The sequence below is a fragment of the Actinomadura sp. 21ATH genome, assembly GCF_041951345.1.
Classification (GTDB): domain Bacteria; phylum Actinomycetota; class Actinomycetes; order Streptosporangiales; family Streptosporangiaceae; genus Spirillospora.
Map to the genome: position 1 here is coordinate 113288 of NZ_JBGNUR010000011.1, position 57045 is coordinate 170332.

Consider the following 57045-nt stretch of genomic DNA (forward strand, 5'->3'; position numbering starts at 1 on the left):
GTCGCCGCGGCCGCGCCGGGCAAGCCCGGCGTCCCCGGCAAGCCCGCGGGCAACGAGGAGGAGGGCTTCGTCCTCGGCGACGACGACGAGGACGCCCCCGCCCAGCAGATCGCCGCCGCCGGCGCCACCGCCGACCCGGTCAAGGACTACCTCAAGCAGATCGGCAAGGTCCCCCTGCTCAACGCCGAGCAGGAGGTCGAGCTGGCCAAGCGCATCGAGGCCGGCCTGTTCGCCGAGGAGCGGCTGGCCGCCGACGGCCCGTCGATGTCCGAGGAGGACCTCGACGACTTCGAGTGGATCGCCGAGGACGGCCGCCGCGCCAAGAACCACCTGCTGGAGGCCAACCTCCGGCTGGTCGTCTCGCTGGCCAAGCGCTACACCGGCCGCGGCATGCTGTTCCTGGACCTGATCCAGGAGGGCAACCTGGGCCTGATCCGCGCCGTCGAGAAGTTCGACTACACCAAGGGCTACAAGTTCTCCACGTACGCCACCTGGTGGATCCGGCAGGCGATCACCCGCGCGATGGCCGACCAGGCCCGCACCATCCGCATCCCGGTGCACATGGTCGAGGTCATCAACAAGCTGGCCCGCGTGCAGCGTCAGATGCTCCAGGACCTGGGCCGCGAGCCCACCCCGGAGGAGCTGGCCAAGGAGCTCGACATGACCCCGGAGAAGGTCGTCGAGGTCCAGAAGTACGGCCGCGAGCCGATCTCGCTGCACACCCCGCTGGGCGAGGACGGCGACAGCGAGTTCGGTGACCTGATCGAGGACTCCGAGGCGATCGTCCCGGCCGACGCGGTCAGCTTCACCCTGCTCCAGGAGCAGCTGCACTCGGTGCTGGACACGCTCAGCGAGCGCGAGGCCGGCGTGGTCTCGATGCGGTTCGGCCTGACCGACGGCCAGCCCAAGACGCTGGACGAGATCGGCAAGGTCTACGGCGTGACCCGCGAGCGGATCCGCCAGATCGAGTCCAAGACCATGTCCAAGCTGCGCCACCCGTCTCGTTCCCAGGTCCTGCGCGACTACCTGGACTAGTTCGGTTCGTCTCCGGTCACGGTCACGGCCGTGACCGGAGACGCCCCATCGCTCAGCGATCCGCCCGTGGAGGCATGCCTCCACGGGCGGTCGGCGTGTTCGCGCGGCGGCCGGGGCCCTTGCCTGGCAGCTACTTGACTGTCACCTGGCCGGGATCGGTCAGGTGTGCAGGACGATGTCGAGGTCGCCGCCGTTCAGCTCGGCGGTGTGGCCGAGGTCGGCGACGGCCTTCTGCAGCTCCTCGGGCGTGGCGGGATCGGCGCCCGCCGCGATCAGATCGTGCGCGATCCTGCCGCGGGTGGCCTTGGCCATGTGGCTGACCACGGTCCGCTTGGGCACGCCGCCCAGGATGCGCTCGCGGAAGACGCGCACCCGTACGGCGGGCTCCGGGGCCTTCCAGGCCGACATGTACGGCCCGGAGCGCATGTCCACCACGAGCCGGCCCGCGGGCCGCAGGGCCGCCTTGAGGGCGGGGCGCCACAGGGCGGCCAGCTTGCCCTCGGGCGGCAGCGTCACGCCCATGGCGAGGCGGTACGGCGGGATCCGGTCGGTGAGCCGCAGCGCGCCCCACAGGCCCGAGAACACGATGATCCGGTCGGCGGCGGCCCCGGGGTCGAGGGCGCCGAGCGCGAGGTTCTCGTACAGGACGCCGGTGTAGAGCTCGGAGACCGGCAGCGTGGGGGCGTTCATCAGGGCGCGGTTGCGTTCCAGAGCCTCCTGCGTCTGCCCCTCGGGCAGGCCCAGCACCTCGGGCGCGTCGTCGCGCCGGCAGGTCTCGCCCAAGGCGCCGAGGACGCGCCTGCGGACGGGGTTGAGCTCCGGGAAGCTCAGGCTCTCCAGGTCGAGCGGAGGGCCGTCCCCGCCGGCGGCCTTGCGTTCCGATGGCGGCAGCAGAATGAGCACGTTCCCCCCGTCTCCGTCCGTCCGCGCGGGTTCGATCATGATGGGCGTCCGGTCCCTTCAGGATATTCGCCGGTGCCTTATGAGCCGGGCCGGGGGGCGCCCGAGTGAATACGCAGTGTAATTGACTGCTCACGTTATGAGGTCGAGCGTTGTTCGCTCGCTTTCGGAGATTTCTCCGAAATGGGCGAACGGCGGCCACCGCCACCGGTGACCGCCGTTCCGGGGATTCTTTTATTTCGAGGCTTACCGCTCCTCGCTGGACGCGGAGGCCGGGGTTTCGTTGAGCCTGTCGGTCTCGTCCTGAATGTCGGCCCCGCTGGCGCGGAGGGCTTCTGCGTACTTGCGTCCGTGGTGGGCGCAGAACAGAAGGTCGCCGCCGCCTACAAGGACTGCACGGACGTAGGCCTGGGCACCGCAGCGGTCGCAACGGTCAGCGACGGACAGCGGCTTGGTTGGGGCAAGGGCTCCAGTCACGGCACCTTCCTCATGCTCGGGGTCGGTACTTAAGACAACATCTAACCTGACGACGGCGTTCCCAACCTGTTTGTGCGTACGCCCACAGCAGAATGGGCGGCTAAGTGACCCAAATCACAGCCCCGCCGGGGACGGCGGCCCTTCGAGGGCGAAGATCGACGCACGTGTATCAGGTGCGGCGGCGAGCCTGTAAGTGGAGTGTCGGTGCCCGGGGGTACCCTCTTGCCGAATGTCCTACCCCCGAGGAGCACAGGCACGTTGACCGCCGCGACCGCAGAAGCCACCACCGACGATTCGCACGGCTACTCCGCCCGGCACCTCACGGTGCTGGAGGGCCTGGAGGCCGTGCGCAAGCGACCCGGCATGTACATCGGGTCGACCGACAGCCGTGGGCTCGCCCACTGCCTCTGGGAGATCGTCGACAACTGCGTCGACGAGGCCCTGGCCGGATACTGCACGCACATCAGCGTGACGCTGCACCCCGACGGCTCGTTCGAGGTCGGCGACAACGGCCGCGGCATCCCGGTCGACATCGAGCCCAAGACCAAGCTGCCGGGCGTCGAGCTGGTGATGACCCGGCTGCACGCCGGCGGCAAGTTCGGCGGCGTGGCCTACACCGCGTCCGGCGGCCTGCACGGCGTGGGCGCCTCGGTGGTCAACGCGCTGTCGGCGCGGCTCGACGTCGAGGTCGACAGCAACGGCGCCACCCACGCGATCAGCTTCCGCCGCGGGCTGCCCGGCGAGTTCGCCGACGAGCGGCCCAACTCGCGGTTCAAGCGGCGGTCCGGCGTCCACCAGGTCCGCAAGGTCTCCCGCAAGACCACCGGCACCCGGGTGCGGTTCTGGCCCGACGCGCAGATCTTCCTCAAGGGCGCCACCGTCGAGCAGAGCCAGGTGCTCGACCGGATGCGGCAGACCGCGTTCCTCATCCCGGGCCTGACCATCGACGTGCGCGACGAGCGCGGCGACGAGGTCTTCGAGGAGACCTTCCGCTTCGACGGCGGCATCAGCGAGTTCTGCTCCTACCTCGCCAAGGACGCCCCGATCATCGACGTGCTGCGGCTCCAGGGCCGGGGGCACTTCACCGAGACCGTCCCGGTGCTGGACGACCAGGGCCACCTGGTGCCCACCGACGTCGAGCGTGATCTGGAGGTGGACGTCGCGCTGCGCTGGGGGAGCGGCTTCGACACCGTCACCAAGTCGTTCGTCAACGTCATCGCCACGCCCAAGGGCGGCACGCACGTGCGCGGCTTCGACCGCGCGCTGATCCGGGTGATCAACGAGCAGCTGCGGGCCTCCAAGCTGCTGCGCAACAGCGACGAGGACGTGGTCAAGGACGACGTCCTGGAGGGCCTGACCGCCGTCGTCACGGTGCGGCTGCCCGAGCCGCAGTTCGAGGGGCAGACCAAGGAGGTGCTGGGCACCTCGGCCGCCGCCCGGATCGTGTCCCAGGTGGTGAGCCGCGAGCTCAAGGCGATCTTCGAGAACCCGGGGCGCGGCCAGAAGCAGCCGCTGCGCGCCGTGCTGGAGAAGATCGTCGGTGCCGCCAAGACCCGGATCGCCGCCCGGACCCAGCGCGACAACCAGCGCCGCAAGAACGCCCTGGAGAACAGCGCGCTCCCGGCCAAGCTCGTCGACTGCCGCACCGCCGACGACCGCAGCGAGCTGTTCATCGTCGAGGGCGACTCGGCGCTGGGCACCGCCAAGCTGGCCCGCGACTCCGAGTTCCAGGCGCTGCTGCCGATCCGCGGCAAGATCCTCAACGTGCAGAAGGCGTCGGTCGCCGACGTCCTCAAGAACGCCGAGTGCGCCGCGATCATCCAGGTGATCGGGGCCGGCTCGGGCCGCACGTTCGACCTGGACTCGGCCCGGTACGGCCGGATCATCCTGATGGCCGACGCCGACGTGGACGGCTCGCACATCCGCACCCTGCTGCTGACGCTGATGTACCGCTACATGCGGCCGATGCTGGAGGCGGGCCGGGTCTTCGCGGCCGTCCCGCCGCTGCACCGGATCGAGCTGATCAAGCCCAAGAAGGGCCAGGACAAGTACGTCTACTGCTACAGCGACGCCGAGCTGCGCAAGAAGCTGGTGGAGTTCGAGCGCAAGGGGATGCGCTGGAAGGAGCCGGTCCAGCGCTACAAGGGCCTGGGCGAGATGGACGCTGACCAGCTGGCCGAGACCACCATGGACCCGCGGCACCGCATCCTGCGCCGGATCCGGATCGAGGACGCCGAGGACGCGGCCAGGATCTTCGAGCTGCTGATGGGCAGCGAGGTGGCCCCGCGCCGCGAGTTCATCACCGCCGGCGCCGCCGAGCTGGACATCGAGCGCATCGACACCTGATCCGCGCACAGCGCGCGTCTGACCCCGGCGAATCCCCGGGGCGGGCGGCCCGGCCGGCCGCCCGCCCCGGGGATTCGACCTGTTCGTGACGATTATCGGCCGCCGTCCGGGTACCACCCTCCGAAACGATCAAGGAGGGCGGAGATGGCGACCGAGGTCGACCCGCGCACGCTCGGCGGCGGCCTGCGCCGGGTGATCGGGCGCAGGATGCTGATGCTGTTCGTGATCGGGGACATCCTCGGGGCGGGCATCTACGCGCTGGTCGGGCAGGTCGCGGGCGAGGTCGGCGGGGCGGTGTGGGCGCCGTTCCTGGTGGCGTTCGTGCTCGCGGCGCTGACCGCCACCGCGTACGCCGAGCTGGTCGGCAAGTACCCCCGGGCGGCCGGGGCCGCGCTCTACACGAACAAGGCGTTCGGGATCCCGTTCGTGACGTTCATCGTGGCGTTCGCGGTGATGATGAGCGGGATCACCTCGGCCAGCACCGCCGCCCGCGCGTTCGGCGGCGACTACCTCGCCGAGTTCGTGTCGCTGCCGACGCTGGTCGGCGCGCTGATCTTCCTCGCGCTGGTGACGCTGGTGAACTTCGCCGGCATCTCCGAGTCGATCAAGGTGAACGTGGTGCTCACGCTGATCGAGGCGTTCGGGCTGCTGGTGATCATGGTGATCGGGGTCTTCGCGCTGGCCGGCGGGGACGGCGAACCCGGCCGGGCGCTGGAGTTCGACCCGGCGAACGGGGCGTTCCTGGGCGTGCTCGGCGGCGCGGCGCTGGCCTTCTACGCGCTGATCGGCTTCGAGGACTCGGTCAACCTCGCCGAGGAGGCCAAGAACCCGGCCAGGGACTTCCCGGTCGCGCTGTTCGGCGGGCTGGCGATCACCGTCGTGATCTACATCGCGGTCGCGTTCACCGCCACCATGCTGGTCGACACCGAGACGCTGAAGACCTCGACCGGGCCGCTGCTGGAGGTCGTCCGGGTCGCCGGGTTCGACTTCCCGCCCAAGCTGTTCGCGCTGATCGCGCTGCTGGCGGTGGGCAACACCGCGCTGATCAACATGATCATGGCGTCCCGGCTGGTGTACGGCATGGCGCGGGAGCGGATCGTGCCCTCGGTGTTCGCCGTCGTGCACCCGCGGCGCGCCACGCCCTGGCCGGCGATCCTGTTCACTGTGGCGATCGCGGTCGTCCTGGTGAGCACGGGCGACGTCGGCGGGCTCGCCGACACCACCGTGCTGCTGCTCCTGTGCGTGTTCGCGCTGGTGAACGTCTGCGTGCTGGTCCTGCGCCGGGAACGGGTGGGGCACGAGCACTTCCGCGCGCCGACCTGGATGCCCGTGCTGGGCGCGCTGAGCTGCGCGTTCCTGGCCCTGCCGATCGCCGGCCGGGAGGGCGCCGTCTACCTGCGCGCCGCCGTGCTGCTCGCGCTCGGCCTGGTGCTGTGGCTGGTCAACCGGCTGATCGTCGGCCGTACCGAGTCCGTCGACGCCGAGAGGCTGGACGCCTGACGGGGCCCTCCCGCTGAGCGGGAGGGCGGGCTGTCCCGGCCCGGCACATCGGGCCTAGGCTCGCCGCCGCGGCGCGCGTCTCGTAAAACAAGCGCTCGCTTGCTAGCCTCTCCCCGACACGAAAGGCGGTCCGGTATGCCCACGTCCGACCAGATGAAGAAGGCGCTGCAGAGCTACGTCGACGGCTTCGACCGCGGCGACGCCGCGTCGATCGTCGCGCTGTTCGCCGACGACGCGGTGGTCGAGGACCCGGTCGGCAACCCGCCGATCTCGGGCCGCGCGGCGATCGAGGAGTTCTACACCAACGCCGTGGCGGCCGGCTCCAGGCTCGTCCTGGACGGCCCCATCCGCGGTTCGCAGGGCAACGCCGCGGCCATGGCGTTCACGGTGGAGGTCCCCGCGATGAACGTGCGCATCCGCGCCATCGACGTCATGACGTTCGGCGACGACGGCAGGATCGTCAAGATGCAGGCGTACTGGGGCCCCGACGACATGGAGCAATAATTAGGGCGGGCGAGTAAGCCAGTTGTCACGAGGCTTCGGGAGACCGGCCGGTTCCGTGCGCGGGGCCGGCCGTTCTTGTGAGGTGATGACGACTCTTGTGAGGCGATGACAAGGAAGCGCGTCCCGGCGGGCGCCGGGACGCGCACGGACGCGCGTGCCCGCCGCCGGGATGACGCCGCCGCGGGCCGTTCCCGGCCAATCCCCAGTACCCAAGCGCTTGCTACATCACGGGAGTTGTTCTTAGATCTCGGGTGAGCGCTCACGCGGCGCGCGCCACCTCCGGATCCGGGACGCGACGCCGCCTCGGGGGCCGGCGCGGAGCGCGGCCGGGCCAGATCACCCCGTTCGCGCACCATCCACCGCCGGAAGCATCGACACGGGCCGATATCCGAGGAGGAATACGTGAAGGCCCTAGTCAAGCTCGGCACACCCCTCGTCGCGGCCACCGCGGCGGTCGGCCTGCTGGCCGGCTCCGCGTCGGCGGCGTCCACCACGGTCCGCAGGGACGGCCCCGCCGGGGCGCCCTACGACGGCCAGTACCAGATCCTCAACGTCGGCGACCTCACCTTCGCCGGCACCGGCTTCACCGCCAGCTGCTCGTCGGCCGACCTGCGCGGCACCCTGACCTCGTCGGGGTCGGGCACCCTGGACTCGGCGACCGCCACGGGCTGCACCAGCAACCTGGGAGCGCCGACGGTGTCGTTCCGCAACCTCCCCTACACCGACGGCGTGCTGGCCTACGGGCCGACCGGCGACTACGACGGCACGCTGACGTTCACCGACCCCGACCTGGAGATCCAGGCGTCGTTCGGGTTCATCAGCTGCGTCTACGGGTTCGACGCGCAGCACACCAGCCTCACCTTCGAGGTCCGCAACTCCGACAACCCCGCCAACTCCACGGGGCAGCTCGCCGGGACGATGAACGGCGTGTCCCTCGGCCTGAAGTCGGGCAGCTTCCTGTGCCCGACCGACGTCACGGCCAACGGCACCGGCAAGGCCATGGGCAAGGTCGCCCCTGGTGACGCCACCTACGGCCAGAAGCTCCACATCACCGCCTGACGGTGTGCCCCCCCGCCCGGCCGTCCCGCTCCCGTACGGGGTGGCCGGGCTTCCACGTTCCCCGCAGAAGAGGCGATTCCGCTGTGAAGATCTCATTCCGCAAGAGCCTGGCGGCCGCCGCGGTCGCGTTCCTCGGCCTGGCCGCCCTCCAGCCCGGCACCGCCGCCTCCGCCGCGCCGGCGCGGCCCGCGGCGGCGCAGGCGCGGGCGGTTCCGGCGTTCGACCTCCGGGCCGACTGCCCGAAGCTGCCCGACGGTGCCGAGGCGGCGCGGTGGGAGTGCCTGGTGATGGTCGTCGGCGGCGGCTCGATGAAGCTCGGCGGGCTCACCCAGCAGATCACCCAGCCGATCAAGATCGTCGCGCAGACCGGGCCGCCGGCGGGCGGCGGGCCCAACGAGCTGAAGCAGATCAGGATGGACGCCGACCCGATGAAGGTCCCGGGCGGCGTGCTCGCGCTGCTCGGCGTGCCCGCGCCCGGCCTGGAGGACGTCCCGGGCTTCAAGGTGGAGATCGAGCCGCACTACGCCGGGGGCTTCGCGTTCGCGCTGCCCACCGCCAAGGTCGACATGCGGGTACGGATCATCAACCTGCTGCTGGGCAGGTCCTGCTACATCGGCACCGAGGCCCAGCCGATCAGGTTCACCATGATCGCCGACATGTCCACGATCCGGGTCATCAGCCCCGGCGACCCGGCCGACCCGATGGGGAACCCGTTCGTGATCGGTGCCACGGCCGCCGACAGGACCTTCACCGTGCCCAGGGCGACCTGCGGGGCGTTCGGCTGGCCGATCGACTGGGCCGCCGGGCTGCCGTCGCCGTCGGGCCGGAACGAGGCGACGTTCGAGACGTACATCGCCGTGGCCTCCTACCAGGGCGGCACCGCGGCGCTGCGGGACCCGCGCACCCTCAAGGTCGGCTGAGCGGCACGACCGGCGGCGGGCACCAGCGGGGCACGTGAAGCGGAACGGCCCCCGCACGGACGCTCGACGTCCGCGCGGGGGCCGTCCCGTTCCGGTCACTCGGCCGGTTCGGCGGGCTCCACGGGCTCGGCGGGCTCCGGAGGCGAGTTGAGCGCGCCGCCCAGGACCGGAAGGGCCTGCGGCAGCTTCTCGCCGGAGCCGTCGCGGCGGCCCAGCTCGGCCGGGACGTCCAGCGGCTTGCCGGTGGCGGTGGCGGCCTTCACCGGGGCCGGGCCCGCCCACGCCATGATCAGGGTGTCCTCGCCCTTGAGGAAGCGGTGCGAGCGGACGCCGCCGGTCGCGCGGCCCTTGGCCGGGAAGTCGGCGTAGTCGGCGACCTTGATGGCGCCGGTCTGGGTGCCGGGCAGCGCCGACGACGAGCCGGAGATCGTCACGACCCGGGACTCGCGGGACGGGTCGAGCGCGCCGAACCAGATGACGCGGGCGCCGGCCGCCAGCTTGATCCCGGCCATGCCGCCCGCCGCGCGCCCCTGCGGGCGGACGTTGGACGCCGAGTAGTGCAGCAGCTGGGTGTCGTTGGTGATGAAGACCAGGTCGTCGTCCTCGGCGACGGTGACGGCGCCGACGACCCGGTCGCCCTCCTTGAGCGTGATGACCTCGAACTCGTCGCGGTTGGGCGGGTAGTCGGGCACGACGCGCTTGACCACGCCCTGCTCGGTGCCCAGGGCGAGCGAGCCGTCCATGGAGCTCAGGCCCACGATCCGCTCGTCCGGTTCGAGATCGACGTACTCGGTGATCGGGGCGCCGCCCGCCAGCGACGGCGGCGCGGCCGACGGCGGCAGCGTCGGCAGGTCGATGACCTCGACGCGGATCATCCGGCCGGCCGAGGTGACCGCGCCGACCTGGGCGCGGGCGCTGGCCCGTACCACCGAGACCAGCACGTCGTGGTTGGCGCGGGCGCCCTCGGTGGCCAGCGGCTCGGCGTCGTGCGTGCGGGCCATCAGGCCGGTGGACGACAGCAGCACCAGGCAGGGCGTGTCCTCGACCTCCAGCGGCACGGCGGCGGCCGCGGTGTGCCCCGACGACTCCAGCAGGACGGTGCGGCGCGGCGTGGAGAACTCCTTGGCCACCTCGCCCAGCTCCTTGGAGACCAGGTTGCGCAGCTTCCTCTCCGACTCCAGGATCGCGGTCAGCCGCGCGATCTCCTTGCTGAGCTGCTCCTTCTCCTTCTCCAGCTCGAGCCGGTCGTAGCGGGTGAGGCGGCGCAGCGGGGTGTCGAGGATGTACTGCGCCTGGATCTCCGACAGCTCGAAGATCTGCATCAGCCGCTGCTTGGCCTGGGCCGCGTCGTCGCTGTCGCGGATGACCTGGATGACCTCGTCGATGTTGAGCAGCGCGACCAGGATGCCGTCGACCAGGTGCAGCCGGTCCTCGCGCTTCTTGCGGCGGTGCGCGGAACGGCGCCGCACCACGTCGATGCGGTGGTCGACGTACACCTGGAGCAGGTCGCGCAGGCCCAGCGTGCGCGGCTGGCCGTCGACCAGCGCCACGTTGTTGATGCCGAACGACTCCTCCATCGGCGTCAGCCGGTACAGCTCGGCCAGCACCGCCTCGGGGTTGAAGCCGTTCTTGACCTCGATGACCAGCCGCAGGCCCACGTTGCGGTCGGTGAGGTCCTTCAGGTCGGAGATCCCGTTGATCTTCTTGTTGTTGACCAGCTCCTTGATCTTCGCCTTGACCCGCTCGGGGCCCACGGCGTACGGGAGCTCGCTCACCACGATGCCCTTGCGGCGGGCCGTGACGTTCTCGATGGTGCAGGTGGCACGGGTCTTGAACGTCCCGCGGCCGCGCTCGTAGGCGTCGCGGATGCCGTCCAGGCCCACGATCCGGCCGCCGGTCGGCAGGTCGGGGCCGGGCACGAACCGCATCAGGTCGTCGAGCGTGGCGTCCGGGTTGTCGATCAGGTGCCGGGCCGCGGCGATCACCTCGCCGAGGTTGTGCGGCGCCATGTTGGTCGCCATCCCGACCGCGATCCCGGACGCGCCGTTCACCAGCAGGTTGGGGAACGCGGCGGGCAGGACCTCGGGCTCGGTCTCCTGGCCGTCGTAGTTGGGCCGGAAGTCGACGGTGTCCTCGTCGATGGAGGCGACCATCAGCATCGCCTCGCGGGTCAGCCGCGACTCGGTGTACCGCATGGCGGCGGGCAGGTCGTCGCCGCCGAGCGAGCCGAAGTTGCCGTGCCCGTCGACCAGCGGCATCCGCATCGCCCAGGGCTGCGCCAGCCGCACCATCGCGTCGTAGATGGCGCTGTCGCCGTGCGGGTGCAGCTTGCCCATCACCTCGCCGACCACGCGGGCGCACTTGACGTGCCCGCGGTCGGGGCGCAGGCCCATCTCGTTCATCGAGTACAGGATCCGGCGCTGCACGGGCTTCATCCCGTCGCGCGCGTCGGGCAGTGCCCGCTGGTAGATGACCGAGTACGCGTACTCGAGGAAGCTGCCGCGCATCTCCTCCGAGACATCGACGTCGATGATGTTCTCTTCGAAGTCCGGCGGGGGAGGGGCCTGGGATCCGCGTCGTGCCATGTGGGACATTGTGGCGGGTCCCAGAGACAGATTCGCACCGGACGGGCGTCCGGCGCGCCGAAAGTCACCCTTCCGACATCTCCCCGGAGGTTCCCGATGAGCCCGCTGGCCGACTTCCAGAACGAGATCTACCTGAAGGGGCTGGGCGACGTCCTGCCCGAGCTTCCCACGGATCTGACCAGGCTGGAGGCGCTGGCGCAGGAGCGGCTGTCGGCGCGCGCGTTCGGGTACGTGGCGGGCTCCGCGGGCGGCGAGTCGACCGCGCGGGCGAACCGGGCGGCGTTCGAGCGGCGCCGGATCGTGCCGCGGATGCTGCGCGACGTCGGCCACCGCGACCTCTCGGTGGAGGTCCTGGGGACGCCGATGCCGGCGCCGGTGCTGCTGGCGCCGATCGGCGTCCAGTCGATCTTCCATCCGGAGGGCGAGCTGGCGGTCGCGCGGGCGGCGGCGTCGTGCGGGCTGCCGATGGTGCTGAGCACGGCCGCCTCGTTCACGATCGAGGAGGTCGCCGGGGCGAGCGGGGACGGCCCGCGCTGGTACCAGCTGTACTGGCCCAAGGACCGGGACCTCGCGATCAGCTTCCTGGAGCGGGCGAAGGCGGCGGGCTACACGGCGCTGGTGGTCACGCTCGACACGTTCACGCTGGCGTGGCGGCCCCGCGACCTCGACCAGGCGTACCTGCCGTTCCTGCGCGGGATCGGGACGGCCAACTACTTCACCGACCCGGTCTTCCAGAAGGCGGTCGGCGGGCCGGTCACCGACGCCAACCGCGACACCGCGATCCTGCACTGGGTCGCCAACTTCGGGAACCCCACGCTGACCTGGGACGACCTGGTCTTCCTGCGCGAGCACTGGGACGGCCCGATCGCGCTCAAGGGCATCCAGCACCCGGACGACGCCCGGCGGGCGGTGCACGCCGGCATGGACGGCGTGATCGTCTCCAACCACGGCGGCCGCCAGGTGGACGGCGCCATCGCGTCCCTGGACGCGCTGCCGCGCGTCGTGGAGGCGGTGGGGGAGCAGGCCGCGGTGCTGTTCGACAGCGGCGTGCGGACCGGCTCGGACGTGGCCAAGGCGCTGGCCCTGGGCGCGCGGGCGGTGCTGGTGGCGCGGCCGTACGCCTACGGGCTCGCGCTGGGCGGGGAGGCGGGCGTGCGGCACGTGCTGCGCTGCCTGATGGCCGAGCTGGAGCTGACCATGGTCCTGTCGGGCCACAAGAGCCCCGACGAGCTGACCCCGGAGATCCTCCAGGAGATCTGAGTCCCGGAAGTTCTTACGAACCGCGAACGTGCGGCTCCGTCCCAGGTCGGAGCGTTCCAGGCCGGGCTAGTCTCCGGACATCGGCGATCTTGCGCGGGGCGGAGGCGACCATGACGGATGTCATGGGTCCGCCCTGAGAAAGTCCCGGCGCACTCCTGACGCCCGTGACTGCAGGCTCTCGCCGGGTGGCGCGAGCATGGAGGCATGGGCGTGAACGTGATCGAGGTGCGGGGGGCCGGGGTCCGGTTCGGCCGGCGGGAGGCCGTGCGCGGCGTCTCCTTCGGGGTCGGCGAGGGCGAGATCTGCGCGCTGGCCGGTCCGGCGGGGGCCGGGAAGACGACGCTGCTGGAGGTGGCCGCGGGGATGCGGCGGCCGACGTCGGGCGAGGTGCGGGTGCGCGGGGCCGACCCGTACGAGGACCGCGCGCGGCTGCGCACGGGCGCCGTCTGGCGCGAGGGCGGGCTGTTCCCGGGGCTGACCGTCGCGGAGGTCGTCGACACCTGGCGGCGCTGGACGGTCGATCCGATCACGCGGGACGAGGCGCTGCGCGCGACGGGGCTCGGCGGCAGCGAGGACGTCCCGTTCGAGCGGCTGACCCCTTGCGGGCAGCGCATGCTGGACCTGTCGCTCGCGCTGATCGGGCGTTCCGACGTGCTCTTCCTGGACGAGCCGGCGGCCGGCCTGGACCGGCCCGGCGCCCGGAAGGTCCGCTCCGTCCTTCGTGGCCTGGCGGCGGGCGGGGTCACGATCCTGCTGGCCACCTCCGACCCGGACGACGTGGCGGCCGCCGACCGGGCCGTGGTCCTGGACCGGGGGAGCGTCGCGGCGGCCGCGCCGCCCTGGGCGGCGTGACACCCGGGAGGGCGCGCGGCCGTCGCCCCGCACAACGGTCGCGGTGATCCCGGCCGGGCTCTTCGCCCGTATCCGGGCGCGTACGTACTCTTGGGGCCACCCCAGCGCCCAGGCGGAGGCAGGCAGGCCCGTGCAGCCCAGGATCCCGCGTCCCACCGGCATCGCCATGATCATCGTGGCGATGACGCTGGTGACCCTGGCGGGCTACATGCTGCCCGCCCTCTGGTACGAGCTGTTCCAGCGGCACGACTACGGGCGCGCCGCCGTGGGCGCGCTGTCCACGGCGGCGGTGTTCGCCCTCTACGGGCGGCTGCTCTGGCTGAACCTGATGCGCCGTACCGTCCCGGCGCACCGCGCGGGGCTGGCGGCCATCGCCGCGGTCTGCTGGGCGCTGGCGGCGTTCATGGACGCGGCGGCCGGGTGGGGGAACGCCCTGCTCCTGCCCGCCGGGCTGATCGCCGTGGTGCTCCCGGTGCGGGAGGCCGTCGCGGCCGCCGCGGCGGCGACCGTGCTGACGCCCGCGTACGGCCTGCTGCTGGGGCTGCCCGCGCTGAACGTCCTCTACCAGGCGCTGGGGATCCCGCTGGCGGCGTTCTCCGGGTACGTGACCGTGTGGCTGTTCCATGTCGTCCAGGAGTTGCGGGAGGCGCGGGCGGAGCTGGCGCGGTCGGCGGTGGGGGAGGAGCGGCTGCGCTTCGCCCGCGACCTGCACGACGTCCTCGGCCACAGCCTCCAGGCCGTCGCCTTGAGGGCGGAGGTCGCCGAGCGGTTCGTGGAACGCGACCGGGAGCGCGTCCGGAAGGAGCTGGTCGAGATCCAGCGGATGGCGCGCGATTCGGTACGGGACGTGCGCGAGGTCGTGCGCGGTTACCGGGCGACGTCCCTGCGCACCGAGCTGGAGGGCATGTCGGCGGTCCTGCGGGCGGCGGGCATCCGGTGCGAGCCCCCGGAGATCTCGCCCGACCTGCCCCCGCACGTGCACGAGCCGCTCGGCTGGGCCGCCCGGGAGGCCGCGACGAACGTGCTGCGCCACAGCGGCGCGACCTGGTGCATGATCACGGTGTGGTCGGACGGCGACCGCGTCTGGCTGGAGATCGGCAACGACGGCGCCGGCCGCCGGGCCGAGGGGACCGGCAGCGGGCTGGCCGGACTCGCCGAGCGGATCGCGGCGGCGGGCGGCGAGTTCACCGCCGGGCCGGTCGGCGACGGCACGTTCCGGCTGGCGGCGGCCGTGCCGGTGGAACCGGCGGTACCGGCGGGGCCGGTGGAGGGAGTGGCGTGATCCGCGTTCTGCTGGCCGACGACCATCTGCTGATCCGGGAGGCGCTGGTCCTGCTGCTGGGCACCGAGGAGGGCATCGAGGTCGTCGCCGACGTCGGCCGCGGCGACGAGGCCGTGGACCGGGCGCTGAGCCTGAAGCCGGACGTGGCGGTGCTCGACATCGACATGCCGGGCCTGGACGGGCTGGCCGCCGCCGAGCGGCTGTCGGCGGCGCTGCCCGGCTGCCGGCTGGTGATCGTGACGGCGCACGGCCGGCCCGGCAACCTGCGGCGGGCGATGGCCGCCGGGGTGCGCGGCTTCCTCGGCAAGGACGCCCCGGGCGCGCGGCTGGCGGAGGTGATCCGGCAGGTGGCGGCGGGCGCCCGCTACATCGACCCGCAGCTGGCGGCGGACGCGCTGGCCGCCGAGGAGTGCCCGCTGACGCCGCGCGAGCTGGACACGCTGCGCGCCGCCGCCGACGGCGCCCCGGTGGCGCGGATCGCGCGCTCGCTGGGCCTGTCGGAGGGGACCGTGCGCAACTACCTGTCGGCGGCGGTCACCAAGCTCGGCGCCGACAACCGGCACGCGGCGGTGCGCGCCGCCCGCGATCTCGGCTGGCTGTGACGGCGGCCGCCGCAGACGGGGCAGGCGCCGGGGATGGGGACGGGGCGGACGCCGCGGGCGCCGGGGCGGTCAGGCGCGGGCGAGGACGCCGTCGACGCTGAGGGTCTCCAGGACCGACCCGTCGGCGCCCAGCGCCTCGATGGCGGGCGCGCGGCGGGCGCCCCACACGACGGCCGTGTGGCCGTGCGGCGGCACCGGCAGCAGGCGCTTGCCGACGCGCAGGTGGGTGACCTCGGCCGCCGCCCGCAGGCGCACCTGGCTGACCCACTTGGCGCCCCAGGGCAGCAGCCGGTTGGCGTTCCGGACGGTACGGCCCCACCCGTACCGCTGGAGGTGGCCGCCCAGCTCGGCGGCCGACCGGCGGGCGAGGGGCTCGTCGACGGCGCAGCCGCCACCGCCGCCCAGCTCCATCCACTCGCCGTCGCGGCGGTGGAACGTCCAGCCCTCGATGAACGGCGGAACGTTCCCGTGGACCGTCCCCGGAAGCCGCAGGAACGTGACAACGGCGATGTCGCCGTCGACGTCGAGGCCGAGCGGGAGGAAGTCCAGGCCGCCGTCCGCGCCGGCCGGGCCGGCCTCGGGCAGGCCGTCCTGGAGCAGCCGCAGGCACTCCGCGTACACCTCGTTGTCGTTCATGTGGCGGGGACCTCGTGATCGTGCAGGCAGGGGGAAGGGCCCTCCCGCAGAGAGGGCCCCACGTCGGATTCACTCTAAAGGTCTGGGTCACCATGTTTCATCCGTCTCCTTGCACTCACCGTCACCCTCGCCGTCACCGGGCCTCGCCCGCGCTCCTTCGAGGCCGCGGACGGCGACGAGGGCGCACTGCGCGGCGGCGGGCAGCCCGGCCCCCACCGCGAGGGCGATGGCGAGCGTCCGGCCGTCCTCGCCGGCGGTCGTCACGTCGAACCAGGCGTCCATGATCAGCAGCCCGGCGGTGGCCGCGGCGGTCAGCGTGTGACGGTTGTCACCCCTGGTCAGCAGCACCCCGGTGGTCACCAGCCCGGCGGCGATCATCGCGTCCAGCCCGATCCAGGCCACCGCCCAGTTCGACACCTGCGCGGTGTCCGGGAGCCGGACCGCGAGCACCCCCATCCAGGGGACGAGCGCGGCGCCGCCGGCCACCAGGCTCCACGCCGTCCAGCGGGTGCGGTCCGTCTTCCACGGGCGCGGCAGGGCGCGCAGGCGCGGGAGCGGGCGGGGGCGGGACGCGGTCACGACCATCGGGTCTCCTAGGAAGGCATGCTCAAGGGGGCGAAGGGCTCAGAGGGGGAGGAGCGTGCTTCAAGCCTTCCGGAGCCGGGCGTCACCGTCTGTAGCACGAGAGACCGTTCCGGGGGTGGCACCAGGTACAGCCCCGGCCTGGTGCGCACCGGATGGTCATGCCCTATACCGGCGCAATACGGTTTGCCCATGGCATCCCCCTCCCTGCTGCGGCGTGCCCGCGCGCACGCTCCGTGGTCGGCGGCGGCGTGGCGGGACACCGTGTTCACCGCGTCCGGGGTGCCGCTCCAGCTCGCCGCCTGGGCGATCGCCGGCCTGCCCTGGACGCTCTGGGAGCCGGACGCCCCGCCCGCGGTCCTGCTGGCCTCCGTCGTCCCCGTGGCGGCCGTGGCGGTGCTGGTCTTCCCGCTGGCCTCGGCGCAGCGCGAGCGGTGCTGGGCGATGCTCGGCCTGCGCGTCGCCCCGCCCCGGGAGCGCACCCTGGCCGCGATGGGGCGCCCGCTCCGCTACCACCTGCTCGCCGGGCCCGCGCTGGCCTGCGGCGGGCTGCTGGTGATCCTCGCCTGGGCGGGCGGGCTCGGGCTGTCGGCGATCACGGCGTACGGGTGGACGCTGCCGTCGGCGAACCCGTTCCTGTACGCGCCCCTCACCCTGGCCGGCCTCCTCCTGCTCGCCGCCGCGCCCTGGCTGGCCGCGGCCGTCCGGAGCCTGGACGCCCGCGCCGTCGCGGCGCTGCTCGGCCCCGACCGGGCCGCGGAGCTGGAGCGCCGGGTCGAGGACCTGGCCGAGAAGCGCGCCGGGGCCGTGGACGCCGCCGACATCGAGCGCCGCCGGATCGAGCGGGACCTGCACGACGGCGCCCAGCAGCGGCTGGTGTCGCTCGCGATGAACCTCGGCCTGGCCCGCGAGACGCTGACCGGCCTGCCGGACGAGGCCATGCGGGTGATCGTCGAGGCGCACGAGGAGGCCAAGGAGGCGCTGGCCGAGATGCGCGCGCTCATCCGCGGCCTGCATCCGGCCGTCCTGGAGGACCGCGGGCTCGACGCGGCGCTGTCGGGTGTCGCCGCCCGCGTCCCGCTGCCGGTGCGGCTGCGCGTCGACGTCCCCGACCGGGCGTCCTCGACCGTCGAGGCCGTCGCGTACTTCGTCGTCTCCGAGGCCCTCACCAACGTGGTCAAGCACGCGCGCGCGTCCAGCGTCGAGATCGACGTCGAGCGGCGCGGCGACGTCCTGCGCGTGCGGGTCGCCGACGACGGCGTGGGCGGCGCGGACCCGGCCGGCGGCTCCGGGCTGGTGGGGCTGGGGCGGCGGGTCGGGTCGGTGGACGGTACGTTCCGGATCGTCAGCCCCGCCGGAGGGCCGACCACCGTCACCGTGGAGCTGCCGTGCGCATTGTGATCGCCGAGGACTCGGTCCTGCTGCGGGCCGGGCTGATCAAGCTGCTGGAGACCGCGGGGTTCACGGTCCCGGCGGCGGTCGGCGACGCCGACGCGCTGCTGGCCGCGGTGGAGGAGCACCGGCCGGACGCGGCGATCGTGGACGTGCGGATGCCGCCGGCGTTCACCGACGAGGGCGTGCGGGCGGCGCTGGTGATCCGGCGGCAGTGGCCCGAGGTCGCGCTGCTGCTGCTGTCGCAGTACGTGGAGGAGCGGTACGCCGCCGACCTGCTGGCCACCAACACCAGCGGCGTCGGCTACCTGCTCAAGGACCGGGTCGCGGACGTGTCGGCGTTCCTGGACGCGCTGCGCCGGGTCGCCGCCGGCGGCACGGCGCTGGACCCCGAGGTGGTCGCCCAGCTGCTGCTGCGCCGCGCCAGCGACCCGCTCGAACGGCTCACCCCGCGCGAACGGGACGTGCTGGGCCTGATGGCCGAGGGCCGTTCCAACGCGGGCGTGGCGGCCGCGCTGGTGATCAGCGAGAGCGCGGTCGCCAAGCACATCAACGGGATCTTCGCCAAGCTCGACCTGCCGCACGCCGAGGGCGACCACCGGCGGGTGCTGGCGGTGCTGCGGTTCCTGGGCGGCGGGTCGTGAGCGGCGCCGCCCCGGAGGCGGGGGAGCGGCGGCGGGCCGTCTGGGTGGCGCTGGCGATCGCGACCGCCGCCGTGGTGGTGCTCCCGGCGGGCCTGTACGCGTGGGGGACGGCGATCCGCCGCACGTCGTCGGCCACCGAGACCTTCCGCCGCCCGATCGGCGAGCTGGAGATCGACGCGGGCGGCGCGCGGGTGACCGTCGGGCCGGGCACCGCCGGCCAGGTGCGGGTGGTCGCCCGGCTGACCTGGGCGCTGCACCGGCCGCGGGTGGAGCGGATCTGGGCGGGCGAGCTGCTGCTGCTCAGGTACGCCTGCGAGAGCGACGAGTGGTCGTACCCGGGGCACGGGTGCGGCGCGGACATCGACGTCCAGGTGCCGCCGGGCGTGCGGGTGCGCGCGCAGTCGGGCTCCGGGCTGCTCCGCCTCCGCGGGATCAGCGGGGACATGCGGCTGGAGACGCGGTCCGGGGCCGTCGAGCTGGCCGACGTGCGCGGGCGGGTCTGGGCGCGGGCGGGCTCGGGCGAGATCAGCGGCACCGGCCTGGCGTCGTCCTCGGTGGAGTCCGAGGCCGGCTCGGGGCGGCTCGACCTCGCGTTCGCGGCGCCGCCCCGGTACGTGAAGGCGTCGGCGGGGTCGGGGTCGGTGCGGGTGACCGTCCCGAACGGCTCGTACTACCGGGTGGGCGCCGAGGCGGGCTCGGGCCGGGTGCGGATCGACCCGGCGCTCAACGACCGCTCCTCGCCGCGGACGATCATGGCGAAGACCGGTTCCGGGGCGCTGACCATCGGGTATCCCGCGGACCGCTGAACGGGGCGCCCGGGCGGGCGGGATTTGCGTCATTTGCGTGTGGCGGGTTTACTGATGACATGACCGCCGTACGCCGCAGCCCCATGTGCCACCTGCGTGCCCCGCAGGCGATGCACCGCTGCGCGCGCGACCGGCGAATGTGTGAGCGCTGAGGGCCCCCGACCGTAGAGCCTCGCGCCCCGAAGCGAGTCCCGCCGACCCCGCCTGCCGCACATGATCTTCGAGCGCCACCTGCTGAGCCACGCGCCGTTCCCGCCCGGCCTGTCCTGATCGCGCGCCCGCTCGCCCCGCCACCGTCCCGTTCGTCCGGGCCCGGCCGCCCATGGCCCGCCCGCATGCCCACGGAATGATTTCCTGTGATCCAGATCAAAGAACTGAGGAAGGTCTACCGCGCCCGAGGACGCGCGGTGACGGCCGTCGACGGCGTCGACCTGTCCGTGCGCGAGGGCGAGGTGTACGGCGTGCTCGGCCGCAGCGGCGCCGGCAAGAGCACCCTGCTGCGCTGCGTCAACCTCCTCGACCGCCCCGACTCCGGCCGGATCGTGGTGGACGGCCAGGACCTCCTCGCCCTCAACGGCGCCGAGCTCCGCGCCGCCCGTCAGCGGATCGGCATGATCCACCAGCACTTCGGCCTGCTGTCCAGCCGCACCGTCGCCGGGAACGTCGCGTTCCCGCTGGAGGTCATGGGCGTGCCCCGCAAGGAGCGCGCCGGCCGCGTCGCCGAACTGCTGGACCTCGTCGGCCTCGCCGAGCACGCGGACGCCTACCCGGCGCAGCTGTCGGGCGGCCAGAAGCAGCGCGTCGGCATCGCCCGCGCGCTGGCCGGGCGGCCCAAGGTCCTGCTCTCGGACGAGGCCACCTCGGCGCTCGACCCCGAGACCACCGCCTCCATCCTGGAACTGCTGCGCGACCTCAACCGCCGGCTCGGCCTGACCATCCTGCTGATCACCCACGAGATGGACGTGGTCAAGCGGATCTGCGACTCGGCCGCGATCATGCGCGAGGGCCGGATCGTCGAGTCCGGCCCGGTCCGCGACCTGCTGCTGCGGCCCGGCTCGGAGCTGGCCCGCGACCTGCTGCCGCTGCCCGCCCTCGACCCGGCCCCGAGCGGCACCACCGTCGTGGACGTCACGTTCGAGGGCGACAGCGCCGACCGGCCGTTCGTGTCCTCGCTCGCGCGCACCTACTCGATCGACGTCAACATCCTCGGCGGCGCGGTCGAGGAGATCGCCGGCACCCGGGTCGGGCGGCTGCGCATCGAGCTGCCCGGCGACCCCGACGTCAACGCCGCCCAGCTCGCCCACCTGCGCGAGGCCGGGCTGGCCGTCGAGGTCCGCACTCCCGCGACTCCCGCCCCGCCCGCCACGTCCACCGTCAGCAAGGAGGCGTCGCTCTCATGACCTGGGACGAGATGCTGCCGCTGCTCAGGCAGGGCAGCCTGGAGACCCTCCAGATGACCGTCTGGTCGACGCTGTTCACCGCCATCGGCGGGATCCTGCTCGGCGTGCTCCTGGTGATCACCGACCGGGACGGCCTGCTGCCCTCGCGGCCGGTCAGCGCCGCCCTCGGGCTGGTCGTCAACATCGGCCGGTCCATCCCGTTCATCATCCTGATGATGGGGATCATCCCCTTCACCCGGCTGGTGGTCGGCACCTCGATCGGCACCACCGCCGCGATCGTCCCGCTGACGGTGTCGGCGATCCCGTTCTACGCCCGGCTCGTCGAGACCGCGCTGCGCGAGGTCGAGCCCGGCACGATCGCCGCCGCCCGCGCGATGGGCGCGTCCCGGACCGAACTGGTCCGCAAGGTCCTGCTGCGCGAGGCCCGCCCCGGGCTGGTCGCCGGCCTCACCGTCACCGTGATCGCGCTGATCGGCTACTCCGCCATCGCCGGCGCGGTCGGCGGCGGCGGCCTCGGCGACCTGGCCGTCCGGTACGGCTACCAGCGGTTCGAGACGACGATGATGATGGCGATCCTGATCCTCCTGGTGCTGCTGGTGGCGATCATCCAGCTGGCCGGCGACCTGTGCGCCCGGCGGCTCACCCACAAGTGACGGCCGCGGCCGTCCCTGAACCCTCACGCAACACATCCACACCCAGAAAGGCACTTGTCGTGCTGCGCAAGATATCTGTCGCCATCGCGTCCGCCGGGCTGCTCTTCGGCCTGTCGGCCTGCGGCGGCTCCGCCGCCGAGGACGACTCGACCCTGACCGTCGGCGCCACCTCCGTCCCGCACGCGGAGATCCTCGACTTCGTCAAGACCGACCTCGCGGGCAAGGCCGGGATCAAGCTGGAGGTCAAGGAGTTCAGCAACTACGAGCAGCTGAACCCCGCCCTCAACGACGGCCAGCTCGACGCCAACTACTTCCAGCACCGCCCGTACCTGGCCGAGTCCAACCAGAAGACCGGGCAGAAGCTGGAGTTCGTCGCGGGCGTCCACCTGGAGCCGCTCGCCGTCTACTCCAAGAAGGTCACCAAGCTCCAGGACCTGCGCCAGGGCGCCACGGTCGCGCTGCCCAGCGACCCGTCCAACCTGGCCCGCGCCCTCAACCTGCTCGCCGCCAACGGCGTCATCACGATGAAGCAGGGCGCCGGCGAGACCGCCACGGAGAAGGACGTTGCGGGCAACCCCAAGGGGATCGAGTTCCGGCCGACCGACGCCGCCGCGCTGCCCCGCCAGCTCGCCGACGTCGACGCCTCGGTGATCAACGGCAACTACGCCCTGGAGGGCGGCCTCAGCCCGGCCAAGGACGCCCTGGCCAGCGAGAAGCCGGAGAACAACCCGTACGTCAACGGGCTGGTCACCAAGGCCGAGACCAAGGACGACGCGCAGATCAAGAAGCTCGCCGAGCTGCTGACCGGTCCCGAGGTCAAGAAGTTCATCCAGGACAAGTACCAGGGCTCGGTGCTCCCCGCCGCCTGACGTACGATCCGCCACCCCCGCCGCCCGGGACGTTCCACGGAGAATGTCCCGGGCGGCTGGTATTACTCCTTCCGTCAGCCGGAAGGGGGCTCATGGGCGTTCACGAACACCTCACCGTCTACGACGGCAGGGCGGTCGTCGACTTCGATCCCGATCTCGGCTCGCTGGTCGCGGACGGCCCGGAGCTCGTCCAGGAACTCGACCTCGCCTGGTCGGTGCACCCGGAGCCCGCGTGGCGGATCAGGACGTACCACGACGGGCCGTCGTTCGACGACGTCTTCGCGGCGTTCTTCGAGCAGGTCGACGCGGCCCAGGTGACGCACCTCGTCATCGGCTTCTACAACTCCCGGGACGCGCCCGGCGCCCCGGTGGACCGGCTCGTGGACGCCGCCGGCCGGCTTCCCCGCCTGCGGGCCCTCTTCCTCGGCGACATCGTCTCCGAGGAAGAGGAGATCTCCTGGATCCGGCAGGGCGACATCACCCCGCTCTTCGCCGCCTTCCCCGGGCTGGGACGCCTGGACGTGCGCGGCGGCCCGGGGCTCGCGCTGCGCCCGGTCGCCCACGAGTCGCTCCGGATGCTGCGGCTGGAGAGCGGCGGCCTGCCCGGCAGGGTCGTCCGGGCCGTCCACGAGAGCGACCTGCCGGCCCTGGAGCACCTCGACCTGTGGCTCGGCTCGCCCGCGTACGGCGGCGACGCGCGCATCGAGGACCTCCAGCCGATCCTGAACGGGGCGCGCTTCCCCGCACTGCGCCACCTCGGCCTTGAGGACAGCGAGATCCAGGACGAGATCGCGCAGGCCGTCGCGGGCGCGCCGGTCGTCGCGCGGCTGGAGTCGCTCAGCCTCGCCCTGGGCGTCCTGACCGACACCGGCGCCGAGGCGCTGCTGTCCGGCCAGCCGCTCACCCATCTCGACCTGCTCGACCTGCGCCACCACTTCCTCAGCGACGCGATGATGGACCGGCTCGAGGACGCGCTGCCCGGCACCGAGGTGGACCTGGACCGCGCGGGCGACCCCGAGGGCGAGTGGCGCTTCATCGCCGCCGCCGAATGAGCTTTGACCTGGAAGGAAACTCATGGGCATCTACCAGCACCTCAGCACGCTCGCGGGACGGCCGGTCCTCGACCTGAGCCCGGACCCGGACGGGGACCCGGAGCCCGCCCGCGACGGCGAGGAGGGCGGCGGCGCCGCGCGCTCGGCGGGGGTGGCGTTCCGGCTGGCCGGCTCGTTCGACGGCGTCCCGTTCGACGAGATCCTCAAGGGCTTCCTGGACGGCGCGGACTGCTCCGCGGTGACGCATCTGGTCATCGGCTACTGGGGCGCGTCGTACGACGCGGGCGCCGCCGACCCGGTCCGGCTGCTGGTGGACGCGGCCGACCGGCTGCCGTCGCTGGAGGCGCTGTTCCTCGGCGACATCGTGGGCGAGGAGTCGGAGATCTCCTGGATCGAGCAGTCCGACATCACCCCGCTGTTCGAGGCGTTCCCGAAGCTCGCGCATCTGGAGGTGCGCGGCGGGTCGGGGCTGGTGCTGAACCCGGTCAGGAGCGACGTGCTGAAGACGCTGCGGTTCGAGGCCGGCGGGCTGCCCGCCGCCGTCGTGCGCGCGGTCGGCGACAGCGACCTGCCCGCGCTGGAGCACCTGGACCTGTGGCTCGGCGTCAGCGACTACGGCGGCGACGCGCGGATCGAGGACCTGGCGGCCATCCTGAGCGGCGCGCGGCTGCCGTCCCTGCGGCACCTCGGGCTGGAGAACAGCGAGATCCAGGACGAGATCGCGCAGGCCGTCGCGGCCGCGCCGGTCGTCGCGCGGCTGGAGTCGCTCAGCCTCGCCATGGGCGCGCTGACCGACCCGGGCGCCGAGGCGCTGGTCGCCGGCCAGCCCCTCACCCATCTCAAGCGTCTCGACCTGCACCACCACTACCTCACCGACGCGACGATGGAGCGTCTCCGCACCGCGTTCCCCGGGGTCGAGCTCGACCTGGACGAGCAGGAGGAGCCGGAGGACGACTGGGTGTACGTCGCGGTGTCCGAATGAATCCCGAAATGCGGGTGTTCGTCGGCGGCGGGTGCGGTCCTGCTGGTAGGACGGGTCCCGACGATCATTCCGAGGGGATCCTGTGACGATCAACGAGCATCTGACGGAGTACGCCGGGCTGCCGGTCGTCGAGTTCGAGGGCCCCGCCGGCGGGCTGCCCGAGCCGGGCGCGGTCGCCTGGCGGCTCACGCATGACGACTTCGACGAGGAGGGCCGGTTCGGCCTGCTCTTCCAGGACTTCCTCGACACCGTCGACACCGGGCGGGTCACCCACCTGGTCGTCGGCTGCTGGACGGTCACGCTCAGCGAGAAGGACCCGTACCCGCCGGACCTGCTGGTCGCCGCCGCGCACCGCTTCCCGGCGCTGCGGTCGCTGTTCTTCGGCGACATCGTGCTGGAGCAGCAGGAGATCTCCTGGATCGAGCACGGCGACATCAGCCCGCTGCTGGAGGCGTTCCCGGCGCTGGAGCGCCTCGACGTGCGCGGGAGCGTCGGCCTGGAGCTGAAGCCGTTCCGCGGCGAGGCACTCAGGACGCTGCGCTTCGAGTCCGGCGGGCTGCCGTCGGAGATCGTCCGGGCCGTGTCCGCGAGCGAGCTGCCCAACCTGGAGCACCTCGACCTGTGGCTCGGCGCCGGCGCCTACGACGGCGACGTGCGGGTGGCCGACCTGGCGGAGATCCTGGCCGGCGACCGGCTGCCCGCCCTGCGCCACCTCGGCCTGGAGAACGCCGAGATCGCCGACGAGGCCGCGGCCGCCCTGGCCGGCGCGGCGGTGGTGGCGCGGCTGGAGTCGCTCAGCCTCGCCAAGGGCATCCTCAGCGACACCGGCGCGGAGGCGCTGCTGGCCGGCCAGCCGCTCACCCACCTCAAGCGACTCGACCTGCACCACCACTTCGTCACCGCCCCGATGCGGGACCGGCTGCGCGCCGCCCTCCCCGGCGTCGACATCGACCTCTCCGAGGCGCACGACAGGCACGCAGGCGGGCCCGAGTGGAGCTACATCTACGTCGCCGAGTGATGAACGCGCACCCGAGACCCCCGGAGAGCCGATGAACGACGACCATCTGACCGAGTTCGCCGGGCTGCCGGTGGTGGCCTTCACCCCCGGCACCCGGCCGGACGAGCCGCGCCCGCCCGCCGGGGAGGCCGCCTGGGCGGTGCGGGGCGACTGGGCCAACGAGCCGTACCGCGACGTGTTCGCCCGCTTCATGGACGCGGTCGACACCACGCAGGTGACCGCGCTGGTCATCGGGTTCTGGGGCTTCGACGGCGCCGGCGGGGTGGGGGCCCGCACCCTGGTCGAGGCCGCCGGCCGGTTCCCGAACCTGCGGGCGGTGTTCCTCGGCGACATCGTGGACGAGGAGTTCCACATCTCGTGGATCCAGCACGACGACATCACGCCGCTGGTGGAGGCGTTCCCCGCGCTGGAGCGGCTGGAGGTGCGGGGCGGCCTCAACCTCGCGCTGAGCCCGATCCGGAACCCGAACCTGAAGGTGCTGCGGTTCGAGTCGGGCGGGCTGCCCGCCGAGATCGTCCGGGCGGTCACGGCGAGCGACGTGCCCGCGCTGGAACGGCTCGACCTGTGGCTCGGCGACCCGCAGTACGGGGGTGACACGGAGCTCGGCGACCTCGCCCCGATCCTGACGGGCGAGCGGCTGCCCGCACTCCGCCACCTGGGCCTCCGCAACTGCGTCTTCCAGGACGAGATCGCCGCGGAGATCGCGTCCGCGCCGGTCGTGGCGCGGCTGGAGACGCTCGGCCTCGGCATGGGGCTCCTCACCGACCGGGGCGCCGAGGAACTGCTGGCGGGCCAGCCGCTGACCCACCTGAGCACGCTCGACCTGGAGTACCACTACCTGTCCGAGCCGATGATGGAGCGGCTGCGCGCCGCGCTGCCCGGCGTCCGCGTCGAGCTCGGCGAGGCCCAAGGCGCGGCCGAGCCCGACGGCGGCGACGAGGACGACGAATGGGACACCGAGATGTACATCGCGGTGTCGGAATGACGTTCGCCGTCGTCGGGACGCCCGGGGACCGCCGGGTCGGGCTCTTCGCCGCCGCGTGCCGGTCGGCCGGGCTCGCGGAGCCGCGGGTGATCGCGTGGCGGGACGTCCTGCGCGGCGCGGCGTTCGAGATCGCCCCGGGGGCGCCGCTGCGGATCGACTCGCCGGGGGAGGACGCCGCGGTGGACGCGCTGCTGCGCGGCCCCGGCGACCCGGCCCGGGTGGGCGGCGGCGCGCGGTGGTACGCCGCGTTCACCGCCGGGCTGGACCGGATCGCCGGGGCGGCGGCCCGCGCCGGCGCCCGGACGCTGAACGACGCGGACGACATCGCGGTGATGTTCGACAAGCGGCGCTGCCACGAGCGGCTGGCGGCCGCCGGCGTCCCCGTACCGGACGCCCTGCCCGGCGTGACGTCGTACGGCGAGCTGCGCGAGCGGATGGCGGCGGCGCGGATGCACCGGGTGTTCGTGAAGCCCGCGCACGGCTCGTCGGCCGCCGGCGTGATCGCGCTGCAGACCGCGCCCGGCGGCCGGATCAGGGCGACCACGTCCGCGGCCCGCGCCGCCGGCGGCGGCTACGCCAACTCGCTGCGCGTCCGCACGTACGAGACGGAGGCCGAGGTGGCGCACCTGGTCGGCGCGCTCGCGCCGGACGGCCTGCACGTCGAGCGGTGGGTGCCCAAGGCGGCGCTCGGCGGCCGCGTCCTCGACCTGCGGGTCGTGGTGATCGCGGGCGAGCCGTCCCATGCCGTGGTCCGCACGAGCCGTTCCCCCATGACGAACCTGCACCTCGGCGGGGCGCGCGGCGATCTCGGCGCGGTGCGGGAGGCGATGGGGGAGGACGGCTGGCGGCGCGCGCTGGACGTGTGCGCGCGCGCCGCGGCCTGCTTCCCCGGAAGCCTGATGGTCGGCGTCGACCTGCTCGTGAGGATCGGCTGGCGCGGCTTCGCGGTCGGCGAGGTCAACGCGTTCGGCGACCTGCTGCCCGGCCTCACCGGCCTGCCCGGCACCGCCGCGGAAGGGCTGGACACCTACACTGCCCAGGTCAGAGCCGCCCTGCCGGAGAAAATCCCCGCATGCACGACATGAACGAGATCATCGGCAGCCATGATCTGCTGCTGGTGACGCTCGACACCCTGCGCCACGACGTGGCCGCCGAACTCGCCGCCGCCGGCGCGACCCCGACGCTCGCCGCGCACCTCCCGGGCGGCCGGTGGGAGGAGCGGCACACGCCGGGCAGCTTCACGTTCGCCGCCCACACCGCCATGCTGGCCGGCTTCCTCCCGACGCCCGCCGGCCCCGGGCCGCACCCGCGGCTGTTCGCGGGCCGCTTCCCCGGCAGCGAGACGACGGCGCCCGGCACCTGGACGTACGACGCCGCCGACCTGCCCGCCGCCCTCGCCGCGATCGGCTACCACACGGCCTGCGTCGGCGGCGTCGGCTTCTTCAACAAGCGCACGCCGCTCGGCTCGGTGCTGCCCGGCATGTTCGCCGAGAGCCACTGGGAGCCGGAGTTCGGCGTCACCGACCCGGCCTCGCTGGAGCACCAGATCGACCGGGCGGCCGAGATCGTGGCCCGGCAGCCGCCCGGCCGCCGCCTCTTCCTCCTCCTGAACGTGTCGGCGCTGCACCAGCCGAACTGGTTCCACCTGGAGGGGGCCGGCCGCGAGCACGGCGACACCCGCGAGAGCCACGCCGCCGCCCTCCGCTACGTCGACCGGCACATCGGGCGGCTGTTCGACCTGATGCGCCGCCCGACGTTCGCGATCGTCTGCTCCGACCACGGCACCGCGTACGGCGAGGACGGCCACACCGGCCACCGCCTGGGCCACGAGGTCGTCTGGACCGTTCCGTACGGGGAGTTCACTCTGCAATGACCGGACCATACGAGAGCCCATACGCCAGCCCATACGAGAGCTACGTCTACGCCTACCCGCACAAGACGGCCTACCGCCCTCTCGATCCGCGCCCGCCGCTGCGCGACGTGTGGGCCGGGGAGGAGCGCGACGCGCTCTTCCTCTACCTGCACGTCCCGTTCTGCGAGATGCGCTGCGGCTTCTGCAACCTGTTCACCCGGACGGGCGCGCCCGAGGAGCTGACCGGCGCCTACCTCGGCGCGCTCGACCGCCAGGCGGGGGCCGCCCTCGACGCGCTGGGGGACGCCGCGTTCGCCATGGCCGCGTTCGGCGGCGGCACCCCCACCTACCTGACGGCGCCCGAGCTGGAACGGCTGTGCGACATCGCGGCCCGGTTCGCCGACCTCGGCTCCGTCCCGCTCGGCGTGGAGACGTCGCCGGCCACCGCCACCGCCGACCGGCTCGCCGTCCTGCGCGACCGCGGCGCCACCCGCGTCTCGATCGGCGTGCAGAGCTTCCTGGACGAGGAGGCCCGCGCCGCCGTGCGCCCCCAGAAGCGCGCCGAGGTGGAGGCGGCTCTCGGCCGCATCCGCGCCGCCGGGTTCCCGGTCCTCAACATCGACCTCATCTACGGCATCGCCGGCCAGACCACCGCCACCTGGCTGCGCTCGCTGGACGCCGCGCTCGCCTGGCGCCCCGAGGAGCTGTACCTCTACCCCCTGTACGTGCGGCCCCTCACCGGCCTCGGCCGCCGCCCCCGGGACTGGGACGACCAGCGGCTCGAGCTCTACCGCGCCGGCCGCGACCACCTCCTGGCCGCGGGGTACGAGCAGGTCTCCATGCGGATGTTCCGCCTCCCCGGTACGGGAGCCGCGGGCGGTACGGGAGGTACGGGCGGGACCGAGTACTGCTGCCAGACCGACGGCATGGTCGGGCTCGGGTGCGGCGCCCGCTCGTACACCACGGAGCTGCACTACTCGTTCGAGTACGCGGTCGGCGCGACGCCCGTGCGCGCGATCATCGACGAGTACGTCCGGGAGACCGACTTCGGCACCGCCCGCGTCGGCTTCGCCCTGGACGCGGAGGAGCGCCGCCGCCGCCACCTGATCCAGTCCCTCCTCCAGGCGGACGGCCTGGACCGCACCGCCTACAAGGAGCGCTTCGGCACCGACGCCGCCGACGACTTCGACCTCGCCCCCTTCGAGGACCGCGGGCACCTCCACCGGGACGCGTCGGCCGTCCGCCTGACCCCCGAAGGGCTGGCGTACTCCGACGCCATCGGCCCCGCCCTCTTCTCCCGGCGCGTCCGCGACCTCATGGCCGCCTACGAGGCCCGCTGATGGCCGGGCCGACGCGGCCGGACCCGACCCGGCTGGACGCGACACGGGCGGACGCGACACGGCTGGACGCGGCACGGGCGGACACGGCGGAGCGGCTGACGATCCTGTACCGGGGGCCGCTGGCGAGCTGCGACTACGACTGCCCGTACTGCCCGTTCGCGAAGCGGCGCGACACCCCGGAGCAGCTCCGCGCCGACCGTGCCGCGCTCGAACGCTTCACCGCCTGGGTGCGCGAGCAGGACCACGCCGTGTCGGTCCTGTTCACGCCTTGGGGAGAGGGACTCGTCCGCTCCTGGTACCGGCGCGCCCTCGTCGAGCTCAGCCACCTGCCGCACGTCGAGCGGGTCGCCATCCAGACGAACCTGAGCCACCGCACCGGCTGGACCGCCGAAGCCGACCTCTCCCGCCTCGCGCTCTGGACGACCTTCCACCCCGGCCAGGTGCCGTACGACCGGTTCCTCGGCAGGTGCCGGGAGCTGGCGGCGCGCGGCGTGCGGTTCAGCGTCGGGGTCGTCGGGCAGCCCGAGCACCTCGACGCGGCCAGGCGCCTCCGCGCGGACCTGCCGGCGCACGTGTACCTGTGGGTGAACGCGGCAGAGGGGCGTTCCTACACCGACGCCGAGGCCGCCGAGTGGACGGACCTCGACCCGCTCTTCGCCCACAGCCGCGAGCCGCACCCCAGCCGCGGCCTGCCGTGCCGCACGGGCGACACCGTCGTGTCCGTGGACGGCGAGGGGACGGTGCGGCGCTGCCACTTCGTCCCGGCCGTGCTCGGCAACCTCTACGACGGGTCGTTCCGCGCCCGCCTCAAGCCGCGGCCGTGCCCCCTGGACGTGTGCGACTGCCACATCGGCTACGTGCACCTGGAGCCGCTGGGGCTGTACGACACGTTCCGGGGAGGCGTGCTCGAACGCATTCCCTACCTCTCCCGTGAAGGCGCCGGCTGACGGCCACCGTGCCGTCTCGACCCGCGGGCGCCCCTGATGGGTTAGGGAAGTACCAATCAGGGGGCGCCCGCGGGGGCGAACCGGGCGGGGCCCGGCCGGTCTCAGGTCTCCTTCTCCGGCTTGTAGTCGCGCGCGTCGACGCCGAACGTCCAGGCGACGCCCTGCCGCGCCGTCCGCGTGCCGGGCGGCACCCGCAGGTAATAGGTGCGGTACGTGCCGTCGGGCTCCGGGGTGGAGTTGACGACCTCGACCATGGCGATGGGCTCGTCGCCGGGCAGGTCGATGCGCCACAGGACGCCGGTCGAGTCGCGGTGCGCGGGATGCGCGCCCGACTCGGCCAGGTAGCGGTCGTAGCCGTAGATCTCCAGCATGACCCGGCGCTGCTCGGCGTTTGCCTCGTTCCGGATCCGCTCCGGGCTCAGGTCGGTCAGCGACGCGATGAACCCCGCGGGGAGCGGCATGCCGCGCCAGGCGTGCAGCGCGAACCCGTCGCCGTACGCCAGCGCGGGGCCGTCGCCGCGGTGCAGCCGGCCCGGCTCGTCGCGGTGCAGCTCGCGCGGCCGCTCGGAGACGATCGCGATCCGCTCGTACGGCCACCACCAGCCCGCCGCGCGCGCGACCTCCGCCAGCGCGGCCAGCGCGCCGCCGAGGCGGCCGCGGGTGTCGGCCAGGGAGAGGAAGGGGGCGTCGTGCTGCCCGAGCACGGCGTCGAGGGTCGCGGCGCGCAGCAGCGACGAGGTGGCGAAGTCGTCCGCGGCGAGGTCACCGACGGCCTGCCGGACGCGGGAGACCAGATCGTTGACCGGGCCCCACAGCCGCCCGCCGCTCTCGGCCCACGCGCGCGCCCAGCGTTCCGGGCCCAGCTCCTCGCTGATCTCCGTGCGGGCGCGTTCCCACGGGCGGGTGCGGACGGCGTCGCGCACGCTCGCGCCCGCCGCCGCGGGATCGAGCAGGGCGAGGACGGGCTCCAGGTACTCCCGCAGCCCGGCCTCCGCCAGCTTCTCCCGGTGGCCGCCGATCAGCGCGGCGGCGAACGCGCCGTACGCCGGGGACGGCACCCAGACGATCTCCTCGGGCGCGGCCAGGCCCGCCTCGGCGTACGCGGCGCGCACGCCGGCCTCGGCGCGCTCGCGGTCCGCCGTCTCGGTGGGGCCGGCGGCGAACGCGGCCGCCTGCCAGTCCAGTACGGTCTCGACGCGGGTCAGGGTCTCCATCGGTCGCCCCGGCTCAGTCGGCGACGACGCGGACGGCGCCCGGCACGTACTCGCGCTGGCGGATCACCCGGAACCAGCCCTTGGGCAGCGAGATCTCCGCGTGCTCCTCGTGTACCAGCCGGCCGCCCGACGGCAGGTGCAGGTGGTCGGGAGTGAGCGGGTCGCCGTCCTTCAGCAGCGAGCCGGGCGCGGCGATCGCGTGCGCGTGCCCGGTCGCCTCGCCCAGCGCGAGCACCATGCGGCCCCGCCCGTCGCGCGGGGCGGCGGGCAGATCGCGCACGGCCTGCGGCACGTCCGCCTCGGGAACGGGCAGGATGAGAATGTCTCCCTGTCGGTACATGCGCCGCAACGTACCCGGCGCCACCGACATTCTCGGGAGACCTCAGTACCCCCTGGTACGGCGGGCGGCGGGCCGGGCCCAGCGGCCGGAGGCGCCGAAGCCGACGCGCTGGAACGCCCGCACGAGCTCGCCGCCGAGGTTGACCCCGGCGCCGAGGGCGAGCGCCACCGACAGGGCGCCGATCAGGCTCAGCACGCCGGCCTGCGGGTCGCCGGAGTTGAGCTCGACCAGGCCGCGGTAGAGCGCCGTGCCGGGCAGCAGCGGGCCGATGGCCGGGACGATGTAGGGCAGTACTGGAGCGTTCCTACGGCGGGCCAGCATGCTGGCCAGCAGGCCGATGAGCACGGCCGCGACGGCGGCGGCCATGACCGGCACGAAGTCCCGGTTCAGCAGCGCGACGTAGATCATCCAGATCAGCGCGCCGCCGAACGCTGAGGCGACCAGGACGTTCCGGGGCGCCGCCAGCGACACCGCGAACGCCAGCGAGATCGCCGCCGCCGCGCAGATCTGCACCGGCTGGAACAGCGCCGGCGCGCTGGGCAGGTGCTCGACGCCGACGTCGATGCCGAACCTGGATCCGGTGCTCACCACGATGCCGAGGCCGGCCACGATCGCGGTGATGATGAAGAAGACCTCCAGCAGCCGGGCGCCGCAGCTGACCAGGTCGCCGGTGATGCCGTCCTGGATGCTGGCCACCAGCGGGCGGCCCGGCAGCTGGGCCAGGATGGCGCCGGTGACGATCGAGGGGGCGTCCTGGGGCTGCCCCCAGGCGACGACCAGGATGGCGGCCGAGGCGCCGATCGACGAGGCCACCCCGAGCTGGAAGAACTCGGCCATGCCGCGGCGGGCCAGCGCGGCCGCGGCGCGGTCGCCGAGCATCGTCGCCACGAACGCGGTGACCGCGACGAGCGGGCCGCCGCCGACGAGCACCGCCGCCGACGCGGAGATCAGCCCGAACGACACCACCAGCAGCCACGGCGGGTACGGGGCGCGCCCGCGCTTGATCTCGGCGAGCCGCGCGTGCGCCTCCTCGATCTCCAGCATGCCGATCGAGGCGTCCTGGACGAGCTGGTGCAGCGCGGTCAGCCGCCAGTACGCGGGGGTGCGGCGGCGGATGGCGCGGGCGGCGGTGACCGGCAGCGCGCCGCCGCCCGGATGCGCCGAGACGAGCAGGCTGGTGAGGGTGACCTGGACCTCGCAGCGCGGCAGCTCGTAGGCGACCGCGAGGCCGAGCATCGCCTCGTTCACCCGTTCGGTGGACTCGCCGCTGGCGAGCAGCAGCTCGCCGACGCGCAGGACGAGGTCGATGGTGCGGGCCTCGACGATCTCACCGGGCTCGTCCTCGGGCGGTTCGGGGAGGGACCCGTCCATCAGGGTGTGCCAGGCTCGCCGCAGGCGCTCGGCCGCCCGCCCAGTGACCGGTGGTGCCATGTCCTCCGCCCGTTACCGCTGATCCGACGGAGACTGTACCCCCGACGCGATCATGCTTAAGCCCACGGGAACGGTGGCGTTGTCCACAGAAGCCGATTCGGTGCCGGGGCGTCGGCCGGGGCTGGTACCAAGGACGGATGAGCACACCGGAGAAGCCGCGGGACGCACTCCCAGAAGACCCATCGGAGGACCCGTCGGAAGCCCCGCCGGAGGATCTGCCGCAGGGCCCGCGGGACGAGTCGCGGGACGATCTGCGGGAGGACGCCGAGCGCTGCCTGCGGGCGCTGGCGGGGGAGCGGGCGCGGCTGCGCGAGGACCAGTGGACGGCGATCCGCGCGCTGGTCGTCGAGCGGCGGCGGGCGCTGGTCGTGCAGCGCACCGGCTGGGGCAAGTCCGCGGTGTACTTCGTGGCGACCCGGCTGCTGCGCGAGCGCGGCGCCGGGCCGACGGTGATCGTGTCGCCGCTGCTGGCGCTGATGCGCAACCAGATCGACGCGGCGGAGCGGGCCGGCATCCGCGCCCGCACGATCAACTCCGCCAACACCGAGGACTGGGATCGGGTCTTCGCCGAGGTCGAGGCCGGCGAGGTCGACGTCCTGCTGGTGAGCCCGGAGCGGCTCAACAACCCCGACTTCCGCGATCTGGTGCTGCCCAAGCTGGCGGCCGGGGCGGGCCTGGTCGTGGTGGACGAGGCGCACTGCATCTCCGACTGGGGCCACGACTTCCGGCCCGACTACCGGCGGCTGCGCACGCTGCTGGCCGAGCTGCCGCCGGGCGTGCCGGTGCTGGCGACGACCGCGACCGCCAACGCCCGCGTCACCCAGGACGTCGCCGAGCAGCTCGCCGCCGACGACGCGCTCGTGCTGCGCGGCCCGCTCGAACGCGACTCCCTCCACCTGGCCGTCGTGCGGCTGCCCGACGCCGAGCGCCGCATCGCCTGGCTGGGCGAGCACCTGGACGCGCTGCCCGGCTCCGGCATCATCTACACGCTGACCGTCGCCGCCGCCCACGAGATCGCCGGCTTCCTGCGCGAGCGCGGCTACGAGGTGGCCGCGTACTCCGGCCAGACCGAGCCCGCCGAGCGGCTCCAGGCCGAGCAGGACCTGCTCGACAACAAGCTGAAGGCGCTGGTCGCCACCAGCGCGCTCGGCATGGGCTTCGACAAGCCCGACCTCGGCTTCATCGTCCACGTGGGCGCGCCGCAGTCGCCGGTGGCCTACTACCAGCAGATCGGCCGGGCCGGGCGCGGCGTCGACCGCGCCGAGGTGATCCTGCTCCCCGGCGTCGAGGACCGCGACATCTGGGCCTACTTCGCGAGCCTGGCGTTCCCGCCCGAGCCGGTCGTGCGGTCCACGCTGGCCGTGCTGGAGGAGGCGGGCCGGCCGCTGTCGACCGGCGCGCTGGAGCCGCGGGTCGACCTCGGCCGGTCGCGGCTGGAGATGATGCTCAAGGTCCTGGACGTCGACGGCGCCGTACGCCGGGTCAAGGGCGGCTGGACGGCCACCGGGCGGGACTGGGCGTACGACCGCGAGCGCTACGAGCGGGTCGCCGCCGAACGCTCCCGCGAGCAGCGCGCCATGCTCGACTACCTGGCGATCGAGGGCTGCCGGGAGGAGTTCCTGCGCCGCCAGCTCGACGACCCCGCGGCCGCGCCGTGCGGCCGCTGCGACAACTGCACCGGCCGGCACTGGCCCGCCGAGGTCTCCGACGCCGGCGCCGGCCAGGCCCGCGACCGCCTCCGCCGGCCCGGCGTCGAGGTCGCTCCCCGCCGCATGTGGCCCACCGGCGTCAAGGACGACCTCGGCGTGGCCGGCCGCATCCCGCCCGGGCAGCAGGCCGAGCCGGGCCGGGCGCTCGGCCGGCTGACCGACATCGGCTGGGGCAACCGGCTGCGCGAGCTGTTCGCCGGCCCCGACACCGAGATCTCCGCCGACATGTTCGACGCGGTCGTCAAGGTCCTCGCGGCCTGGGACTGGGAGGCCCGCCCGGCGGGCGTCGTGGCGATCGGCTCGCGGTCGCGTCCCGCGCTGGTCGGCAGCCTGGGGCGGCGGCTCGCGCAGATCGGCCGGCTGCCCTACCTGGGCGAGTTCGTCCCGCTGGGCGAGCCGGGGCCGCGCCGCCACAACAGCGCCCAGCGGCTCCGCTCGGTCTGGCACGCGCTGGCGCTTCCGGACGACGTCGCCGCCGCCGTCCGGGACGCGGGCGGCCCCGTGCTGCTCGTCGACGACCGGATCGAGACCGGGTGGACCATGACCGTGGCCACCCGGGCCCTCCGCGACGCCGGCGCGCCCGCCGTGCTCCCGCTGGTCCTCGCGGTGAACGCCTGACCCCGTGCGCGGCCGCCCCGCGCGGGCCGCGCACCGGGCCGGGACCACCGCGACCGGCCGGGAACGAGAGGAAAGTGTTCTAGAGGGCAGTAAGTCGCGTCCACCTGTTTGGGAGATCATCTGGAGATCAGCTGAAATGCCCTTACGGCCATTTACCGGCGGCTTCGCCGGTGATCGCCCGGAGTAGTACCGTCCGTGTCCGTGCCGCCCTCCGATGACCCCGCCGACACCCCGCACGACACTCCGCCCGACGAGACCTCCGGCGAGACCTCCGATGACCCCGCCGACGACCCCGCCGGTGCCCACTCCAGCGAACCCTCCGGGCGCGGCTCCTCGCACCGTTCGCTCGACGACCTGCTCGACTGCCCGGCCGGCCTGCTGGACACCACCTTCGACCAGCTCCGCACGCTCCTGGTGGTGCACGAGACGGGGTCCGCGCTGCGGGCCGCGCGCGTCCTCGGCCGCGAGCAGTCGAGCGTCCAGAAGCAGCTCGACACGCTCAACCGCAACTGCCAGGCCATGTGCGGCGAGGTGCTCACCCTGCGGCAGGGCCGCGGCAAGGACTACCTGTTCACGCCGGCCGGCGAGGACACGGCGCGGCTGGCGCGCGAGACCCTGGGCCGCTGGCTCGACGCCGTCCACCAGAGCAGGCGGCGGCTGGGCCGGATGCTCACGGTGGGGACGACCGAGTTCACCCTGCCGATCGTGTCGCGGGCCTGGGCCCGGGCGTCGGCGGACCTCGGCGCGCGCGAGGTGGAGTTCCGCGCCGTGCACGTCCGCACCAAGGACATGTGGGCGCGGCTGGAGTCCAACGAGATGGACCTCGTCTGCGGCACCATCGTCAGCACGCCCGAGGGCGACCGGCGGCTGCGCGACCACGCGGTCGTCGAGTACGCCCGCGGCCGCGCGATGCTCCTCACCAACCTGGGCGAGGACGAGCTGCCGGGACCGGAGGCCCGCACCAGCGCGCTCGCGGAACTGCCGCTGGTGGTGCCGTCCGCCGGGCTGATCGCCGACTTCCTGGCCGGCTGGTACGGCGCCGCCTTCCGGGACCGCCTCAACGTGGTCGCCGACATCGACGACGTCCACTACGGGCGGTCGCTGCTGCGCTCGGGGTTCGTCCGGGGCTGCATGATCGTGACCGAGTCGATCGGGCGGCGGACCGCCGGCGGCCGTACCGAGCCGGGGGAGCTGCCGCTGCGCACCGTCGAGCTGCACGACGACCTGGAGCCCAGGGCCGAGCTGATGACCGGCGCGTTCGTCCGCAAGGCGGACCTGGAGCGCTACGACGAGGGCCACCCGCTCAACCTGCTGTGGGCGGCCGTCCACGAGGACGTCCGGCACTACCTGGCCGAACGCCCCACCCGCGACACCACCACGTGATCTCAGCGGACTCGGCGGCGGGTTCCGGGGCTCGTCAGGTCTCGGGCCGGGGCGTTCGCGCCTGGGGCGGGTGCCTGGGCGGGTGATTGGCCGCGGTGTGGCCCTGGCCGGTCGTGCCGGGCAGGGCCACCGGCCGCGTCAGTTCTTGATCTGGTTGTCGACCACGTCGAGGGACGGCCGGGCGCCGAGGTGCTGCATGGCGCGCGCGGCGAGCCGGCAGCCCGCGGTCAGCGCGTCGGCCGGCTGCTTGCCGTCCAGCCACGGCGGCAGGAACCCGGCCACGAACGCGTCCCCGGCCCCCGTCCCGTCGATGATCTTGTCGACCGGCTCGGCGGCGACCGTGACCGGCTCGGGCCGGCCGTTGGTGTACCAGAGCGCGCCGTCCGCGCCGTTCATGATCACGACCTGCGGGTACCAGGCGGTCAGCACCTTGGCGGCCCCCTCGGGCGTGTCGCGCCCGGTGAGGATCTCCGCCTCCTTGGCGTTGACCACCAGCATCCGGGCGCCCTGCGTCCACTCCAGGAACGGCTCGGCGCCCATCCGCTTGAGCGGGGAGGACGAGCCGCCGTCGACCGAGATGGACATCTGGGCCTTGCGGGCCAGGTCGAGGGCGTGGATGGCGGCCTTGCGGGAACCCTCGTTGATCAGGGCGTACCCCGACAGGTGCAGGTGGGTCCCCTGGTGGAAAAGGTCTCTGCAGCGTTCGATGTCCTCGGGCAGCAGCGCCGCGTTGGCACCCGGGTCCGACAGCATCGTCCGGTCCCCCTTGTGGGTGACCAGGACCACGCAGGTGCCGGTCGGGCGCTCCTGGTCCATGACCAGGCGGGCGTCCACGCCGTACCCCATGAGTTCCATGTCACGGTTGCGGCCCGCGATGTCGGAGCCGCGGCGGCCGACGAAGGCCGCCTCGATCCCCTCCAGGGCCAGCCACGAGGCCACGTTGGCGCCCGAGCCGCCCCCGTGCGTCGTCACGGCGGCGGGCGTGTCACTCCCCTTTGCCAGGGGATATGCGGCACGAGCAATGGTGTCAGTCATCAAATCGCCGACCACGACCACGCGCGTCATGGAGTCATCACCTCGATCAACACGGCCCGCGCGAGCGGCATACTGGGCGTGCAGACGACCGTAACAGCTCTTGACCCCCGATTAGGTCTCGAACGCGCAGCGAAACCGGGGAACCCGGCCTTTTTCGCGGGCCGTTCCCCGGGCGCGGTCCCGGGCGGCCCGCGCGGGGCGTGCCTTACCCTCGGGTACGTGAGCGAGGGGTACCCGGACCAGTGGGAGGCCGACGTCGTCCTCACCGACGGCGGGACGGCCCACCTGCGTCCCATCACGGGCGACGACGCCGAACTGCTGCGCTCCTTCTACGCGCGCCTGTCACCGGAGACGATCTACTACCGGTTCTTCTCGCCGCGGCCGCGGCTGTCCGACCGTGAGATCGAGCACTTCACCCACGTCGACCACGACCGGCGGGTCGCGCTGATCGCCACGATCGGCGGCGCGATGGTGGCGGTGGTCCGCTACGACACGCTGGCCGACCGCCCCGGGACGGCCGAGGTCGCGTTCCTCGTCGAGGACGCCCACCAGGGCCGCGGGCTCGGGGCGGTGCTCCTGGAGCACATCGCCGCGGCCGCCCGGGAACGCGGACTCGAACGGTTCGTGGCCAGCGTCCTGCCCGACAACAGGCGGATGACCCGCGTGTTCCGCGAGGTCGGCTACCGCGCCGAGCAGCACTTCGAGGAAGGCGTCATCGAGCTCGTCCTGGACCTGGAGCCGACCGAGACGTCGGTGGAGGTCATGGCGGCCCGGGAGCACCGCGCCGAGTCCCGTTCCATACAGCGGCTGCTGTTCCCGGGCTCGGTCGCGGTCATCGGCGCCAGCCGCGCCGAGCACAGCGTGGGGCAGACCGTCCTCCGCCACCTCCTGCGCGGCGACTTCAGCGGCCCCGTCTACCCGGTGCACCCCACCGCCACGGCCGTCGCCGGGGTACGGGCCTACACGTCCGTCCTGGACATCCCCGACGACGTGGACCTCGCGGTCGTGTCCGTCCGCGCGCCCTCCGTCCACGAGGTCGTCGAGCAGTGCGCGAGCAAGGGCGTACGGGGCCTCATCGTCGTCTCGTCCGGTTTCGGCGAGACGGGCGCCGAGGGCCGGGAGCGCCAGGAGGAGCTCGTCCGGCTCGCCCGCGCGTACGGCATGCGCGTCGTGGGCCCCAACTGCCTGGGCGTGGCCAACACCGACCCCGAGGTACGGCTCAACGCCACCCTCGCCCCCCGCATGCCCGGCCGCGGCCCCGTCGGGTTCTTCTCCCAGTCGGGCGCCCTGGGCATCGCGATCATGGAGCGCACCGCCGAACGCGGCCTCGGCCTCTCCACGTTCGTGTCGGCCGGCAACCGCGCCGACGTGTCCGGCAACGACCTCATGCAGTACTGGGAGGAGGACCCCGCCACCAAGGCCGTCCTGCTCTACCTGGAGTCGCTGGGCAACCCCCGCAAGTTCGCTCGGCTGGCGCGCCGGCTCAGCCGCCGCAAGCCCATCGTGGCGGTCAAGAGCGGCCGCAGCCTCCAAGGCGTGCCGATCGGGCACGCCGCGCAGGCGCTGAGCCTGCCCGACCACGCGGTCAGCGCGCTGTTCGCGCAGGCCGGCGTGATCCGCGTGGAGGACCTGGCGGAGCTGTTCGACGTCGCCCAGCTGCTCGCCTACCAGCCGCTCCCCGCCGGCGACCGCGTCGCGATCATCGACAACTCCGACTCGCTCGGCCTGCTCGCCCAGGACGCCGCCGCCGCGCTCGGCCTCCAGGCCGGGCCGCCCGTCAACCTCGGCCCGCGCGCCGGAGCCGAGGAGTACGAGGCCGCCCTCGCCGCCGCCCTGGAGGACGACGAGATCGACGCCGTCGTGGCGCTGTTCACCCCGCCCACCATCGGCGGTTACGACCTGCGCGTCCCCGAGCGGCTCCGCAGGCTCGCCGCCGGCAGCGGCAAGCCGATCGTGGCCACCTACCTGGGCTCCGAGGGCATGCCGGAGGACCTGCGCGTCACCGGCCCGGACGGGATGCCCGCCGAGGGATCGGTCCCCTCCTACCCCGCCCCCGAGGACGCCGTCCGCGCCCTCGCCTACGTCATCCGGTACGCGCAGTGGCGCCGCAGCCCCCAGGGCCACGTCCCGGACCTCCCCGGCACCGACCGCAAGCGCGCGCGAGCCCTCGTCACCGAATGGCTCGCGCCCGGCGAGCCCGTCGCCGCCACCCCCGAGCAGGCCGCCGAACTGCTCGCCTGCTACGGCGTCACCGTCCAGGAGAAGGGCGACGGCGTGCCCACGCGCGTCCTCACCATGGAGGACCCCTCCTTCGGCGCCGTCGTCTCCTTCGGCCTGGCCGACGAGACCGCCGCCCTCCTGGACGACCGCGCCTACCGCCTCGCGCCCCTCACGGACGTGGAGGCCGCGGAGATCGTCCGCGCCGTCCGCACCGCGCCGCTGCTCCTCGGCCACCGCGGCGCCGAGCCCGTCGACGTACCGGCGCTGGAGGACCTCCTCCTCCGCGTCTCCCGCCTGGCCGACGACCTCCCCGAAGTCGCCCGCCTGGAACTCGACCCGGTCGTGGTCGGCCCCAACGGCGCGGCCGTCCGCGAGGTGACCCTCGACCTGGCCCGCCCGAGAGGCCCTCGCCCAGAGCTAGGCCCCCGCCGCCTCGCGTGATTGTGGAGGGGCGAGTCGTTTCATTGTGGAGGGGCGACCCTCCACACCACCCGGCCCGGGGTGGGCGTCCTGCGCTCGTTCCTCGCTCCGGGCGCCCACCCCGGGGCAGGGGACTCCGTCCCCCGCACCCCCTGCTGGGGGCTTCGCCCCCTCGTCCCCCCTTTGGGGCTCCGCCCCTGGGGCCGGTGCGGGGGGCCGTCGTCGTGGGCCGGGTGAGGTGGTCAGGACGGTGGGGAAGGTTGAGGGGCCGGAGTCGGGGGGATCGGGTCCGGCTCCGGGGGCGGCGGCGACGGCTCGGGTGGCGGGCCCGGCGGGACGGGCTCCGGCTCCGGGGTCGGCGGGACCGGGTCGGGGGACGGGCCCGGTGGTACGGGGCCCGGCGGGCTCGGGGCGGGGCCGGGGGCAGGCGGTCCCGGGGCCGGGACGGGCGGTTTCGGGGGCGGTGCCGGGTCCGGGGTCGGCGGCGGCACCGGCGGTGGTGACGGCAAGGGATCACGGTCTGCCATGCCTGCCCCTTACCCGGAGGAGAGCGGGACGACCATCCCGGAATGCCCGTGTCGCGGTACGTCATGTGCGCGGGCCGCCCCGGACAGGGCAGGATGGGGACCATGAGGGAAACCCGAGCGACGGCTCACGGGTTGCGCACGGCCATCGAGCGCAGCGGTTACTACCCGGCCCTGGTCGCGGACGCGGTCGAGTCGGCGATAGGCGACGAGCACGTGATCGCCTATGTGGTCCATCACGAGGCGACGTTCGATCCCGCGATGGAGGTGCGGCGGCACGTGACCGTGCTGGTGCTCTCCGCGACGCGGCTGCTGGTCTGCCACACCGACGAGCATCCGCCCGGCGAGGGCATGGCGCAGCCCCACGCGTCCACCACCACCGAGGCCGTCAAGCTGGACCGCGTCCAGTCGGTCGCGGTCACCAGGGTCGTCCCGGACCCCGCGTCGTACGTGCCGGGCGTGCCGCCCAGCGAGGTGGTGCTGACGATCGGGTGGGGCGCGATCGCGCACGTCGACCTGGAGCCGGCGACCTGCGGGGACGAGAACTGCGAGGCCGACCACGGCTACACCGGCAGCGTCACCGCCGACGACCTGTCGCTGCGGGTCAGCGAGGCCGCCGACGGCCGGGACGCGGTCGTCCAGGTGCTGGCTTTCGCCGCGGCGCTGTCGGCCGAGACCGCAGGGTGAGCGCGCCGCCCGTTCCCCGGTACGGGACGAGCGCGCTCGCCGACCTGCCGCCGTCGGTGCTGGCGTCGCTGGGCGTGCCGGGCGTCCGGAACGTCCTGGACCTGCCGGCGGCGCGGCGCGCCTGCGTGCTGATCGTGGACGGGCTGGGGTGGGAGCTGCTCCAGGCCCACCGGGACCTGGCGCCGTTCCTGTCCTCGCTGCAAGGGGGGCCGCTGACGGCGGGCTTCCCGGCCACGACGGTCGCCAGCCTCGGATCGCTGGCCACGGGGCTGCCGCCGGGCGGGCACGGCCTGCTGGGCGTGCAGGTGGCGATCCCGGGCACCGGGCGGCTGCTCAACTGCCTGCGCTGGCAGGACGAGACGGTCGACCCCGCCACGTTCCAGCCGGCCCCCACGATGTACGAGCGGGCCGCCGCCGACGGCGTGCGCACGGCGTACGTGGCGCTCGGCGAGTACAAGGGGTCGGGGCTGAGCCTGGCCACCGTCCGCGGCGCGGACTACGTGAAGGCCGGCGGGCTCGGCCAGCTGGTGGGGCGGGCGGAGAAGGCGCTGCGCGAGGGCGAGCGCAGCTTCGTGACGGTCTACCACGCCGACCTGGACGCGACCGGCCACCGGTTCGGCGCCGACTCGCCCGACTGGCGCCACCAGCTGCGCTTCGTCGATCTGCTCGCCGAGCAGATCGCGGAGGTCCTGCCGCCGGAGACGGCGCTGTACGTCACCGCCGACCACGGCATGGTCGACCCGACCGAGCGGGTGGACGTCGACGCGACGCCCGCGCTCCAGCGGGGCGTGGCGCTGATCGGCGGCGACGCCCGCGCCCGGTACGTCTACAGCGAGCCGGGCGCGGAGGCCGAGGTCCTGGACGCCTGGCGGGACGTGCTCGGCGACCGGGCCTGGGTCGTCCCGCGGGACGAGGCCGTGGCGGCGGGCTGGTTCGGGGAGGTCGCGCCCGGCCTGCTGGAACGGATCGGCGACGTGATCGCGGTGCCGCGCACGGATCTGGCCATCGTCGCGTCCGAGCGGGAGCCGTGGCTGGCGAGGATGGTCGGCATGCACGGCTCGCTCGTCCCGGCGGAGCTGCTGGTGCCGCTGCTGCGCGTCACCCGTCCGTGAGTCGCTCCTCCAGCCGTTCCAGCCGCTGGACGATCGGTGCGAGCTCCTGCCGGAGGGCCGCCGCCAGGGCCTCCTGAGGGTCGCCCGGCGCGGCGGCGGGGCGCGCCGCCGCCTGGGCGCGCAGGTGGACGTACCCGGCCAGTGCCGCGCTGACGGCCCGCCGCGCCAGCCGCGGCTCGGCGCCCATCGAGCGCAGGATCCGCCCGGCGGTGCCGTCGGGCTCGGCGATCAGGCCGAGCAGCAGGTGCTCGCAGCCGACGTAGTTGTGCCCGAGCGAGGTCGCCTCGGTCACGGTCAGCTCCAGCGCGGCGGCCGCCCGGGGGCCGAAGCGGAGGGCGGGGTCGTCCTCGACCTTCGCGCCCGCGGGGGTCCGGCGGACGATCTCGCTCCACACCCGGTCGGGGTCGATCTCCAGCGCGCGCAGTACCTGGAGGGCGAGGTTGCCGCCCTCGGAGAGCAGGCCGCCCAGGAGGTGCTCGGTCCCGATCTCGGCGGCCCCGGACGTGCGGGCCTGCTCGTGCGCGAGCGTGACGGCGGTACGGGTGCGTTCGGTGAAGTGGCGCAGGTTCGCGACGGCCTCCTGGAGGTCGGAACCGGACGACGCGGTCTCGCGGATGGCCGTGACCCGCCGTACCGCCTGCTCAAGGGCGCGCTGGCACACCGCCGACACCGGCACCCCCGCCTCCTTGACGGCCTCGGCGAGCTCGTCCGGCAGATACACGTTGATCTTCGGCATCGATGTACCTCCATTGGGGTTATAACCCGCATATAACCCCAGCCACGCCGAGTTGTCCACCCCCCTCCCAAAACCCGGCATCGCGGGCCAAACTGGCGATGTGCATCCACTCATCGACGTCCCCGCTCTGGCCCGATCCCTCCGCCGGGAACCCCCCGTCCTGCTCGACGTGCGCTGGCACCTGGCCGGCCCGCCGGGCATCGACTCGTACCGGCGCGGCCACCTCCCCGGCGCGGCCTTCGTCGACCTGGACCGCGACGTCGCCGGGCCGCCCGGCGAGGGCGGCCGCCACCCGCTGCCCGCCCCGGGCGCCTTCGAGGCCGCGATGCGGCGCGCCGGCGTCGACGCGGGCCGCCCGGTGGTCGTGTACGACGACGCCGACTCCACCGCCGCCGCCCGCCTGTGGTGGACGCTGCGCTACTTCGGCCACGAGCGCGTCCGGGTCCTGGACGGCGGCTTCCGCGCCTGGACCGAGGCCGGCCTGCCGGTGACCACCGAGGAGCCGGCCGCCAAACCCGGCGACTTCATCGCCCGCCCCGGGCGGCTGCCCGTCCTGGACGCCGACGGCGCCGCCGCGCTCGCCAAGGCCGGCGCCCTCCTGGACGCCCGCGCCGCCGAACGCTACCGGGGCGAGACCGAGCCGGTGGACCCCGTCGCCGGGCACATCCCCGGCGCCCGCAACGCCCCCACCCTCGGCAACGTCGGCGTCGACGGCCGCTTCCTCCCGCCCGAGCTGCTGCGCGAGCGCTTCGCCGGCCTCGGCGCCACCGACGCCGTGGACGTCGGCGCCTACTGCGGCTCGGGCGTCACCGCCGCCCACGAGATCCTCGCGCTGACCCTCGCCGGCATCCCCGCCGCCCTGTACGTCGGCTCCTGGTCGAACTGGATCGAGGACCCGTCCCACCCGGTGGCCACCGGCGACGCCTGAGCCCTCAGCCGGGCCTGCGGAGCAGCAGGCGGCCGTGCAGGAAACGCTCGTTCTCGCCGGGCTCGCGCACCATCCGCGCGATCTCGGCGAGGCCGGCGGCCCGCGCCAGGCCGGCGATCAGATCGAGCGGCAGCCGGTACGCCGGCGCCACCTTGTGGTCGAACTCCTCGGGCTCGTCACCCTCGGCGTGGAAGAAGCCGAGCAGCAGGTGGCCGCCCGGCGCCAGCACCCGGTGGAACTCGGCGAGGACCTCCGGCAGCAGCTCCGGCGCCAGGTGGATGACCGAGTACCAGGACAGGACGCCGCCCAGCGCGCCGTCCCCGGCGTCGAGCGCGGTCAGCGAGCCCTCGTCGAAGCGCTGCTCCGGGTACTCGGCGCGGGCCAGCGCGACCATCTCCGGCGACAGGTCGACGCCGGAGGCGTCGAGGCCCAGGGAACGCAGCCGCGCCGTGTTGTGACCGGGCCCGCAGCCGGCGTCCACGACCCGGCCGCCGCCGCGCCGGACCAGCTCCGCGAACGCGGTGATCAACGCGCCGTCGAGCGGCTGCTCGTCGAGCGCGTTCCGGGCGAGGTCCGAGTAGAGGGCGGCGACGGAGTCGTACGAGGCCCGGACGGTGTCCTGCCGGGCGGAGTGCTGGGAGCCGATCATGGTCCACGAACATAGCGGTCATCCCGCGCCGTAGCAGTTGAACCCCGCCACGCCCGCGGTCCGCTCGGCGGCCGCGAGGGCCCGGGCCGGCGTGCCGCCCGCGACCAGCCGGGCGTGGAAGGCCGCCATGAACGCCGGGGCGTCCGCGTCGCCGACCGGCGCCACGCTCGCGACGACCGTGGCGGTCCCGAGCGCCAGCAGGACGCCGACCATGCTCGTCACCGCGTCCCGGTCGTCCTCGCCCGTACGGCCGAGGTCGCAGGCCGACAGCACGACCAGCCGCGGCGGCGCGGCCAGCTCCTCCAGGTCGCAGAGCATCAGCGGGCCGTCGGCCAGCCGCAGCCGCGAGAACAGCGCGCCCTCGTCGCGGAACTCGCCGTGCGCCGCCAGGTGCGCGACGTCCGCGCCCGCGAGGGCGTCCCGCACGGCCTCCGCCCGGGCCGCCGGGCCGAGGAAGGACCGGGCGTCCGGGTAGAGCCGCCGCACCGCCCTGATCTCCTCCTGCGCGTGCGCCAGCCCCGGCCCCGAGGCCAGCACCGCCCGGCGGGACGGCCGCGGCGCGTCGGCGGAACGGGCCCGCAGCCAGGCCGCGGCCGAGGGGACGACCGTGTACGGGCGCCCGCGCAGGAACGGCAGCACTCCCCACGGGATCGCGTGCAGCGGGCCGGTAGGGGCGATGACCAGCTCCCCGCCCTGGCGCCCCAGCGGGGCCATGAGCCGGTCGAGCCGCTCGCAGGCGCGCGCGAGACCGGTACGCGCCTGCGCGTCGTCCCCGCGCATCGCCAGGCGCCGCAGGGCGAAGCCCGCGAGCCGCGCATGGTGGAGCGCCTCGCCGTACGGGGCGAGATGGTGGTGCCGGTACCGGCCCTCACCCGTGACGACGGCGTGCAGGTCGTCCTCCACGCGGACGAACTCGACGAGCGTGCGGCCGCCCAGCTCCGCCTCCAGCCGGGCGGCGTCCAGCGGGACGCGCGCGCCCGCCTCTCCGGAACGGGTACGCGCCCGGGCCCGGATCGACTCCTCCAGCCGGGACACCTCGGCGGGCGGCGCGTCCTGCGCGCGGGCCGCGGCGTGCCGGGCGCTGAGCGCGCGCAGCTCGGACAGGGCCGCCGCGCGCACCGGATCGCGCGGCGGCCGCAGCGACACCGGACGGGCGGCCGCGCGGCGGCGCTCCTCGGCCAGGAACAGCTCGCGCGCCGACCGGGCCAGCCGCAGCCCGAACGCGGCCAGCTCCTCGCCCAGCCCGGCGGCCCGCGCCCGCAGCTCCAGCGCGCCGAACACCTCCGCGTACTCCTCCACGACCCGCAGGCCCGCGTCGACCGCGGCGCGCGCGCCGTCCTCGTCCCCGCAGGCCCAGCGGTCCAGCGCGGCCGCGTGCCAGGCGGCGGCGCGCAGCGGCGCCGGCCCCTCCTCGCGGGCCCGGGCCACCGGCTCCAGCAGATGGCCGGCGGGACGGCCCAGCGCGAGCGCGAGGCGGGCGGCGATGATCCGGGCCTCGGCGGCGGTGTCCGCCCAGCCGCCCTCGGCGAGCCGGTCGGCGGTCGCGGCGGCCGTGCGGAGGAACACGGCCGACCGGTCGCCCGCCGCCCAGCGGGCGCGGAGCAGGCAGTGCTCGGCCAGCAGCATCCACCCGGTGCGCTCCTGGGCGGCGAACGCGGCCCGGGCCCGCTCGGCCGTTGCGGCCGCCCGCTCCGGATCGCCGCCGGCCAGCTCGGCGTGCGCGAGCAGCAGCAGGCCGTCCGCGATGTCGCAGCGGTACCCGTGCGCCGCGACCTCCTCCAGCGTCGCCGCCAGCAGCGGGCGCGCCTCCCCGGGCAGGCCCGCCTGGATGAGGGTCTCGCCCAGGTCGAACCGGCACTGCGCGACGCGCTCGCGGGACAGCCCCGGCTCGGCGGCGGCGAACAGCCGCAACGCGCGCGGAACGTCGCCCTTCCTGGACGCGGCGAACGCGAGGTTCGCCCGCGCCATCGCCGCCAGGTGCGCGAGACCGGCGGCCTCCCCTACGGCGGCGGCCTCGTTCAGCGCCGTTTCGGCCGTGCCGAGGTCGCCGGTCAGGGCCCGCGCCAGGCCCAGGTTGGTGAGCAGCCCGGTCAGCGTCACCGGATCCCCGTCCCGGCGCAGCCGCGGCAGCGCCTCCGCGGCGACCCGCCCGGCCTCCGCCACCCGCCCCGCCCGCGCGAGCGCGCAGGCGACGTTGGCCGCGAGCCGGTCGGCGTCGGGACCTTCCAGGACGTCCCCGGCCCGCGCCGCCTCCGCGAGCGCCTCCCGCACGTCACCGCGCGCGGCCAGCAGCCCGACCAGGTTCATCCGCACGAGCGCGGCGCCGTATCCCTCCGCGTCCGCCAGCGCCCGCCGCAGCAGGGCGATGCCCTCCTCCAGCAGCCCCAGCTCCTTGGCCGCCAGCCCCGCGGCCCTCAGCGCGATCAGCATGGCCGCCCGGTCGCCCGCCGCCTCGGCCCGCGCCAGCAGCGCCCGAGCCCGCGCGTACGAGGCCGCCGGATCCGCCGCCGAAAGCCGCAACAACCCCAGCGCCTCCGCCGCCGACCCCGCCCCCTCGCCCGCGCCGCCCCGCTCGCCCGCCGTGCCGCGAGCACTTGCACTGGCGTGTTCACCTCCGATGCCGGAAGTGCTCGCGCCGGCTTGGTCACCGGCGGTGTTGCGTTCGTTCGCGCGGGGCGGGTGGGGGTGTTCGGGGGATGGGGGTGCGGCGGTCACAGGCGGATCCAGCTCGTGACGATGGACGTGCCGTCCGGGAGGTGGAAGAGGAGGCTGACCAGGCCCTCGGGGATCGCGGGGAGGGCGAAGTGGCCGGTGTCGTCGGCGTGGGTCTCCGGGCCCCCGGGCGGCAGCTCGGGGTGGCGGACGTGGACGCGGGCGGGGGACGGCGGGGCCAGACGGCCCGCGATCTCGCGCTCGCGGCCGGTGCCGGCGATCTCCATCTCGATCACCGTGTCGCGGGCGGTGAACGTGAGCGTGCGCGCCGGGGTGCCGCGGACGGCGCCCGCCTGGCCGGCGTGGTCGCCGGTGAGTTCGGCCAGCTCCGCGCCGGGACGGCGCCAGGCCAGCGCCGCGCGCGCGGCGGCCAGCACCTCGGCGGGAACCGGGTCGAGCGCCTGGTACGTCGCCCGGACCTGGGCCAGCAGGCCGTCGTGATCCATGCGGCCCGTCACGCGAGCCGCCGCAGCAGGCTCTCCAGGCACCGGGCCCGGGTGGGGCCGATGCTGCCGACCGGCATCTCCAGCGCCGCCGACAGCTCCGCGTAGCTCGGCGCGAGCGCGAACAGCCGCAGCAGCACCTGGCAGCGCCGGGGGAGCGCCTCCAGGGCGGCCGCGACCTGCCCGAACCGCTCGCGCGCCAGCGCGACCTCCTCGGGCGGCGGCGCCGCGGCGGGGAGCGCGCCGTCCGCGTCCAGCGGCGCCTGCCGCGACGCGCGGCGGGCGGTGCGCATGCTCTCCCGGCGCACCGTCACCACCAGCCAGCGCCCGACGGCGCCCGGCCGCTCGATCCCGTCGATCCGCTCGACCAGCCGCAGCCACGTCGTCTGCACCGCGTCCCCCGCGTCCGCCTCGCCCAGGCCGTACGAGCGCGCGACCGACCACAGCAGCCCGCTGTAGCGCTCCACCAGCCGCGCCCACGCGGCGCCGTCGCCGTGCCGGGCCCGTTCCACCAGCTCCGCCACGTCGGCGGCGTCACGGGCGTCCACTGGCGACCCGTTCCTCGGTGACGCCGACGACCGCGCCCAGGTCGGGCAGGGAACGGGCGGCACGGGCCAGCAGCCGGTCGGCGGCCGCGGCGGCCGGCTCGCCGCCCGCGGCGGCGAGCGCGGCGATGCGGCCCGCGACGTCCGGCGCGGCGAACGACGTGCCGCTCCAGCTCGCGTACCCCTCGAACGCCCCGAAGCGCACGAAGCTGCTGGTGACGCCGGTGCCCGGCGCGCACGCGTCGACCCACCAGCCGTAGTTGGAGAACCAGGCGCGGTCGGGGCCGTCCAGCGCCGCCACCGCGATCACCGGTTTCAGCGCGGCGGGCCAGAACGGCCGGTCGGTGGCGGTGTTGCCCGCGCAGGCGACGACGGCCGTGCCGCGGCCGAACGCCGCGACGGCCCGCGCCAGCACCGGGGACGGCCGGTCGTCGTAGGTGTGGCAGCCGATCGACAGGTTGACCACGTCGGCGCCGCCCGCGTCGGCCAGCCGGCCGAGGGCGCGGATGACGTCCAGCTCGTCGCCCACCCCGTCGCCGCCGACGACGCGGTACGCGCGCAGCCGCGCCGACGGGGCGCGGCGCAGCAGCACCCCCGCGACGAACGTGCCGTGCCCGGCCTGCGCGTCGAGCTCGAAGTCCAGGTCGGCGTCCAGGTCCTCCATCGCCTCCGCGCGCTGCGGCGCGTACCAGGCGGCGTGCTCGTACCAGGGGTGCGGCCACAGGCCCGAGTCGAGGACCGCGATCGTCACCTCGCGGCGCGGCGGCCCGGCCGGGACGGGCGCGGGGAGCGGCGCGGCGGGACGGGGCAGGTCGGCGGGACCGCTCCACCAGAGCGGCTGCGCCTGCACCAGGTGGTTGGGGGCGGCGCCGAGCCGGCGGTGCCGGGCGTCGCCGGCGAGCCCGGCGGCCAGCTCGCACACGTCCACCCCGGCCGCCGGGCGCAGCCGCAGGCTCGCGACGCCGTGCTCGTCGCGCCGCGAGTCGCACCAGCGCCGGACCCGGTCCTCGACGGCGGCCGCGTCGGGCCCGGCGACCAGCAGCTGGTCGCGGCGGACCAGGGCCTGGCGGCCCGGTACGGGCTCCACGACGGCGGCGTCCGGATGGCGGGCCAGCAGCCGCTCCAGCCGTGCCTCTTGGTCGAGCATCGGACCTCGCTTTCACGTGGAGTGACCGCCGACTCACCCATGGTGCATGTTTGTGGGGTGGTGCGGCGGCGGTTCGGGAAAATGTGCGTTACTGGAGACGTGATCGGACGTGCGGCGGTGCGGCCCCTGAGGTCGGCGTCCGAACGGTGGGTCCGCGTGGCCTGCCTGGCCTGCGGGGCGCTGCCCGTGCTCGCGTTCCCGCGTCCGGCGCTGTCGTGGCTCGCGTGGGCGGTCCTGGTCCCCGGGCTGCTGCTGATGCGGTCGGCGCCGGACGCCCGTACGGCGGCGTTCCGCGGCTGGTGGTTCGGTGCCGGATACCTGCTGGCGGCCCTCTACTGGACGGTCCCCGACATCGGCCCCGGCCTGCCGCTCGTCGCGGCCGTCTTCGGCGCCCTGTGGGCGGTGTGGGGCGCGGCGGCCCGGCGGCTGTCGCCGGCCGCGGCGGTGGTGGTGCTGCCGTGCGTCTGGGTGAGCATCGAGTTCGTGCGCTACTGGCCGCGCCTCGGCGGGCCGTGGGCGCTGCTGGGGGCGACGCAGTGGAAGCACCCGGTCGTGCTGAGCCTGGCGGCCGTGGGAGGCGTGTGGCTCGTGTCGTTCGTCCTGGTGGCGGTCAACACGGCGATCGCGATGGCCGTCGTCGCCAGGAAGCCGGGCTTCGCCGTTCTCGCTGCGGCGCTCGCCTGCACCGCACCCCTCGCGTACGCGACGCGTCCCGCGCCGCCCGCCGACCGTACGGTCCGCATCGCGCTCGTGCAGACCGGCGTCGTCCACAGCCCGGCAGTACGCCTCGACGCAGGGGAGCGCATCACCGCCGCGCTACCGCCGGTGGACCTCGCCGTATGGGGGGAGAGCAGCGTCGGGTACAACGTCGTACGCGACGCCGCTGTGTCCGCCCGCCTGGAGGCCCTCGCCAGGAACAACCCCGTGCTGGTGAACGAGGACGCCCGGGACGCCGGCGGCCGCATCTCCAAGAGCGCCGTCCTGCTCCGCCCCGACGGCACCCGCGAGCGCTACGTGAAGACGCGGCTGGTGCCGTTCGGCGAGTACGTCCCGTTCCGGTCGGCCCTCGGCTGGCTGGCGAGCGTCAGCGAGGCGGCGGGGGAGGACCGGGTCCCGGGGACGGGCGTGCGCGTCATGCGCGTGGACGGCGTCGCCATCGGCCCGCTCATCTGCTTCGAGTCCACGTTCCCCGACTACGCGCGGGCGGTCGCGGGCAGGGGCGCCCAGGTGCTGGTCTACCAGTCGTCCACGTCCACGTTCCAGGAGAGCTGGGCGCCGCCGCAGCACGCGTCGCTCGCGGCCGTGCGCGCGGCGGAGACGGGCCGTCCCGCCGTGCAGGCCGCGCTCACGGGGGTGTCGGCGGCGTTCGACGCGCAGGGCAGGCGGCTGGCGTGGCTGGACACCGACCGGCGGGGCGCGGCGGTCGTGGCACTGGCCGTCCCGCCGGCCGGCCACCGGACGCCGTACGCGCGGTTCGGCGACTACGTCGCGTACCTCTCGGCGGCCGCCACCGGTGTGATCTTGGTCATCACGGTCCGGAGTTCCGGGCCTACGGCCCGGCGTCGCCGGGACCGCCGTCCCTCCCCGCCGGGACCCCGCGCCGCGTAGCGTTCTCATCGCGACGGCCACCTGACCACCGCTCGCCGACGCCGCAGGACGGGGGTTTCCGCGGGACGGGCGAGCGGGGTCGTCGCATGTCCGGACCCTTCCCGCGGCGCCTCCGGGACGCGTTGTGATCGCCGTGACGCGGAGGTGATCGTGGGGCAAGGCTTCGGCAAACAGCCGTCGCCCGGTGGTGCGACCCGTGCCGATGATGCAGAATGAGGGGCGCGGACGCCGTCTTGGGGTGTGCGAGGCCGTAGGGGAAGACGAGCCTCAGTACAGATCCAGGAGGTCCGGTGACCGCACGTGGCGTTTTCTACGTCCACTCCGCGCCACCTGCGCTGAGCCCGCATGTTGAATGGGCCGCCGCAGGTGTACTCGGCGTGCCCGTTTCCCTTGATTGGGCCGATCAGGCGGCCGCTCCGGGGACACTGCGCGCCGAACTGCATTGGGAGGGCAAGCCCGGTACCGCCGCCGGGATCGCCTCCGCGCTGCGCAACTGGAAGCTCGTGCGCTTCGAGGTCACCGAGGACGCCACCCCCGGCTGCGACGGCGTCCGCTACAGCTTCACCCCGTCGCTGGGCGTCTTCACCGGGGTGATCGGCGCCGCCGGCGACATCATGATCCCCGAGGACCGGCTGCGGGCGGTGATGGCCAACGCGGCGGTCGGCAAGGGCTCGCTGGAGGGCGAGCTCGACCGGCTGCTCGGCACGCCTTGGGACAACGAGCTGGAGCCGTTCCGGCGGGCCGGCGACGGCGCGCCCGTGCGCTGGCTGCACGCCGCCGTCTGACCGTCGGCGTAGCGCAGAAGGACCCTGGTCCCGCCGCGAGGCGGAGGCCAGGGTCCTGCCGTCGGTGCGCCGCGTCCGCGTCTCGGTGACCGCGGGCGCGGGCCCGGGTGCTCAGACGCGGCGGAAGGCGACCGACACGTTGTGGCCGCCGAAGCCGAACGAGTTGTTGAGGGCGGCGAGCGGGCCGTCCGGCAGCTTGCGGGGCTCGCCGCGCACGATGTCGAGGTCGGCCTCGTCGTCGAGGTCCTCCAGGTTGATGGTGGGCGGCACCAGGCCGTCGCGCAGCGCCGCGATCGTGATCAGCGACTCGAGCGCGCCGGCGCCGCCGAGCAGGTGCCCGGTCATCGACTTGGTGCCGGTCACCACGACGTCGGCCGCGGCGTCGCCGAGCGCGACCTTGATGGACGCCAGCTCGGCCACGTCGCCCTGCGGCGTGGACGTGGCGTGCGCGTTGATGTGCCTGATGTCGGACGGCTCCAGCCCGGCGTCCTTCATCGCGCGGCGCATCGCCTTGGACTGGCCGGCACCGGTCGGCTCGGGCTGCACGATGTCGTGCGCGTCGCCGGAGTAGCCGCAGCCGGCGGCGATGCCGTGGACGGTGGCGCCGCGGGCGCGGGCGTGCTCCTCCGACTCCAGGATCATCACGGCGGAGCCCTCCGCGAGCACGAAGCCGTCGCGGTTCTTGTCGTACGGGCGGGACGCGCGCTCCGGCTCGTCGTTGCGGGTCGACAGCGCCCGCATGGAACCGAACGAGGCCAGCTGCAGCGGGTGGATGCACGCCTCGGTGCCGCCGCAGATCACCACGTCGGCCCGGCCGGCCCGGATCATGTCGATCGCGTACCCGACCGCCTCCGCGCTGGACGCGCAGGCGCTCACGAGGGCGTGCGAGCCGGCCATCGCGCCGAACTCGATGCCCACGTGCCCGGAGGCGCCGTTCGGCATCAGCATCGGCACGGTGAACGGGCTGACGCGGTTCCAGCCCTTCTCGCGGTAGACGTCGTAGCTGCCGAGCGCCGTGTGCAGGCCCCCGATGCCGCTGGACAGCACGACGCCGAGCCGGTCGCCGTCCACGACGAAGCCCTCGGCGGGCGCGGCGTCCTCCTGGGCGGCGCCCTTGCGCGCGCGTGCGGGCGGCGCGAAACCGGCGTGCGTCCAGGCTTCGCGGGCGGCGATCAGCGCGATCGCCTGGTTGCGGTCGAGGCGGCGCAGCTGCTGCTTGGGAAAGACCTCGGACGGATCCACCGCCAGCGTGGCGGCGAACCGTACGGGCAGGTCCTCGATGCCCTCCCAGTCCAGCTTGCGCACCCCGGACTTCCCGGCGAGCAGCGCGGACCAGGTCGACGGCCAGTCTCCGCCGAGCGGTGTCGTGGCGCCCAGCCCGGTGACGACGACGGTGGTCTGGCTAGTGCTCATCGTTAGTGCTCCTCGCACAACTGGGGGGTAGGGAAACGCGGCGCGCCCCCTCCCGAAGCTCCGGGAGGGGTGGCGCGCCGCCCTGGTCGCCTACGACTGAGGGTCGCCTACGACTGGAGGTTCTGGACGAAGTTGATGACGTCCTTCACCGTCTTCAGGTTGCGCAGCTCGTCGTCGGGGATCTCGACATCGAACTTGTCCTGCGCGGCGACGGCGATCTCCACCATCGACAGCGAGTCGATGTCGAGGTCGTCGATGAAGTTCTTCTCGGGGGTCACCTCGGACTTGTCGATGCCGACGATGTCGTCGATGATCTCGGCGAGACCGTCCAGGATCTCCTTCTCGCTGACTGCCATGTCCGTCCTATCTCCTTTTCGGGTTGCTTCCTCGTGCCCTGGTGGCGGTCACGGGATCTGGATGACCTGGGCAGCGTAGGCCAGCCCGGCGCCGAACCCGACCAGCAGGGCCGGGGCGCCGGACGGGACGTCGCCGCGTTCGATCATTCGGGAGAGCGCCAGTGGGATCGACGCTCCCGAGGTGTTGCCGGCGTGGACGATGTCGTCGGCCACGACGGCGTTGGGCGCCTTCACCTTGCGGGCGATGGCGTCCACGATTCGCAGGTTGGCCTGGTGCGGCACGATGGCGGCGAGGTCGGCCGGGGAGATCCCGGCGCGCTCGCACGCCTCCAGCGCGACCGGCGCGACCTCGCTGGTCGCCCAGCGGAAGACCGCCTGGCCCTCCTGCCGGATGAACGAGTGCCGGTCCGGGATGATGATCTTGTCGTACTTGTCGCCGGAACTGCCCCACACCACCGGGCCGATGCCCGGGACGTCGCTGCCGGTCACGACCGCGGCGCCGGCGCCGTCGGCGAAGATGATGCAGGTCGAGCGGTCGGTCCAGTCGAGCCACTGCGACATCTTCTCGGCGCCGAGCACCAGCACGTTGCGGGCGCTGCCGGCCCGTACGGCGGAGCTGGCGGTGCCGAGCGCGTAGCAGAACCCGGCGCAGGCGGCGTTCAGGTCGAACGCGCCGGGCGCCACGATGCCGAGCTTGTCGGCGACCTGCGGCGCGTACGCGGGCATCGGCGACTCGGCCGAGCAGGTGGCGAGGATGACCAGGTCGATGTCCTCGGGCGACAGCCCGCTGCCGGCCAGCGCCTTGCCGCCGGCCTGCACGGCCATCTCGACGATGCCCTCCTCGGGCCCGGCGATCCGCCGCTCGGCGATGCCGACCCGGGACCGGATCCACTCGTCGCTGGTGTCGACCTTCTCGGCGATCTCGTCGTTGGTGACGACCCGGGCCGGCTGGTAGTCGCCGAACGCCAGGACCCGGGCACCCTTGGTGACCTCGGGGATCCGCAGGCCAGGCCCCTGTGTCATGAGTGCTCCTCGATGAGCTCGCGGGCCTTGGCCAGGTCGTCGGGGGTCTTGAGGGCCAGCGGCGGGAGGCCCTTGAGCTCGCGCCGGGCGAGGCCCACGAGGGTGCCGGCCGGCGGCAGCTCGATGATCGCGGTGACGCCGATCTCGCGCATGGTGGCCATGCAGGCGTCCCAGCGGACGGGCGCGCTGACCTGGTCGACCAGCCGGGACACGAACTCGCGGCCCGAGGCGACGGCGGCGCCGTCGCGGTTCTGCAGCAGCGTGACGCGCGGGTCCGCGACCGGGGCGCCCGGCGCGAGCCGGCGCAGCGTGTCGACCGCGGGGGCCATGTGCTCGGTGTGGAACGCGCCGGCCACCGACAGCGGCCGCAGCCGCGCCTTGGCGGGCGGCTCGTCGGCGAACGCGGCCAGCCCGTCCATCGTCCCGGCGGCCACGACCTGGCCGGCGCCGTTGACGTTGGCGGGGGTGAGGCCGTGCTTGTCGATGGCGGCGAGGACCTCGTCGGCGTCGCCGCCGAGGACCGCGGTCATGCCGGTCTCGGCGGCCGCGGCGGCCTCGGCCATGGCGCGGCCGCGCTCCCGCACGAGGACGAGCGCGGCCTCGGGGGAGAGCACGCCCGCGATGGCGGCGGCGGCCAGCTCCCCGACGCTGTGCCCGGCGACGGCGCCCGGTGCCGCGCCGGTCCCGTCCCCGTAGAGGGCCTCGTAGGCGGCCAGCGCCGCGGCGACCAGCAGCGGCTGGGCGACGGCGGTGTCGCGGATCTCCTCGGCGTCGGCGGTGGTGCCGTAGCGGACCAGATCGAGCCCGGTGACCGCGGACCACCACGCCAGGCGGTCGGCGACGCCTGGCACCTCGAGCCACGGCTGCAGGAATCCGGGGGTCTGGGCGCCCTGGCCGGGCGATGCGAGGAGAATCACAGGCTCCAGCCTGCCGGGAACGTCCCATGCCTCTCGATGCGGATCACCACGAAGTTTCGTCGAGGGGCTTTGTACGAGACCTACAAGCGCCCCGAACGGGCGACCGGTAACGAATCGGACGTAGCGTTCGGCGGGCCGATCCGGGCGGGCCGCTCAGCCGTGCGCCCCGCGGTAGCCGAACCGGCCGAGCACCAGGGCGATGCGCAGCGTGAAGGCGTTGCGGCCGTCGGTCGGCGCGAGCCCGGTCAGCTCGGTGACCCGGCGCAGCCGGTAGCGCACCGTGTTCGGGTGGACGAACAGCAGCCGGGCCGTGGCCTCCAGCGACGAGCCCTGCTCCAGGTAGGTGGTGAGGGTGTCCAGCAGCGGGGCGCCCGCCGCGAGCATCGGGTTGTAGACCTCCTCCACCAGGTAGCGGCGGGCGGCGTCGTCGCCGTCCAGCGCGCGCTCGGGCAGCAGCTCCCCGGCCGGTACGGGACGGGGCGCGTCCGGCCAGCCGGCGGCGGCGCGCAGCCCGGCCATCGCGGCCCGCGCGGAGACGGTGGAGCCGTACAGGTCGTCCACCTGCGGGCCGACCACGACGGGGCCTGGACCGCACTTGGCCGCGATCGGG

The 57045-nt window shown here is 74.2% G+C and carries 52 protein-coding genes (2 of these 52 only partly in view); 32 read left to right on the forward strand and 20 right to left on the reverse strand.

Annotated elements, in window-relative coordinates:
• A protein-coding gene (locus ACA361_RS27960) for an RNA polymerase sigma factor (RefSeq protein WP_375016673.1) crosses the window boundary here: on the forward strand, positions 1-1035 show its 3' portion. Its footprint begins 639 nt before the window's first position; 1035 of the gene's 1674 nt are visible here — the last part of the coding sequence; its start codon lies beyond the left edge, outside the window; the stop codon is at positions 1033-1035.
• A 159-nt stretch (positions 1036-1194) separates the two neighbouring features.
• Here ACA361_RS27960 and ACA361_RS27965 read toward each other — a convergent pair whose 3' ends face one another.
• Together ACA361_RS27965 and ACA361_RS27970 are read right to left on the reverse strand one after the other, a co-directional pair.
• Positions 1195-1938, reverse strand: a complete 744-nt coding sequence (locus ACA361_RS27965; RefSeq protein ID WP_375016675.1) for a YaaA family protein — start codon at positions 1936-1938, stop codon at positions 1195-1197.
• 243 nt (positions 1939-2181) lie between these two features.
• Positions 2182-2412, reverse strand: coding sequence for a hypothetical protein (locus ACA361_RS27970; protein WP_375016677.1), 231 nt, complete (start codon positions 2410-2412; stop codon positions 2182-2184).
• 258 nt (positions 2413-2670) lie between these two features.
• Here ACA361_RS27970 and ACA361_RS27975 point away from each other — a divergent pair, with 258 nt between their 5' ends.
• The 5 genes from ACA361_RS27975 (at position 2671) to ACA361_RS27995 (ending at position 8741) form a co-directional block, all read left to right on the forward strand.
• Positions 2671-4758 (forward strand): type IIA DNA topoisomerase subunit B, encoded by a 2088-nt coding sequence (locus ACA361_RS27975; RefSeq protein ID WP_375016679.1) that lies wholly within the window; start codon positions 2671-2673, stop codon positions 4756-4758.
• Between the two features lie 144 nt (positions 4759-4902).
• Positions 4903-6258 carry an APC family permease gene (locus ACA361_RS27980; protein WP_375016681.1) on the forward strand — a complete coding sequence of 452 codons (1356 nt, stop codon included), beginning with the start codon at positions 4903-4905 and terminating at the stop codon, positions 6256-6258.
• 135 nt (positions 6259-6393) lie between these two features.
• Positions 6394-6762 carry a steroid Delta-isomerase gene (locus ACA361_RS27985; protein ID WP_375016683.1) on the forward strand — a complete coding sequence of 123 codons (369 nt, stop codon included), beginning with the start codon at positions 6394-6396 and terminating at the stop codon, positions 6760-6762.
• Positions 6763-7164: 402 nt separating this feature from the next.
• Positions 7165-7821: a hypothetical protein gene (locus ACA361_RS27990; protein WP_375016685.1), complete on the forward strand. Its 657-nt coding sequence runs from the start codon at positions 7165-7167 to the stop codon at positions 7819-7821.
• 83 nt (positions 7822-7904) lie between these two features.
• Positions 7905-8741 (forward strand): hypothetical protein, encoded by an 837-nt coding sequence (locus ACA361_RS27995; protein ID WP_375016687.1) that lies wholly within the window; start codon positions 7905-7907, stop codon positions 8739-8741.
• A 95-nt stretch (positions 8742-8836) separates the two neighbouring features.
• On the opposite strand, the gene ACA361_RS28000 is transcribed toward ACA361_RS27995, so the two are convergent.
• Positions 8837-11326 carry a DNA topoisomerase (ATP-hydrolyzing) subunit A gene (locus ACA361_RS28000; protein WP_375016689.1) on the reverse strand — a complete coding sequence of 830 codons (2490 nt, stop codon included), beginning with the start codon at positions 11324-11326 and terminating at the stop codon, positions 8837-8839.
• 96 nt (positions 11327-11422) lie between these two features.
• Here ACA361_RS28000 and ACA361_RS28005 point away from each other — a divergent pair, with 96 nt between their 5' ends.
• The 4 genes from ACA361_RS28005 (at position 11423) to ACA361_RS28020 (ending at position 15322) form a co-directional block, all read left to right on the forward strand.
• A complete protein-coding gene (locus ACA361_RS28005; RefSeq protein WP_375016691.1) occupies positions 11423-12586 on the forward strand; it encodes a lactate 2-monooxygenase in 1164 nt (387 codons plus the stop codon).
• A gap of 204 nt (positions 12587-12790) precedes the next feature.
• Complete coding sequence (locus tag ACA361_RS28010; protein WP_375016693.1) at positions 12791-13438, forward strand: ATP-binding cassette domain-containing protein; 648 nt, start codon at positions 12791-12793, stop codon at positions 13436-13438.
• Between the two features lie 130 nt (positions 13439-13568).
• The gene (locus tag ACA361_RS28015; RefSeq protein WP_375016695.1) at positions 13569-14720 is read left to right on the forward strand and encodes a sensor histidine kinase; all 1152 of its coding nucleotides are present in this window, start codon (positions 13569-13571) and stop codon (positions 14718-14720) included.
• On the forward strand, positions 14717-15322 hold the full coding sequence (locus ACA361_RS28020) for a response regulator (RefSeq protein ID WP_375016697.1): 606 nt from the start codon (positions 14717-14719) through the stop codon (positions 15320-15322). Before ACA361_RS28015 ends, ACA361_RS28020 begins: the two co-directional genes overlap by 4 nt.
• A gap of 69 nt (positions 15323-15391) precedes the next feature.
• On the opposite strand, the gene ACA361_RS28025 is transcribed toward ACA361_RS28020, so the two are convergent.
• Both ACA361_RS28025 and ACA361_RS28030 read right to left on the reverse strand, forming a co-directional pair.
• The gene (locus ACA361_RS28025; RefSeq protein WP_375016699.1) at positions 15392-15958 is read right to left on the reverse strand and encodes a hypothetical protein; all 567 of its coding nucleotides are present in this window, start codon (positions 15956-15958) and stop codon (positions 15392-15394) included.
• Positions 15959-16045: 87 nt separating this feature from the next.
• Positions 16046-16543 carry a hypothetical protein gene (locus ACA361_RS28030; RefSeq protein WP_375016701.1) on the reverse strand — a complete coding sequence of 166 codons (498 nt, stop codon included), beginning with the start codon at positions 16541-16543 and terminating at the stop codon, positions 16046-16048.
• Between the two features lie 189 nt (positions 16544-16732).
• Between ACA361_RS28030 and ACA361_RS28035 the strand changes: the two genes are divergently transcribed.
• The 14 genes from ACA361_RS28035 (at position 16733) to ACA361_RS28100 (ending at position 30480) form a co-directional block, all read left to right on the forward strand.
• Positions 16733-17941, forward strand: a complete 1209-nt coding sequence (locus ACA361_RS28035) for a sensor histidine kinase (RefSeq protein WP_375016703.1) — start codon at positions 16733-16735, stop codon at positions 17939-17941.
• A complete protein-coding gene (locus tag ACA361_RS28040) occupies positions 17929-18576 on the forward strand; it encodes a response regulator (protein WP_375016705.1) in 648 nt (215 codons plus the stop codon). The genes ACA361_RS28035 and ACA361_RS28040 overlap by 13 nt, the downstream gene beginning before the upstream one ends.
• A complete protein-coding gene (locus ACA361_RS28045; protein ID WP_375016707.1) occupies positions 18573-19382 on the forward strand; it encodes a DUF4097 domain-containing protein in 810 nt (269 codons plus the stop codon). Before ACA361_RS28040 ends, ACA361_RS28045 begins: the two co-directional genes overlap by 4 nt.
• Positions 19383-19738: 356 nt before the next feature.
• Positions 19739-20782 carry a methionine ABC transporter ATP-binding protein gene (locus tag ACA361_RS28050; RefSeq protein ID WP_375016709.1) on the forward strand — a complete coding sequence of 348 codons (1044 nt, stop codon included), beginning with the start codon at positions 19739-19741 and terminating at the stop codon, positions 20780-20782.
• Positions 20779-21435, forward strand: coding sequence for a methionine ABC transporter permease (locus ACA361_RS28055; RefSeq protein WP_375016711.1), 657 nt, complete (start codon positions 20779-20781; stop codon positions 21433-21435). The genes ACA361_RS28050 and ACA361_RS28055 overlap by 4 nt, the downstream gene beginning before the upstream one ends.
• 59 nt (positions 21436-21494) lie before the next feature.
• A complete protein-coding gene (locus ACA361_RS28060) occupies positions 21495-22304 on the forward strand; it encodes a MetQ/NlpA family ABC transporter substrate-binding protein (protein ID WP_375016713.1) in 810 nt (269 codons plus the stop codon).
• 92 nt (positions 22305-22396) lie between these two features.
• On the forward strand, positions 22397-23356 hold the full coding sequence (locus tag ACA361_RS28065) for an STM4015 family protein (protein ID WP_375016715.1): 960 nt from the start codon (positions 22397-22399) through the stop codon (positions 23354-23356).
• Between the two features lie 22 nt (positions 23357-23378).
• A complete protein-coding gene (locus ACA361_RS28070; protein WP_375016718.1) occupies positions 23379-24338 on the forward strand; it encodes an STM4015 family protein in 960 nt (319 codons plus the stop codon).
• An 82-nt stretch (positions 24339-24420) separates the two neighbouring features.
• Positions 24421-25356, forward strand: a complete 936-nt coding sequence (locus ACA361_RS28075) for an STM4015 family protein (RefSeq protein WP_375016720.1) — start codon at positions 24421-24423, stop codon at positions 25354-25356.
• A 31-nt stretch (positions 25357-25387) separates the two neighbouring features.
• Positions 25388-26341 (forward strand): STM4015 family protein, encoded by a 954-nt coding sequence (locus tag ACA361_RS28080; protein WP_375016723.1) that lies wholly within the window; start codon positions 25388-25390, stop codon positions 26339-26341.
• Positions 26338-27426 (forward strand): STM4014 family protein, encoded by a 1089-nt coding sequence (locus ACA361_RS28085; protein ID WP_375016725.1) that lies wholly within the window; start codon positions 26338-26340, stop codon positions 27424-27426. The genes ACA361_RS28080 and ACA361_RS28085 overlap by 4 nt, the downstream gene beginning before the upstream one ends.
• Complete coding sequence (locus ACA361_RS28090) at positions 27423-28214, forward strand: STM4013/SEN3800 family hydrolase (RefSeq protein ID WP_375016915.1); 792 nt, start codon at positions 27423-27425, stop codon at positions 28212-28214. Before ACA361_RS28085 ends, ACA361_RS28090 begins: the two co-directional genes overlap by 4 nt.
• Entirely contained in the window at positions 28211-29533 is a 1323-nt protein-coding gene (locus ACA361_RS28095) for an STM4012 family radical SAM protein (RefSeq protein WP_375016727.1), read from the forward strand. The genes ACA361_RS28090 and ACA361_RS28095 overlap by 4 nt, the downstream gene beginning before the upstream one ends.
• On the forward strand, positions 29533-30480 hold the full coding sequence (locus ACA361_RS28100) for an STM4011 family radical SAM protein (RefSeq protein WP_375016729.1): 948 nt from the start codon (positions 29533-29535) through the stop codon (positions 30478-30480). Before ACA361_RS28095 ends, ACA361_RS28100 begins: the two co-directional genes overlap by 1 nt.
• Positions 30481-30581: 101 nt before the next feature.
• Here ACA361_RS28100 and ACA361_RS28105 read toward each other — a convergent pair whose 3' ends face one another.
• Genes ACA361_RS28105 through ACA361_RS28115 form a run of 3 tightly spaced genes read right to left on the reverse strand, consistent with a single transcriptional unit; the run spans position 30582 to position 33465 of the window.
• Positions 30582-31694, reverse strand: coding sequence for a DUF6745 domain-containing protein (locus ACA361_RS28105; RefSeq protein WP_375016731.1), 1113 nt, complete (start codon positions 31692-31694; stop codon positions 30582-30584).
• Positions 31695-31707: 13 nt separating this feature from the next.
• Positions 31708-32034, reverse strand: coding sequence for a hypothetical protein (locus ACA361_RS28110; protein WP_375016733.1), 327 nt, complete (start codon positions 32032-32034; stop codon positions 31708-31710).
• Positions 32035-32076: 42 nt separating this feature from the next.
• The gene (locus ACA361_RS28115) at positions 32077-33465 is read right to left on the reverse strand and encodes a threonine/serine exporter ThrE family protein (RefSeq protein ID WP_375016735.1); all 1389 of its coding nucleotides are present in this window, start codon (positions 33463-33465) and stop codon (positions 32077-32079) included.
• A gap of 137 nt (positions 33466-33602) precedes the next feature.
• On the opposite strand from ACA361_RS28115, the gene ACA361_RS28120 reads away from it, so the two are divergent.
• Positions 33603-35792, forward strand: coding sequence for a RecQ family ATP-dependent DNA helicase (locus ACA361_RS28120; protein WP_375016737.1), 2190 nt, complete (start codon positions 33603-33605; stop codon positions 35790-35792).
• A gap of 201 nt (positions 35793-35993) precedes the next feature.
• Positions 35994-37175, forward strand: a complete 1182-nt coding sequence (locus ACA361_RS28125; RefSeq protein ID WP_375016739.1) for a LysR family transcriptional regulator — start codon at positions 35994-35996, stop codon at positions 37173-37175.
• 138 nt (positions 37176-37313) lie between these two features.
• On the opposite strand, the gene ACA361_RS28130 is transcribed toward ACA361_RS28125, so the two are convergent.
• Positions 37314-38240, reverse strand: coding sequence for a carbohydrate kinase family protein (locus tag ACA361_RS28130; RefSeq protein WP_375016741.1), 927 nt, complete (start codon positions 38238-38240; stop codon positions 37314-37316).
• A 189-nt stretch (positions 38241-38429) separates the two neighbouring features.
• Between ACA361_RS28130 and ACA361_RS28135 the strand changes: the two genes are divergently transcribed.
• From ACA361_RS28135 to ACA361_RS28145, 3 genes are all read left to right on the forward strand, one after another.
• Positions 38430-40871 carry a GNAT family N-acetyltransferase gene (locus tag ACA361_RS28135; RefSeq protein WP_375016743.1) on the forward strand — a complete coding sequence of 814 codons (2442 nt, stop codon included), beginning with the start codon at positions 38430-38432 and terminating at the stop codon, positions 40869-40871.
• A 608-nt stretch (positions 40872-41479) separates the two neighbouring features.
• Positions 41480-42061: a DUF5998 family protein gene (locus ACA361_RS28140; RefSeq protein WP_375016745.1), complete on the forward strand. Its 582-nt coding sequence runs from the start codon at positions 41480-41482 to the stop codon at positions 42059-42061.
• Complete coding sequence (locus ACA361_RS28145) at positions 42058-43173, forward strand: alkaline phosphatase family protein (protein WP_375016747.1); 1116 nt, start codon at positions 42058-42060, stop codon at positions 43171-43173. The genes ACA361_RS28140 and ACA361_RS28145 overlap by 4 nt, the downstream gene beginning before the upstream one ends.
• Here the strand turns inward: ACA361_RS28145 and ACA361_RS28150 are convergent.
• Complete coding sequence (locus ACA361_RS28150) at positions 43160-43909, reverse strand: Clp protease N-terminal domain-containing protein (RefSeq protein WP_375016749.1); 750 nt, start codon at positions 43907-43909, stop codon at positions 43160-43162. The two genes, ACA361_RS28145 and ACA361_RS28150, sit on opposite strands and share 14 nt — an antisense overlap.
• Before the next feature lie 100 nt (positions 43910-44009).
• On the opposite strand from ACA361_RS28150, the gene ACA361_RS28155 reads away from it, so the two are divergent.
• Positions 44010-44837 carry a sulfurtransferase gene (locus ACA361_RS28155; RefSeq protein ID WP_375016751.1) on the forward strand — a complete coding sequence of 276 codons (828 nt, stop codon included), beginning with the start codon at positions 44010-44012 and terminating at the stop codon, positions 44835-44837.
• Positions 44838-44841: 4 nt separating this feature from the next.
• Here ACA361_RS28155 and ACA361_RS28160 read toward each other — a convergent pair whose 3' ends face one another.
• From ACA361_RS28160 to ACA361_RS28180, 5 genes are all read right to left on the reverse strand, one after another.
• Positions 44842-45486, reverse strand: a complete 645-nt coding sequence (locus ACA361_RS28160; protein WP_375016753.1) for a class I SAM-dependent methyltransferase — start codon at positions 45484-45486, stop codon at positions 44842-44844.
• An 18-nt stretch (positions 45487-45504) separates the two neighbouring features.
• Positions 45505-48009 (reverse strand): CHAT domain-containing protein, encoded by a 2505-nt coding sequence (locus ACA361_RS28165; protein WP_375016754.1) that lies wholly within the window; start codon positions 48007-48009, stop codon positions 45505-45507.
• Positions 48010-48197: 188 nt separating this feature from the next.
• Positions 48198-48644, reverse strand: coding sequence for a hypothetical protein (locus tag ACA361_RS28170; protein WP_375016756.1), 447 nt, complete (start codon positions 48642-48644; stop codon positions 48198-48200).
• An 8-nt stretch (positions 48645-48652) separates the two neighbouring features.
• Positions 48653-49189 carry an RNA polymerase sigma factor gene (locus ACA361_RS28175; protein WP_375016757.1) on the reverse strand — a complete coding sequence of 179 codons (537 nt, stop codon included), beginning with the start codon at positions 49187-49189 and terminating at the stop codon, positions 48653-48655.
• Complete coding sequence (locus ACA361_RS28180; protein WP_375016759.1) at positions 49176-50333, reverse strand: S8 family serine peptidase; 1158 nt, start codon at positions 50331-50333, stop codon at positions 49176-49178. The genes ACA361_RS28175 and ACA361_RS28180 overlap by 14 nt, the downstream gene beginning before the upstream one ends.
• Positions 50334-50432: 99 nt before the next feature.
• Here ACA361_RS28180 and lnt point away from each other — a divergent pair, with 99 nt between their 5' ends.
• Together lnt and ACA361_RS28190 are read left to right on the forward strand one after the other, a co-directional pair.
• Positions 50433-51941 (forward strand): apolipoprotein N-acyltransferase, encoded by a 1509-nt coding sequence (gene lnt, locus ACA361_RS28185; protein ID WP_375016761.1) that lies wholly within the window; start codon positions 50433-50435, stop codon positions 51939-51941.
• Between the two features lie 290 nt (positions 51942-52231).
• Entirely contained in the window at positions 52232-52726 is a 495-nt protein-coding gene (locus ACA361_RS28190) for a DUF3145 domain-containing protein (RefSeq protein ID WP_375016763.1), read from the forward strand.
• Between the two features lie 111 nt (positions 52727-52837).
• Here ACA361_RS28190 and ACA361_RS28195 read toward each other — a convergent pair whose 3' ends face one another.
• The 5 genes from ACA361_RS28195 to ACA361_RS28215 form a co-directional block, all read right to left on the reverse strand.
• Positions 52838-54139 (reverse strand): beta-ketoacyl-[acyl-carrier-protein] synthase family protein, encoded by a 1302-nt coding sequence (locus ACA361_RS28195; RefSeq protein ID WP_375016764.1) that lies wholly within the window; start codon positions 54137-54139, stop codon positions 52838-52840.
• Between the two features lie 107 nt (positions 54140-54246).
• Positions 54247-54495 (reverse strand): acyl carrier protein, encoded by a 249-nt coding sequence (locus tag ACA361_RS28200; RefSeq protein ID WP_375016767.1) that lies wholly within the window; start codon positions 54493-54495, stop codon positions 54247-54249.
• Positions 54496-54543: 48 nt separating this feature from the next.
• Positions 54544-55518, reverse strand: coding sequence for a beta-ketoacyl-ACP synthase III (locus tag ACA361_RS28205; protein ID WP_375016768.1), 975 nt, complete (start codon positions 55516-55518; stop codon positions 54544-54546).
• The gene (locus ACA361_RS28210) at positions 55515-56435 is read right to left on the reverse strand and encodes an ACP S-malonyltransferase (RefSeq protein WP_375016770.1); all 921 of its coding nucleotides are present in this window, start codon (positions 56433-56435) and stop codon (positions 55515-55517) included. Before ACA361_RS28210 ends, ACA361_RS28205 begins: the two co-directional genes overlap by 4 nt.
• Positions 56436-56588: 153 nt before the next feature.
• On the reverse strand, positions 56589-57045 hold the final stretch of the coding sequence (locus ACA361_RS28215; RefSeq protein ID WP_375016772.1) for a PucR family transcriptional regulator. Its footprint extends 725 nt past the window's final position; the window shows 457 of its 1182 coding nt (coding positions 726-1182); the start codon falls outside the window, past its right edge; its stop codon occupies positions 56589-56591.

What these genes read in the sequence shown, in the direction of transcription:
- ACA361_RS28180 (WP_375016759.1), bottom strand. Translation starts at nt 50,333, where the DNA reads ATGCTCGACCAAGAGGCACGGCTGGAGCGGCTGCTGGCCCGCCATCCG.
- ACA361_RS28010 (WP_375016693.1), top strand. Translation starts at nt 12,791, where the DNA reads ATGGGCGTGAACGTGATCGAGGTGCGGGGGGCCGGGGTCCGGTTCGGC.
- ACA361_RS28080 (WP_375016723.1), top strand. Translation starts at nt 25,388, where the DNA reads ATGAACGACGACCATCTGACCGAGTTCGCCGGGCTGCCGGTGGTGGCC.
- ACA361_RS28200 (WP_375016767.1), bottom strand. Translation starts at nt 54,495, where the DNA reads ATGGCAGTCAGCGAGAAGGAGATCCTGGACGGTCTCGCCGAGATCATC.
- ACA361_RS28095 (WP_375016727.1), top strand. Translation starts at nt 28,211, where the DNA reads ATGACCGGACCATACGAGAGCCCATACGCCAGCCCATACGAGAGCTAC.
- ACA361_RS28035 (WP_375016703.1), top strand. Translation starts at nt 16,733, where the DNA reads ATGGCATCCCCCTCCCTGCTGCGGCGTGCCCGCGCGCACGCTCCGTGG.
- ACA361_RS28140 (WP_375016745.1), top strand. Translation starts at nt 41,480, where the DNA reads ATGAGGGAAACCCGAGCGACGGCTCACGGGTTGCGCACGGCCATCGAG.
- ACA361_RS28170 (WP_375016756.1), bottom strand. Translation starts at nt 48,644, where the DNA reads ATGGATCACGACGGCCTGCTGGCCCAGGTCCGGGCGACGTACCAGGCG.
- ACA361_RS28120 (WP_375016737.1), top strand. Translation starts at nt 33,603, where the DNA reads ATGAGCACACCGGAGAAGCCGCGGGACGCACTCCCAGAAGACCCATCG.
- ACA361_RS28005 (WP_375016691.1), top strand. Translation starts at nt 11,423, where the DNA reads ATGAGCCCGCTGGCCGACTTCCAGAACGAGATCTACCTGAAGGGGCTG.
- ACA361_RS28195 (WP_375016764.1), bottom strand. Translation starts at nt 54,139, where the DNA reads ATGAGCACTAGCCAGACCACCGTCGTCGTCACCGGGCTGGGCGCCACG.
- ACA361_RS28090 (WP_375016915.1), top strand. Translation starts at nt 27,423, where the DNA reads ATGAACGAGATCATCGGCAGCCATGATCTGCTGCTGGTGACGCTCGAC.
- ACA361_RS28065 (WP_375016715.1), top strand. Translation starts at nt 22,397, where the DNA reads ATGGGCGTTCACGAACACCTCACCGTCTACGACGGCAGGGCGGTCGTC.
- ACA361_RS28085 (WP_375016725.1), top strand. Translation starts at nt 26,338, where the DNA reads ATGACGTTCGCCGTCGTCGGGACGCCCGGGGACCGCCGGGTCGGGCTC.
- ACA361_RS27980 (WP_375016681.1), top strand. Translation starts at nt 4,903, where the DNA reads ATGGCGACCGAGGTCGACCCGCGCACGCTCGGCGGCGGCCTGCGCCGG.
- ACA361_RS28000 (WP_375016689.1), bottom strand. Translation starts at nt 11,326, where the DNA reads ATGGCACGACGCGGATCCCAGGCCCCTCCCCCGCCGGACTTCGAAGAG.
- ACA361_RS28055 (WP_375016711.1), top strand. Translation starts at nt 20,779, where the DNA reads ATGACCTGGGACGAGATGCTGCCGCTGCTCAGGCAGGGCAGCCTGGAG.
- ACA361_RS28150 (WP_375016749.1), bottom strand. Translation starts at nt 43,909, where the DNA reads ATGCCGAAGATCAACGTGTATCTGCCGGACGAGCTCGCCGAGGCCGTC.
- ACA361_RS28025 (WP_375016699.1), bottom strand. Translation starts at nt 15,958, where the DNA reads ATGAACGACAACGAGGTGTACGCGGAGTGCCTGCGGCTGCTCCAGGAC.
- ACA361_RS28070 (WP_375016718.1), top strand. Translation starts at nt 23,379, where the DNA reads ATGGGCATCTACCAGCACCTCAGCACGCTCGCGGGACGGCCGGTCCTC.
- ACA361_RS28160 (WP_375016753.1), bottom strand. Translation starts at nt 45,486, where the DNA reads ATGATCGGCTCCCAGCACTCCGCCCGGCAGGACACCGTCCGGGCCTCG.
- ACA361_RS28110 (WP_375016733.1), bottom strand. Translation starts at nt 32,034, where the DNA reads ATGTACCGACAGGGAGACATTCTCATCCTGCCCGTTCCCGAGGCGGAC.
- ACA361_RS28030 (WP_375016701.1), bottom strand. Translation starts at nt 16,543, where the DNA reads ATGGTCGTGACCGCGTCCCGCCCCCGCCCGCTCCCGCGCCTGCGCGCC.
- ACA361_RS28100 (WP_375016729.1), top strand. Translation starts at nt 29,533, where the DNA reads ATGGCCGGGCCGACGCGGCCGGACCCGACCCGGCTGGACGCGACACGG.
- ACA361_RS27985 (WP_375016683.1), top strand. Translation starts at nt 6,394, where the DNA reads ATGCCCACGTCCGACCAGATGAAGAAGGCGCTGCAGAGCTACGTCGAC.
- ACA361_RS28205 (WP_375016768.1), bottom strand. Translation starts at nt 55,518, where the DNA reads ATGACACAGGGGCCTGGCCTGCGGATCCCCGAGGTCACCAAGGGTGCC.
- ACA361_RS28115 (WP_375016735.1), bottom strand. Translation starts at nt 33,465, where the DNA reads ATGGCACCACCGGTCACTGGGCGGGCGGCCGAGCGCCTGCGGCGAGCC.
- ACA361_RS28105 (WP_375016731.1), bottom strand. Translation starts at nt 31,694, where the DNA reads ATGGAGACCCTGACCCGCGTCGAGACCGTACTGGACTGGCAGGCGGCC.
- ACA361_RS28130 (WP_375016741.1), bottom strand. Translation starts at nt 38,240, where the DNA reads ATGACGCGCGTGGTCGTGGTCGGCGATTTGATGACTGACACCATTGCT.